General features: G+C 70.8%; 52 protein-coding genes and 1 riboswitch (2 of these 53 running past the window's edge). Of the genes, 23 read left to right on the top strand and 29 right to left on the bottom strand.

Annotation, left to right across the window (positions count from 1 at the left end):
- Window positions 1-346: the 5' portion of a helix-turn-helix domain-containing protein gene (locus tag ACFYRX_RS38680; RefSeq protein ID WP_389110640.1), read on the bottom strand. It extends 32 nt beyond the left edge of the window; only the first 346 of its 378 coding nucleotides appear in the window; its start codon is at window positions 344-346; its stop codon lies off the left edge, out of view.
- 88 nt (window positions 347-434) lie between these two features.
- Here ACFYRX_RS38680 and ACFYRX_RS38675 point away from each other — a divergent pair, with 88 nt between their 5' ends.
- Window positions 435-854: a GMC oxidoreductase gene (locus tag ACFYRX_RS38675; protein ID WP_389110637.1), complete on the top strand. Its 420-nt coding sequence runs from the start codon at window positions 435-437 to the stop codon at window positions 852-854.
- Window positions 855-971: 117 nt separating this feature from the next.
- On the opposite strand, the gene ACFYRX_RS38670 is transcribed toward ACFYRX_RS38675, so the two are convergent.
- The 20 genes from ACFYRX_RS38670 to gcvT form a co-directional block, all read right to left on the bottom strand.
- The gene (locus ACFYRX_RS38670; RefSeq protein WP_389110634.1) at window positions 972-2516 is read right to left on the bottom strand and encodes a hypothetical protein; all 1545 of its coding nucleotides are present in this window, start codon (window positions 2514-2516) and stop codon (window positions 972-974) included.
- 7 nt (window positions 2517-2523) lie between these two features.
- A complete protein-coding gene (locus tag ACFYRX_RS38665) occupies window positions 2524-4968 on the bottom strand; it encodes a GTPase-associated protein 1-related protein (protein ID WP_389110631.1) in 2445 nt (814 codons plus the stop codon).
- Entirely contained in the window at window positions 4965-6152 is a 1188-nt protein-coding gene (locus tag ACFYRX_RS38660) for a hypothetical protein (protein WP_389110629.1), read from the bottom strand. The genes ACFYRX_RS38665 and ACFYRX_RS38660 overlap by 4 nt, the downstream gene beginning before the upstream one ends.
- A complete protein-coding gene (locus ACFYRX_RS38655) occupies window positions 6153-7808 on the bottom strand; it encodes an Hsp70 family protein (protein WP_389110626.1) in 1656 nt (551 codons plus the stop codon).
- A gap of 4 nt (window positions 7809-7812) precedes the next feature.
- Window positions 7813-9792, bottom strand: coding sequence for an AAA family ATPase (locus tag ACFYRX_RS38650; protein WP_389110623.1), 1980 nt, complete (start codon window positions 9790-9792; stop codon window positions 7813-7815).
- On the bottom strand, window positions 9789-11228 hold the full coding sequence (locus ACFYRX_RS38645; protein ID WP_389110621.1) for a hypothetical protein: 1440 nt from the start codon (window positions 11226-11228) through the stop codon (window positions 9789-9791). The genes ACFYRX_RS38650 and ACFYRX_RS38645 overlap by 4 nt, the downstream gene beginning before the upstream one ends.
- A complete protein-coding gene (locus tag ACFYRX_RS38640; protein ID WP_389110618.1) occupies window positions 11225-11866 on the bottom strand; it encodes a 4Fe-4S single cluster domain-containing protein in 642 nt (213 codons plus the stop codon). The genes ACFYRX_RS38645 and ACFYRX_RS38640 overlap by 4 nt, the downstream gene beginning before the upstream one ends.
- A complete protein-coding gene (locus tag ACFYRX_RS38635) occupies window positions 11863-12912 on the bottom strand; it encodes a hypothetical protein (RefSeq protein WP_389110616.1) in 1050 nt (349 codons plus the stop codon). Before ACFYRX_RS38635 ends, ACFYRX_RS38640 begins: the two co-directional genes overlap by 4 nt.
- Window positions 12913-12914: 2 nt before the next feature.
- Window positions 12915-13688 (bottom strand): protein phosphatase 2C domain-containing protein, encoded by a 774-nt coding sequence (locus ACFYRX_RS38630; RefSeq protein WP_389110613.1) that lies wholly within the window; start codon window positions 13686-13688, stop codon window positions 12915-12917.
- A complete protein-coding gene (locus tag ACFYRX_RS38625; protein WP_389110610.1) occupies window positions 13685-14455 on the bottom strand; it encodes a hypothetical protein in 771 nt (256 codons plus the stop codon). The genes ACFYRX_RS38630 and ACFYRX_RS38625 overlap by 4 nt, the downstream gene beginning before the upstream one ends.
- Window positions 14452-14667 (bottom strand): hypothetical protein, encoded by a 216-nt coding sequence (locus ACFYRX_RS38620; RefSeq protein WP_389110606.1) that lies wholly within the window; start codon window positions 14665-14667, stop codon window positions 14452-14454. Before ACFYRX_RS38620 ends, ACFYRX_RS38625 begins: the two co-directional genes overlap by 4 nt.
- A gap of 142 nt (window positions 14668-14809) precedes the next feature.
- Window positions 14810-15913, bottom strand: a complete 1104-nt coding sequence (locus ACFYRX_RS38615) for a macro domain-containing protein (protein WP_389110603.1) — start codon at window positions 15911-15913, stop codon at window positions 14810-14812.
- A gap of 50 nt (window positions 15914-15963) precedes the next feature.
- The gene (locus ACFYRX_RS38610) at window positions 15964-16641 is read right to left on the bottom strand and encodes an RES family NAD+ phosphorylase (RefSeq protein WP_389110600.1); all 678 of its coding nucleotides are present in this window, start codon (window positions 16639-16641) and stop codon (window positions 15964-15966) included.
- Window positions 16641-17333 (bottom strand): hypothetical protein, encoded by a 693-nt coding sequence (locus ACFYRX_RS38605; RefSeq protein ID WP_389110597.1) that lies wholly within the window; start codon window positions 17331-17333, stop codon window positions 16641-16643. The genes ACFYRX_RS38610 and ACFYRX_RS38605 overlap by 1 nt, the downstream gene beginning before the upstream one ends.
- Complete coding sequence (locus ACFYRX_RS38600) at window positions 17330-20683, bottom strand: CHAT domain-containing protein (protein WP_389110594.1); 3354 nt, start codon at window positions 20681-20683, stop codon at window positions 17330-17332. Before ACFYRX_RS38600 ends, ACFYRX_RS38605 begins: the two co-directional genes overlap by 4 nt.
- Window positions 20684-20792: 109 nt before the next feature.
- The gene (locus ACFYRX_RS38595; RefSeq protein ID WP_389110593.1) at window positions 20793-21398 is read right to left on the bottom strand and encodes a hypothetical protein; all 606 of its coding nucleotides are present in this window, start codon (window positions 21396-21398) and stop codon (window positions 20793-20795) included.
- A 230-nt stretch (window positions 21399-21628) separates the two neighbouring features.
- Complete coding sequence (locus tag ACFYRX_RS38590; RefSeq protein WP_389110590.1) at window positions 21629-23011, bottom strand: L-serine ammonia-lyase; 1383 nt, start codon at window positions 23009-23011, stop codon at window positions 21629-21631.
- Between the two features lie 56 nt (window positions 23012-23067).
- Window positions 23068-24330, bottom strand: coding sequence for a serine hydroxymethyltransferase (gene glyA, locus ACFYRX_RS38585; protein WP_389110588.1), 1263 nt, complete (start codon window positions 24328-24330; stop codon window positions 23068-23070).
- 14 nt (window positions 24331-24344) lie between these two features.
- Window positions 24345-24722 (bottom strand): glycine cleavage system protein GcvH, encoded by a 378-nt coding sequence (gcvH, locus tag ACFYRX_RS38580; RefSeq protein WP_389110586.1) that lies wholly within the window; start codon window positions 24720-24722, stop codon window positions 24345-24347.
- A 98-nt stretch (window positions 24723-24820) separates the two neighbouring features.
- A complete protein-coding gene (gene gcvT / locus ACFYRX_RS38575) occupies window positions 24821-25939 on the bottom strand; it encodes a glycine cleavage system aminomethyltransferase GcvT (RefSeq protein WP_389110584.1) in 1119 nt (372 codons plus the stop codon).
- Window positions 25940-26095: 156 nt separating this feature from the next.
- A riboswitch (glycine riboswitch) is annotated at window positions 26096-26192 on the bottom strand.
- 183 nt (window positions 26193-26375) lie between these two features.
- On the opposite strand from gcvT, the gene ACFYRX_RS38570 reads away from it, so the two are divergent.
- The 8 genes from ACFYRX_RS38570 to ACFYRX_RS38535 all read left to right on the top strand — a co-directional run bounded on the left by ACFYRX_RS38570 (window position 26376) and on the right by ACFYRX_RS38535 (window position 35591).
- A complete protein-coding gene (locus ACFYRX_RS38570; RefSeq protein ID WP_389110582.1) occupies window positions 26376-27050 on the top strand; it encodes an AAA family ATPase in 675 nt (224 codons plus the stop codon).
- A gap of 93 nt (window positions 27051-27143) precedes the next feature.
- Entirely contained in the window at window positions 27144-27944 is an 801-nt protein-coding gene (locus tag ACFYRX_RS38565) for an enhanced serine sensitivity protein SseB (RefSeq protein ID WP_389110580.1), read from the top strand.
- Between the two features lie 137 nt (window positions 27945-28081).
- Window positions 28082-28876, top strand: coding sequence for an enhanced serine sensitivity protein SseB C-terminal domain-containing protein (locus ACFYRX_RS38560; RefSeq protein ID WP_389110578.1), 795 nt, complete (start codon window positions 28082-28084; stop codon window positions 28874-28876).
- Between the two features lie 401 nt (window positions 28877-29277).
- A complete protein-coding gene (locus ACFYRX_RS38555; protein WP_389110575.1) occupies window positions 29278-30285 on the top strand; it encodes an ABC transporter permease in 1008 nt (335 codons plus the stop codon).
- 70 nt (window positions 30286-30355) lie between these two features.
- Complete coding sequence (locus tag ACFYRX_RS38550; RefSeq protein WP_389110572.1) at window positions 30356-32146, top strand: ABC transporter substrate-binding protein; 1791 nt, start codon at window positions 30356-30358, stop codon at window positions 32144-32146.
- A 111-nt stretch (window positions 32147-32257) separates the two neighbouring features.
- Window positions 32258-33256 carry an ABC transporter permease gene (locus ACFYRX_RS38545; RefSeq protein WP_389110569.1) on the top strand — a complete coding sequence of 333 codons (999 nt, stop codon included), beginning with the start codon at window positions 32258-32260 and terminating at the stop codon, window positions 33254-33256.
- Window positions 33253-34350, top strand: coding sequence for an ABC transporter ATP-binding protein (locus ACFYRX_RS38540; protein ID WP_389110566.1), 1098 nt, complete (start codon window positions 33253-33255; stop codon window positions 34348-34350). Before ACFYRX_RS38545 ends, ACFYRX_RS38540 begins: the two co-directional genes overlap by 4 nt.
- Window positions 34351-34364: 14 nt before the next feature.
- Complete coding sequence (locus tag ACFYRX_RS38535; protein ID WP_389110848.1) at window positions 34365-35591, top strand: ABC transporter ATP-binding protein; 1227 nt, start codon at window positions 34365-34367, stop codon at window positions 35589-35591.
- Window positions 35592-35677: 86 nt separating this feature from the next.
- Here the strand turns inward: ACFYRX_RS38535 and ACFYRX_RS38530 are convergent, their stop codons facing one another.
- Window positions 35678-35992, bottom strand: a complete 315-nt coding sequence (locus tag ACFYRX_RS38530; RefSeq protein ID WP_389110563.1) for a hypothetical protein — start codon at window positions 35990-35992, stop codon at window positions 35678-35680.
- A gap of 152 nt (window positions 35993-36144) precedes the next feature.
- Window positions 36145-36648, bottom strand: coding sequence for a hypothetical protein (locus ACFYRX_RS38525; protein WP_389110561.1), 504 nt, complete (start codon window positions 36646-36648; stop codon window positions 36145-36147).
- 316 nt (window positions 36649-36964) lie between these two features.
- On the opposite strand from ACFYRX_RS38525, the gene ACFYRX_RS38520 reads away from it, so the two are divergent.
- The gene (locus tag ACFYRX_RS38520) at window positions 36965-38356 is read left to right on the top strand and encodes a M1 family metallopeptidase (RefSeq protein ID WP_389110558.1); all 1392 of its coding nucleotides are present in this window, start codon (window positions 36965-36967) and stop codon (window positions 38354-38356) included.
- A 23-nt stretch (window positions 38357-38379) separates the two neighbouring features.
- Window positions 38380-39036: a trimeric intracellular cation channel family protein gene (locus ACFYRX_RS38515; RefSeq protein ID WP_389110555.1), complete on the top strand. Its 657-nt coding sequence runs from the start codon at window positions 38380-38382 to the stop codon at window positions 39034-39036.
- Here the strand turns inward: ACFYRX_RS38515 and ACFYRX_RS38510 are convergent.
- Complete coding sequence (locus ACFYRX_RS38510) at window positions 38945-40165, bottom strand: alpha/beta hydrolase (RefSeq protein ID WP_389110552.1); 1221 nt, start codon at window positions 40163-40165, stop codon at window positions 38945-38947. The two genes, ACFYRX_RS38515 and ACFYRX_RS38510, sit on opposite strands and share 92 nt — an antisense overlap.
- A 147-nt stretch (window positions 40166-40312) precedes the next feature.
- Between ACFYRX_RS38510 and ACFYRX_RS38505 the strand changes: the two genes are divergently transcribed.
- Complete coding sequence (locus tag ACFYRX_RS38505) at window positions 40313-41167, top strand: thioesterase family protein (protein WP_389110549.1); 855 nt, start codon at window positions 40313-40315, stop codon at window positions 41165-41167.
- 197 nt (window positions 41168-41364) lie between these two features.
- Window positions 41365-41733 (top strand): hypothetical protein, encoded by a 369-nt coding sequence (locus tag ACFYRX_RS38500; protein ID WP_389110547.1) that lies wholly within the window; start codon window positions 41365-41367, stop codon window positions 41731-41733.
- Window positions 41734-41820: 87 nt separating this feature from the next.
- Here ACFYRX_RS38500 and ACFYRX_RS38495 read toward each other — a convergent pair whose 3' ends face one another.
- Window positions 41821-42447: a TetR family transcriptional regulator gene (locus ACFYRX_RS38495; protein ID WP_389110545.1), complete on the bottom strand. Its 627-nt coding sequence runs from the start codon at window positions 42445-42447 to the stop codon at window positions 41821-41823.
- Between the two features lie 145 nt (window positions 42448-42592).
- Between ACFYRX_RS38495 and ACFYRX_RS38490 the strand changes: the two genes are divergently transcribed.
- The 4 genes from ACFYRX_RS38490 (at window position 42593) to ACFYRX_RS38475 (ending at window position 44721) form a co-directional block, all read left to right on the top strand.
- Entirely contained in the window at window positions 42593-42757 is a 165-nt protein-coding gene (locus ACFYRX_RS38490; RefSeq protein WP_389110542.1) for a hypothetical protein, read from the top strand.
- A gap of 48 nt (window positions 42758-42805) precedes the next feature.
- The gene (locus ACFYRX_RS38485; protein WP_389110539.1) at window positions 42806-43081 is read left to right on the top strand and encodes a DUF4190 domain-containing protein; all 276 of its coding nucleotides are present in this window, start codon (window positions 42806-42808) and stop codon (window positions 43079-43081) included.
- Between the two features lie 66 nt (window positions 43082-43147).
- Window positions 43148-44317 carry a cysteine desulfurase family protein gene (locus ACFYRX_RS38480; RefSeq protein ID WP_389110536.1) on the top strand — a complete coding sequence of 390 codons (1170 nt, stop codon included), beginning with the start codon at window positions 43148-43150 and terminating at the stop codon, window positions 44315-44317.
- A 26-nt stretch (window positions 44318-44343) separates the two neighbouring features.
- The gene (locus ACFYRX_RS38475; protein WP_389110533.1) at window positions 44344-44721 is read left to right on the top strand and encodes a DUF1304 family protein; all 378 of its coding nucleotides are present in this window, start codon (window positions 44344-44346) and stop codon (window positions 44719-44721) included.
- A 197-nt stretch (window positions 44722-44918) separates the two neighbouring features.
- Here the strand turns inward: ACFYRX_RS38475 and ACFYRX_RS38470 are convergent, their stop codons facing one another.
- Both ACFYRX_RS38470 and ACFYRX_RS38465 read right to left on the bottom strand, forming a co-directional pair.
- The gene (locus ACFYRX_RS38470) at window positions 44919-46466 is read right to left on the bottom strand and encodes a multicopper oxidase family protein (RefSeq protein ID WP_389110531.1); all 1548 of its coding nucleotides are present in this window, start codon (window positions 46464-46466) and stop codon (window positions 44919-44921) included.
- Window positions 46467-46640: 174 nt separating this feature from the next.
- Window positions 46641-47312, bottom strand: coding sequence for an N-acetylmuramoyl-L-alanine amidase (locus ACFYRX_RS38465; RefSeq protein ID WP_389110528.1), 672 nt, complete (start codon window positions 47310-47312; stop codon window positions 46641-46643).
- A 60-nt stretch (window positions 47313-47372) separates the two neighbouring features.
- On the opposite strand from ACFYRX_RS38465, the gene mnmA reads away from it, so the two are divergent.
- Window positions 47373-48497: a tRNA 2-thiouridine(34) synthase MnmA gene (gene mnmA, locus ACFYRX_RS38460; RefSeq protein WP_389110525.1), complete on the top strand. Its 1125-nt coding sequence runs from the start codon at window positions 47373-47375 to the stop codon at window positions 48495-48497.
- A 25-nt stretch (window positions 48498-48522) separates the two neighbouring features.
- Here the strand turns inward: mnmA and ACFYRX_RS38455 are convergent, their stop codons facing one another.
- Both ACFYRX_RS38455 and ACFYRX_RS38450 read right to left on the bottom strand, forming a co-directional pair.
- Entirely contained in the window at window positions 48523-49305 is a 783-nt protein-coding gene (locus tag ACFYRX_RS38455; protein ID WP_389110522.1) for an alpha/beta fold hydrolase, read from the bottom strand.
- A gap of 37 nt (window positions 49306-49342) precedes the next feature.
- Complete coding sequence (locus tag ACFYRX_RS38450; protein ID WP_389110519.1) at window positions 49343-49678, bottom strand: DUF427 domain-containing protein; 336 nt, start codon at window positions 49676-49678, stop codon at window positions 49343-49345.
- Between the two features lie 50 nt (window positions 49679-49728).
- Here ACFYRX_RS38450 and ACFYRX_RS38445 point away from each other — a divergent pair, with 50 nt between their 5' ends.
- From ACFYRX_RS38445 to ACFYRX_RS38425, 5 genes are all read left to right on the top strand, one after another.
- Window positions 49729-50268 (top strand): TIGR00730 family Rossman fold protein, encoded by a 540-nt coding sequence (locus tag ACFYRX_RS38445; protein ID WP_389110516.1) that lies wholly within the window; start codon window positions 49729-49731, stop codon window positions 50266-50268.
- Window positions 50269-50283: 15 nt separating this feature from the next.
- Window positions 50284-50982, top strand: coding sequence for an SDR family oxidoreductase (locus ACFYRX_RS38440; RefSeq protein WP_389110513.1), 699 nt, complete (start codon window positions 50284-50286; stop codon window positions 50980-50982).
- A 226-nt stretch (window positions 50983-51208) separates the two neighbouring features.
- Window positions 51209-52210: a methionine synthase gene (locus tag ACFYRX_RS38435; protein ID WP_389110510.1), complete on the top strand. Its 1002-nt coding sequence runs from the start codon at window positions 51209-51211 to the stop codon at window positions 52208-52210.
- Window positions 52211-52225: 15 nt separating this feature from the next.
- Window positions 52226-54418, top strand: coding sequence for an NAD-dependent DNA ligase LigA (gene ligA / locus ACFYRX_RS38430; protein ID WP_389110508.1), 2193 nt, complete (start codon window positions 52226-52228; stop codon window positions 54416-54418).
- A 272-nt stretch (window positions 54419-54690) separates the two neighbouring features.
- Window positions 54691-55941, top strand: the 5' portion of a protein-coding gene (locus ACFYRX_RS38425) for a putative bifunctional diguanylate cyclase/phosphodiesterase (RefSeq protein WP_389110506.1). It continues 984 nt past the right edge of the window; only the first 1251 of its 2235 coding nucleotides appear in the window; it begins with the start codon at window positions 54691-54693; its stop codon lies off the right edge, out of view.

Here is a 55941-nt window from a genome sequence, read left to right as displayed (position 1 = left end):
GCTGCGCCTCCGCCCCGGCGGCGAAACGGGTCTCGGCGCAGAGCTCGTCCATGAACTCGCTGATGCGTCGGCGCACGGTACGCGTAGTCAGCCCCAACTTCCTGGCGATGGCTTCGTCCTTGAACCCCTGTTGCATCAGCGCGACGATCTCGCGGCGCTGCCTCTCACGGGCACTGTCGCTGGGCGGGGGAGCGCCGGTCAGCGGACGCGCCTCGCGCCACAGGAGTTCGAAATAGTGGCGCAACGCCGCGACAGCGACGGGCGATGTGAGACGGAGAGCCACGCTGGAGCCGGTCGGCGTGAGGGCCAACAGCGCCTGGGAGCCGTCCGTGATCTTCAACTTCATCGGCAGCTGCGGCAGGAGACGTATCACCTCGCCCGCGGCGGCACAGCGTTCGAGGATCTCGGCGCCTACGGGGTCGCTCAGAAAGGCCGTGCGTAGCGCCGATCCGCGTGACGCCCCTCTGATCGACCCTCGCTACCTGTCCGACGAGGCGGGAGAAGACCTGGCGACGCTGGTGACGGGCATACGCGCGGCACAACAGGTCCTGCGGCGACCGGACTTCGCGCAATGGATGGGCAAACCTCTCACGGACGGAGCGTTGTCCGAGGACACCGACGACATCACCGCCTACATCCGCACCACGGGAGGCAGCATCCACCACCTCGTGAGCACCTGCCGGATGGGTGTGGACGAGCACTCGGTCGTCGACCCGACGTTCGCGGTCAGGGGTCTGACGGGCCTGCGTGTGGTGGACGCCTCCACGATGCCGAGCATCGTGCGGGCCCACACGCACGCTCCCGTGACCATGCTGGCGGAACGGGCCGCGGATGTGCTCCTGCAACAGCGCTGACTGAACGGTGCCTCCACGGCCCAGGAGCCGCCCCGACCAGCAATCCCCCGACTGGTCGGGGCTTCTCACGCAGACCGCCGAAAAGGATCTGCGGGTCTCCCACCCATCGCGCCCCTCTCACTCACCCAGACACCACGCGACGAAAACCGCAACACTGGGATCCACCTGCCCCTCCTCGTCCGCCACCGCCGCCGTGCAGAAAAACCGGACCTCACCGAACTCCAGATCCATCGTGCTCACCAGATTCCGCAACCCCAGCCGCTCACACAGCCATTTCCGGATCGCATCGCTGTCGTCCGGGCGGTCGGGCAGCAGGGCGGGCTGCCCGGTGAGCAGGTCCCTCTTGCTGACGGCGACGGCGAGCCGGGCCTTGTCGAGGCTGGTGCCCATCGTGCGTACGGTCTGCAACGACCGTGAGAACACGTCCTCCGGATCGACCGTCGACGCCAGTGTGCGGTCCACCTTCGGGCCCGCCGGGTCGAGGCGGGACCAGAACGCGTCGAGAGCCATCGGGTCGAGGACGAAAACGAAGGTGCGGGCCGCCCGGACATAGCGCAGCGCGTCGGTCTCCTCCCGGTTGACGAACCGCTCACCGGCCGTGTCGAAGACATGCACCAGCTGCTCGGCGCGGCCGCTGCCCCGCACGAACGAATGGGCTCGGGGCAACGTCTTCTGGGTGGGGCGGGTGTGCCCCTGGATCTCCAGGACCTCGTTCAGCACCCGCTGGGTGGCACTCGACTCGGGGTCCGCGAGCCGGATGGCCGGCCCCCCGTTCTCCGCGGCGTTCTCCAGGGACTTCACCATCGCCGCCATCAGCTGCGTCTTGCCCGCGGCCCGGCCGCCGATCAACGGCAGGATCAGCTCGGGCATGTGCCCGGCGTCTCGGTTCATCGGCTTGCCGCAGTGTTCGTGCACGCAGTGGCCGCTCAGCCGGGCGTCCCGGCTCATCAGCATCAGCAGGGTCGGTACCCGCTCGCCGCAGGCGCACCGGCGCCGGAAGAGGCCGAAGGTGCCCGGGCGGATGTCGGCGTGCCGGCGTCGGCAGGTCGCGCGGGGGCAGTCGTATGCCGGATAGGGGACGCGTTCGAAGCAGCTCGGGCACAGCATGCCCCGGGGCAGCCCACGCAGGATCATCATGGAACGGTCGGTGGCCCGCAGGGTGAGCGCGGTCAGCCGGGCACCGGCCGCCAGCAGGGCCACGCCGAGCGCCTGGGCGCCGAGGAGTATGCCCAGCACGGGTATCGCGACGCCGGCGCCGGCGCCGAGGCCCAGGTAGAGGGTCAGGCCGTACGGGACCGAGACGGCCCGGTGCCTGGAGGGGGCGGTGAACTGGCGGGCGGTCACCCGGCGGTAGGCGTCGGTGACCGTGCGGACGTACAACCGCCGCCCCTGGGTGATGAGTTGGCGCAGATCGCGGCTGGCGGGGCCGAAGAAGTAGTTGCGGTGGGCCAGTTCCTCGGCGGGGCGGTACGGAGGGACGGTCACGAACTCGGGGGTGCGCAGGCGCAGCACGCCGTTGAGCAACTGGCAGTAGCGCCACAGCAGTTCACTGACCAGGGCGGCCCCGCGCAGGGCCGCGATCACCGGGGCGACGAGCAGGTAGATCAGGAGCAGGGCCAGGTAGGCCGCGGGGAGGAGGACGAAGAACAGGATGTCTTCCATCGGAGGCTCACCCCTTTTCCGGTCGGGGGCCGTCCGAGGACCGCCGCGGGGTGAGCTTGCGGCTCCACTTCTTCATGCGGCCCAGACGGTTCTCGGCGCACTCCTGATAGGCGTCGGCGAGCCGGGTGTCGTAGGGGCGCAGCGCGCGGGCCAGGCGATCCAGGTCCTCGGACTGCCAGTGGCGGGCGGTGTACAGGCGCAGCGCCTCGACGACCTCCAGGTGCGCCTGCGGCAGTGCGGCCCGCTCGCCGTTGACCGCGATCACCCCGGTGACATGGCTGAACAGCACCTCGTCGACACGACCCGCGGCGACCGCGGCCCGGTGCACGGTGCGCAGATAGCCGTCGGCGAGGGAGAAGCCGAACTCCCCGATCTCCTTGCGCAGCCGGGCCGGGTCGGCGGGCAGCCGGAGCATGGCGGGGAGCAGCCGGTAGGTCTTCAGGGCACGGGGTGCCGCCCAGGCGTCGATCTGCGGGATCCGGAACGTGCGGGCGAGCGCGGTGGCCTCGGTGGCCTCGCGCAGGGCCGCGTCCAGCCGGAGAGTGATCTGCACGCACTCCTGGGTGACCACCCGCAGCCAGGCGTAGCGGCCGGGCGCGGTGAGTGTGTCGCACAGCACCAGGCAGTCCCGTAGGCCCTGCTCGTCCCGGACCTCCTGTTTCACCGCGCGGTCGAACCACTCGGCGACCGCCTCGTCCATCGGCTGGTCCGACGGCAGCCGGTGGGCGATCTCGGTCGCCTCCTCGTACGTCCAGGCCGGCGACGGCTGCCGCCACACCCCCCGCAGCAGCTCCGCGTCCGGCGAGGACTGGCCCCGCGCCTGAAGGATCCTGAACAGCAGGTCGACCGCGCGGCCGGGTTCCCGCTCGGCCTGCGCCCGCCAGTAGTGTTCGAGGAGCCGGGGCCGCCCTTCGAGATCCCGCTCGCTCAGCAACTCGGCCGGGAACTGGGCGAACAGCTGCTCCTGGCCGCCCCGCTCGGTCAGCACCTCCTGCACCGCCGTCGCCAGCCCGGTCCTGAACTCCGGGATGGTGCGGACGAGTCGGGCGACCTCCTCGCGCAGGCCGGGTCCCGCGCCGGAGGCGCCGAGCAGGACGCGGGCCAGCTCCAGGCTCTGGGCCGCGAGCAGCTCCCGCGGCGGCTCGAGACGCGCGCCCTGCGCCCACAGCAGCAGCCGTACCCGCTGACGGCTGGTGGTGGCCTCGCCGAGCAGCCGCTGCCACAGGGCGGTGGCCCGCTCCCGCTCGGCGGGATGCGTGATCGGCACCGGGCCCGGCGCGTTCTCCGCACCGGTCGCATAGGCGCGGATCCGGGACTGGTGGAGCTTGCCCTCCAGCTCCTGGTGCAGCACCACGTCGCCGCCCGCCTCGGCGGCCGCGCTCAGTACCGTGAGCCGGTCGTCGTCCAGGTCCCGGTGCTTGTGGTGGATGTCCGCCGCCACTGCCGCCCGGCGTGGCCCGAGATGACCGGCGCCGGGCAGCCAGTCGATCACCGCGCGGACGTCGGCGTCGGTCAGCTCTGTGCCGCCCGCCGCCGCGGCCGCCGCCACCGGGGCGTGCCAGTCGCCCAGGGCCTGTTCCCGGCCGTGTGCGTATTCGGCTGTCCAGGACCACACCGAGCGGATCGACCCGACCCCGATCCGGATCAGCAGCCGTACCAGATGGTGGGTGGGCACCACCTCCGGGAAGCGGCCCGCGGCGAAGTCGAAGACGGTGTACGACTCCTCGTCGTCGGGGCCGAAGTCGGGGTGCGCCCCGGGCACCGTGCCGATCAGGTGCAGCCGGCTGCGGGTGGGGCGGGAGAGGTAGGTGGCGAAGGACAGGATGTGGGCCAGCGGGGGCGGCAGGAGGTAGGAGACGGCCGCGAACCAGTGGGCGATCCGGTCCGTCGTATCGTCGATCACCACCACCGAGCCGTCCTCCGCGAGCGCTGCGAACACCGCCGCCAGCAGGGCCGGCAGCTGCTCGGCGTACGGGTGCGCGCGGAGGAAGGCGCGCACCGAGCGAGGGGACAGCGGGCCGCGTGGCAGGGGAGCGGGCAGCTCCGGAATCTCCGTCGTGTCGGCGACCTGAGCGGTCCACACCGGGGAGTCCCACAGCTCGATCGCGAGCAGGCCGCCGCTGTCCGTCGTGAACTCGCCCTCGGTGTACAGGGCGTGGGCGAAGTAGTTGCCGAAGCGGCGTGCCGAGTCCCGGCCGGCGTACCGCACGCACAGCGTGGTGGCGCCGCCCGGCCGGCCCGGGGTGTGGCAGAGGTTCACCGGGCAGCGGGCGAGCAGCTCGGGGGTGTCCGACTCGACCAGGGAGCGCGGTGGTTCGTACCCGGCCAGGCCCTCCACCCGGTGCCTGGTCTCGGCCGAGACCAGCTCGCTCACCGCGTTGAACTGGAAGCCGGAGGAACCGCTGAGCCCGTGCTCGCAGGAGGTGTAGTAGAGCTGCTGGAAGTTCCTCATCCGCGGCCCGCCCTCGGCACCGAACCGAACTCGCTCAGCAGCCACAGCAGCGGATCCGAGACCCGGTAGGGCTGGATGCCGGTGTCGGCGACCCGGGCCTCGGGCGTGGCACTGCGGCCCAGCGCGGACACACCGAAGTAGCGGTAGCGGGCGAAGGTGTTCTCCAGGGACTGGTCGATGGACACGCCGTCCCACTTCCTGAGCAGTTGGCGCACCTCCTCGTGGACGCTGAGACTGTCGCCGACGTCGAAACGGCCGAGTGCTGGTGCGTGCGAGCGCAGCGGGCTGCCGTTCTCCATCAGATGCCAGAAGGCGTCCATCTTGGAGAAGACCACCGCGATCGGGGTGTCGACCCTTGCCGCTCTGCCGCCCTGCGCGGCCAGCAGCATGCTGCTCACCCGGCTCAGCACGTTGATCGGCGGGTCGATGCCGTCCGTGCGGGGCAGTGCCGTGCCGGGTGCCGCGTTGTCCCGGGCGCCCGGCATCTGCAGTGGGTCGAGCAGCAGGATGATGCCGTCCGCGTTGGTCAGATAACGGGTGTTGAGCTCCACGCTCTCCCGGCTGTTGAAGTCCTCGCCCGCCGTGTCGAAGAAGGACAGCACGCTGTGCTGCGGCCGCTCCCCGAACAGCCCCCTGCGGCGCAGCCCGAACCGGAACACCAGCGGTTCCACCCGGTTGGCGTTGGTCGTCGCGGTCTGCGTGGGCGGGAACATCTGCCGGTCGCGGTAGAGCCGGTCCTCGTACTCCGAGCTGTAGCGGCGCATGGTGATGTCGTCCAGGCCCATCAGCGAGGCGCCGTAGGCCTCGCCGACCTTGTTGCGCATCTCGTGCAGCAGCACGGTCATGTAGATCGTCTTGCCGGAGGATCTCGCGCCGACCATCGCGATCAGCCGGTTCTCCACCATCCCGAACTGCAACGGCAGTTCGACGTGGCAGACCGGGCAGATGCGGTACGTCGTCTCGCCGTCGCAGTCCGGGCACAGCGCCGTCGGCTTACGGCCGTCGGCGGCGAAGTCCGGGCCCACGTCGTGGCTGGGGCGTCTGCCGAAGCGTTCGTCGAGGACCGGGTCGCGACGGCGCTCGCACTGCTTGCGGGTGCGGCTGAGCCGGCTGTTGCAGCGGAACCGGATCTCACGCTGGGCGAAGGTCTCGTAGCAGTAGGGGCAGGTGAGTCGTCTGGCCATTCAGGTCACTCGCAGCCGGTGCAGCGCCGTGGGGCGGATGTCGATGTCGATGTCGCGGTCCTGATCGGAGGCGGAGCCGTCCGCGGGGAAGCAGACGAGCCAGGAGGGGCCTTTGGTGCCGGGGAAGGGGAACTCCACGGTGAGGGGGGTGCCGGCCGGGAGGCGCTGGGCGGGGACCTGGTGCAGGACGGTGCCCTCGGCCGTGTTGGTGGGGCGGTAGCGGCCGAGGCCGTGGACTATCCGGAGGGCGGGGAGATCGCAGCCGGTCCGGGCGGTGAAGGTGACGGTCGCGACGCGGGCGCCGGTGAGACGGCGGCGCAGGGAGGGCTCGTACTCGACGATGGGAGGTTCGGCCGGGACACGCAGGGAGGCGGCGCCCTCGGTGTCGGCGGTGGGGTCGGGGACCAGGGCCTCGACGGTGAGCGTGATCGCGCCCCGGCCGACGAGGAGGTCCAGGCCGCCGTCGTGTTCGTAGACCCGGCGCTCGCAGCGGATGTCGCCGTCGCGGGGGCCGTCACCGGTCGCGGTCGCGTCCTCACGGCGCCAGCGGACGCGGGCGGTGAGGGCGGAGTCGGGCCAGGCCCAGAGGACGAGGAGGTGGTCGCCCCGGCGGATGGCCTGGAGTTGGGTCACGGGGACGGGGCGCAGGACGGTCGGGGAGGCGGGGGGTGGCGTCGGTCCGGGTTCGTGTTCCGATGCGGGTCCGGGGGTGGGCGGGGTGGTTGCGGTAGCCGGCTCACCGCGGGTGGGCGGGGGTTCCTCGTGCTCACGCGGCGGTGGTCGCATGTCGGATACGGCCCCGGGCCCCTCGGGGGTGGTCGCGGTGGGTGGTTCGCCGAGGGGCGCTGGGGGTTCGTCGCGCCCACGCGGTGGTGGCCGCACATCGGACACAGCCCCGCGCCTCGTCCCGGCGTTGCCGGGGCCGGCGTTCTTCGGTTCGGGATCCTCCGACGGAGGGGGCCAGGTGCGGGGCTCCGGGTCCTCCGCGGGAGGGGGGAAGCGGGCCCCCGCCGGTGCCGGGCCGGTGGCTGTGCGGAAGAGGCCGAAGTCCTCCAGGAGCAGCAGGCCGTGTACGACGGCCAGTTCGGGGGCGGTGCAGCGGACCGTCAGCCCTCGGGCCTCGGGGAGGTCCTCGACCGCCGTGCGGTGGGCCGGTGTCGAGTACAGGTCGCCGGAGAGGAGTACGGCGTCCGGGGCTGCCTCGGTGAGTTCCCTGGCCGTCGCGGTGAGGGCGCCGGCCAGCTCTTCGGTGCGGGTGGTGACGATGTGCACCGTCAGGTCCGGGGTGATGGTGAGGACCGTCAGGTCCACTGTCGTCGCGGCCTGGTCGACCACCAGGACCGTGCGGTGGACGCCCTCGACGATCGCCCCGTAGTGCAGGGCCACCGCGACCGGTTCCGGGACGATTCTGTGGACGCGGAGGCCGGAGTCCTCGGCGGCGCGGCGGAGGCGGGCCTCGGCCTCGCGGCCGGCGGAGGCGGGCAGGCCGAGCGCCACCTCCTCGTCCGTGGCTCCGGCGAGGATCGCGGTCAGTGCGGTGGCGGGGTCGGCGACTCCGTCCGTGTCGGCCAGGTCCGTCACCGTCACGGTGGGCCGGCCCTCCGGGTCGAAGCGGCCGGTGCGGGCGACGCGGTGGCCGATGGCGATGCCGAGCATGTGTTCAGCCGTTCCCTTCTTCGGTCCTGGCCCACGGCGTGCCGTCGGCGGCGATGCCGAGCCGGATCCGGCTGCCCGGGGTCGGGCGGTGGGCCAGGAAGTGGGCGACCACGGCCGCCCGCAGCCGCTCCAGTTCGTTGCGGATCTGGCGGCCGCCGTACGCCTGGTGCTCCGGGTCGCTCATCCGCTCGGTGATCCAGGGGTGCACGGTGTCCGTGTCGGGGACCAGTTCGACCTGGTGGCGCTCGCGGACGGACTCGGTGAGCTGGCCCAGCAGCCGGTCGGCGATCTTCACGATGTGCTCGCGGCGCAGCATGTCGAAGACGACCACGCCCGGCTTGAGCCGGCCGTAGATCTCCGGCCGGCCGATCGTCCGGAACTTCTCCTCCACGGCCCGGGTGAAGTGTGCCTCCAGTACGGAGTACGGCACTTCTTCGTCGCCTTCGGCGATGAGGCCCTGGACCGCCTCCGCGCCCGTGTTGGAGGTGAAGATGATCAGGCACTGGGAGAAGTACGCGGTCTGGCCGCGGCCGTCCGTGAGGCGGCCGTCCTCGAGGATCTGGAGGAACTTGTCCAGCACCCGGGGGTGCGCCTTCTCGATCTCGTCGAAGAGAAGGACGCTGAACGGCCGTTCCTGAACCCGGCGGGTCAGCTCGCCGCCCTGCTCGTGGCCGATGTAGCCGGGCGGCGCGCCCGCGAGCCGCTCGGCCGCGTGTTCCTGCTGGTACTCGCTCATGTCGAAGCGGGCGTACGCGCTCTGGTCGCCGAACATCAACTCGGCGACCGCCTTGGCCAGTTCGGTCTTGCCGACGCCGGTCGGGCCGACGAAGAAGAACGCGCCCCGAGGGCGGGCGGTGCCGGAGCCGCCGAAGTCGATGCCCACGAAGGCCGCCTGGAGCGCGGCGGCCACCGCGTCGACGGCCCTGGACTGGCCGACCACACGGGCACCCAGTACGCCGCCCGCGCGGGCGACGGTCTCCCGGTCCAGCTGGGTCCACGGGTCGACGCTCACGTTGAGCCGGTGCAGCTCCAGGAGCTTGTCGGGTTTCTGCAGGGGCGCGTCGCGCAGCCAGGAGGTCCGGGCGAGCGCGTCGATGTCCCAGCCGGACATGCCGTCGGTCGCACCGACCAGTGCCTCGATGTCGTGGCGGGTGGCGTCCGGGGCGCCGTTGAAGTCGCCGCGCAGCCAGGTCAGCCACAGGCGGCGTTCGCTCGGGTCCGGCGGGCTGATGTGCAGGGTGGCGATCCGGGGGTCCTCCAGGTGGAACCAGCCGGGCAGTCGGCCGACGTCGCCGACCGCGCACAGGACGGCGTTGCGGGCGTGCGGGCGGCGGCCCTCCAGGGCCGAGCGGGGCGTCACGGCGGCCGTCATCGCATCGCGCAGCCGCAGATAGCCGCGATTCGACTCCGGCTGCCCGGACGGGAGTTGGTGGTCGACGTCCTGGAAGACGAAGGCGGTGGCGGCGTCGGGGGAGGAGACGAGCCGGTGCACGGTCGCCACGACGTCCTCGAAGCTGCTCGGCCTGCCGGCGGCCCGGGGCGCGAGCAGGTTCGACCTGTCGCGGTCGCGTTCGATGCCGCGCCGGGTGCGGGGGTTGGCCTGTTGCCCGTCGTCGTCCCCGGCCGCGCCGCGGTCCTCCCACGGGCGCGGCTCCCTTCGGTCGCCGCCGTTGCCCCGGGTGCGGGTCGCCTCCAGCTCGGCGAAGCGTTCCGCGTGGCCCGGCAACGGGAAGGTGAGCCCGGCCACCGGGTCCCACCAGCCCACCACATCGGCGCCGCGCGTTTCCAGCACCCCGGCGACCAGCTCCCGGAAGGAGGCGGGCCGATCCCCGAACCACCAGCGGTCCCGGACCTGCCCGTCGATGACGACCTGACGGCCGCGCCGCAGCTCCCAGCCGAGCGACACCGCCCACAGGGGCATCATGCCGTTGGCGGCGACGGGCCCCGTACCGTCCTCGCTCTTGGCGAAGTCGACCGTGCTCACGGCTTCGTCCACCTCCAGGACGTCTCCCGGGGCAGCGGCTCGGCGCGCCGACCCGGCGGCTTGCCGTCCCAGGTGAGCTCACCCGGTACGAAGCCGTCGTCGCCCAGCGCTTCGTGCACCCGCTCCAGCAGCGCCTCCGTGGTGTCGCACACCGGCTCGTCCTGCGGGGCGCGCAGCGTCACGTCGGGTTCGCCCTGTACGTGGTAGACGAGCAGCGGGGTGCCGTCGGCCTCGCTGGCGACCGTCGTCTCGTACGTCGCCCCGGTCGGCCGGAGGAAGCGCAGCCGGAAACTGCCGTCCTCGTCGTCACCGCCCTCGAAGGCGAACCCCTCGTCGGTCATGGCGTCCCGGAGCGCCTCCACCAGATCCCGGCGCCGGTCGTAGGCCAGCTCCAGTTCGTCCAGCCGGGCCTCCGCGTCGGGGAGTCTTCCCTCCAGTCCGGCGACCGCGGTCAGCGCGTCGCTCGCCGAGCGCGCGGACAGTGCCTCGGTGACGGCGCCCAGAGCGCCCTCGATCTCGTCGGCGAGGCCCGGGTCGCCGAGGCCTGCGGCCGTGTCCATGACGCCCTCGACCGCCGGGCGCACGAGGTCCAGCCGTTGCGCGGCCTCGGCGAGGGCCGCCTCCAGGGCCTCGGCGCGCTCGCGCTCCGCCGCCTCGGCCGCGGCGCGCTCCTGTTCCGCGCGGGCCTGCCGCTCGGCTTCCGCGAGTGCCTGCTGCTCCGCGGCGCGCACCGCCTCCGTGACCGTCGTCGCATGCCGGGCGAGGGCGTGTTCGACCGTGCCGAGCAGGGCTTCGAAACGGACCTGCAGGCCCGGGCCGGTGGCCGCGCGCAACCGCTCGAGCAGGTCGGCGCAGCTCCGATGGCCGTCCGCGTCGAGAACGGCGCCGTCCGGACCGGTGGCGGAGAACCGGCGCTCCAGACCGGCCAGGACGGCGGCGCGGTCGTCCGTACGGTTCCCTGCCGCTGCCGTGCGCAGGCTCACGACCCGGCCGCGCAGTTCCTCCACCGCCTCCCCGAGCTGCTCCCCACGGGCGACCCGCTCCCGCAGGTGGGCCAACTGCCGCTCCAGGGAACCGATGTCGGCCCGGGCACCGGACTGCTGGGCCTGGGCGATCAGCTCCCGCACCTCGTCGAGACCGCGCTCGTCGGCCCGGCTCTGCTCCGCCTGCGCCCGGGTCAGCCGGAGGCGCTGCTCGGCCGCCCGCTCGGCGGCCAACTCGGCTTCCCTACGGGCGACTTCGGCCCGGCGGCGCTCCGTCTCGGCGCGGGCGCGTTCCCGCCGGACGGCCGCCTCCTGCGCCAGCCGGACCCGCTCGGCGGCCCGCCTGCGCTCCCTGGCCCGGCGCTCCTCCTCCCGGCGCCGGCGCTCCGCCGCCTCCCGCTGGGCGTACACCGCGCCGACGCTGACGCTGCTGTACTTCGGTGATCCGCTCATCGTTCCCTCCGCACCTCGGTGTGCAGCACGAACCCCCGCGCCGCGAGCTGTTCCTCAAGTCCCTGCCGAAATGCGGGGGTCGGCGGTACGCCGGCCCAGGAGACGGATCCGTCGGTGTCCACCGACAGTTCGATCCCGGCGGCCGTGTCCGGCTCCGCCAGGACCCGCGTGTAGCGGTCGGTGAGCGGGATCAGCCGCTGGTTGTCCGAGCCGCGCCAGCGCAGACTGCCGTGCCGCCCCGCGACGTACGGCCCGTCGACCAGCAGGTCCAGCCGTTCCAGCAGGGCGAGCCGGTCCGGGTCGCCGCGCCGCAGTGCCTCGTGGCGGAAGCCGGAGTACGCCATCGCACCGAAGTCCGGGCGCCGCTCCCGTACCGCGTCGAGCAGCTCGGCCAGTGCCCCGGCCTGGCTGAACGGCTCACCGCCGGAGAACGTGACGCCCTCGATGCCGTCCAACCGGCACAGCCAGTCGGCGAGTTCGGCGACCGGTCGGCTGGTGCCGCCCTCGAACGGCAAGGTCTCCGCGGCCACGCAGCCCTGGCAGCGCAGCGGGCAGCCCTGTACCCAGATGACGGCGCGGCTGCCGGGGCCGAGGACGCTGCAGTGGTCCAGCGTCCGGGAGACGGAGAGGTGGGTCATGCCTCCTCCTGCGGATCGTCGGGATAGCTGTCGTCGCCCCGCTCGGCCTGGTCGCACCACGGGCACCACGGCCGTTCCACGGTGTGGACGTGGTGGGCGTTCACCGCGCACACCTTCAGCCGGCCGGGGGCCAGTTCAGCCGTGACAGCCTGGGCCCACTCGGCCGCCGTCGGACGGCGGAGCGTGTGCGCGAACGCTCTGCGGAACAGCTCCGCGAGCCGTTTCGGCAGCAGGTCGACGGGCGGCACCGAGCGGGGCAGGAGCACCGACGTACGGTCGACGAGCCGGCAGCGGCCGTGCAGCACGTTGTCGTCGTACGACAGATAGTCGCCGCCGTCCGCCGGGTGGCCGGCGAAAGGGTGCAGGCCGGCCATGAGGAGTTGGTGGGCCAGGACGGCCAGGGCGAAATCGTCGGACGCGGTGTCCGGCGGCGTGCCGGCGGGGGCGCCGATCCGCTCGGGGGCCGTGTAGCCCGGGGTGCGCATCCGGCCCGGGAACACCTCGCGGCCGTCCGTGAACTGCCACGAGTCGACGTCCGCCATGCCGACCCGGCCGGTCTCGTCGACCCAGAGGTTGTCGGGCTTGAGGTCGCCCACCACATAGCCCTCGGCGTGCAGTTCGCCCAGCAGCCGGGCGAGGGCGAGGGTGGTGCGGAGGGCAGTCGCCCAGGTCGCCCCGGGCAGGAAGGCGCGCCGGGCGGAGGTGGTGAGGAGGTGGCTGAACGGCTGGTAGGCGTGCCGCATGTCGGCCATCACGTACCCGTCGACGCGGTCCGCTTCACTGCCGTCGGCCGTACGGACCGGGACCAGCGGCCAGGCCAGCCGGACGGGTGCGGAGAGCAGGCCGACGGTGCGGGGCTCGCGCCGCTGGCGCACCAGGCGGGCGATGCGGCGCCGGTAGGCGTCGGGGTCGGGCGGGTCCGGGACGAGTTTCGCGACGAGAGGGCGGGCGTCGTCGACGCCGTACACGAACCCTTCCGAGCCGCTGCCGATCTGCTCGGTGAGCTTCCACGTGTGTCCGCCCGCGGACACCACCGTCAGTCCCACGGTCACCGCCCTTCGACGAGAGCGCACAGAACGGTCAGATCGTCACCGGTCCGGCCGGCCTCCGGCCCGGAGAGCCGGCGTCGAAGGGGCTCGGCGTCCCCGTGGTTCTCGCGGAGCGTGGCGGCGAGGTTGAGGAAGAAGCGCTCGACCGGTAAGGGGCCCGCCTCTGAGGGGAGCCCGCGTACCGAGGGGTGGTCGAGGGTGAGGGCGGCGCAGCCGTCGGTGGCCAGGACCACTCCGCTGAGCTCCGGTTCCCAGACGACGAAGGTGCGCAGACGCAGGGCCGCGCCGGGGGAGGAGAGGAAGGCGGGTGGGGCGGTGGGCGGAGGGAGGACCAGGTGGCAGCGGTCGTCGTGGGTCAGCAGGGTGCCGAAGCCGTCGCCGATCGAGACGAAGGCGGTCCAGGGCGGGGTGACGACCGCCGCGGTGAGGGTGGCTGCCAGGGTGCCGGGGTCTCCCGATCCCCCGGTGTCCGTGCCCAACACCCCCGTTACCGCCCTCAGATACTCCTCGACCACCCTTCTCCCGCGCCCCGCGATCCAGCCGGTCCATGCCTGTGGCGCGTCCTCCGCGTTCGGCAGGTCCTCGGCCAGCAGGCGGCAGGCCGCGTCGACCGCCAGGTGGGCGCCCAGGGCGCTGCGGTCGCGGCTGCTCGCGCCGTCGGACACCGCCAGTACCGCCGTGTCGCCCAGATCGATCGCCTTGAACGCGTCCTGGCAGCCCTGTCCGCCCGCGAGATGAGCGGTGCCCTGGACGGAGGCGCCCGCGATGATCACTGGAGGTCCCTCTCCAGCCTCTCCATGCGCGCGAGCTTTGCGGCACGGTCGTTGACCTGCTGGTGGATGAGGTCCGCGTTCTGGTCCGGGCTGCTGTCGTCCGTGCTCTGGAAGAGCAGGTCGAGGATCCGGCCGAAGTCCAGGTTCTCCAACGGGGACGTGGCCTTCGGCGCCAGTTCGCGGAGCATCGGCAGGTCGGCTCCGCGTACCCCGATCACCTGGAAGACCCACTCGCCCTTCTCCTCGCCCTGGCGCACCCGCCCCGCGGTACCCGCCAGGGCAGTCGCGTCCAGCGGGCGGCCGTGGGCGTCGCTCGGCGCGCCGTCCGTCAGGACCCACAGGAAGGGGCGGCGCACCGGGACCCGTCGCCCCTGCAGGGTGCGGTAGCGGGTGCGGGCCAGTTCGAGGGCCGTCTCCACGGCTTCCGTCAGCCGGGTCAGGCCTTCGGCCCGCAACGTGGGCGGATGCATGCTGTCCACCGGGACGAACAGCCGGTCGGTGTCGGCTTCCCCGACCGGCACCAGGTGGCCCGGGCCGGGGTCGTAGACACGCACCGCCGAGTCGAAGGTGATGAGGCAGACCTCCACCCGGGTGCGCAGCCGCTCCTGCGCGCGGATCCCGTCGAACCAGCGGGTCAGCGCGCCGTTCAGCTCGTCGATCCGCGGGTTTTCCTCGGGGCGGCCCATGGACGCCGAGGTGTCGAGGAGCAGGACGACCGGCTGCCGTTCCTCGTACCCGGTCCCGAACTCGAGGCTGTTGACGCTCATTCGGCCGCCGCTCCGGTTGCGTCGGCGTGGGCCACCAGCCGCCCCCGTCCGGGATCGTGGCGCACGGTGACGGCCGTTCCCGGCGGCAGGCCGGGCGGCTCGGGAACCATGCGCAACAGGACACCGTCGACGAGTACGTACGTGTCCGGGGCGGGCCAGGTCACCGTGCGACCCGCGCAGCCGTGCGCCCACTCAACCATCCCCCTGGTCATACGGCCACGGTATGCGACATCGGCATCAACATGTCCGGTCCTTTTGCGAATTGACACCACGTCGACAACGGCGTTCCGGGGTGCGAGCCGCCCAGGGGCAAGGCTCCCCCGGGCGTTCCACCCGGGCGACCCGCCCCTCCAGTCAAGCCGACCGGCCGGGCGCCGACCGGTCGCGCCCCGGGCGGGTCCTGGCCGGGATCCGCTCCACCACGCGGGCGGCCTCCGGGGTGCGGACGACGAAGTGCACGTCCCAGCGCGCCCCGCGCGCCAGCTCCGCCTCGACGGCGCTCCACACGGCGGCCGCGCTCGCCCGGTACGGAAGCCCGCCGCGCCCGGAGCCGAGCAGCGGGAAGCACACCGAGCGCAGCGGCGGCGTGTGCCGCTCGTGCTCCTCGGCCAGCAGCGCGAGCGCGCGCGAGGTGGCGCGGGTGATGTCGGCGGGCAGCACGTCGTAGTCGTTGGTGCCGGCCCGGGGGGTGGCCACCGCCGCGTGGTAGATCCGCCGTACGCCGTACTCGGTCATGGCCCCCGAACCGGTCGCCGCCACCGTGCCCGGCACCACCGGGCGCCCCGAAGTACCGTGCCGGGCCGCCCACTTGCGCAGCTCGTGGAGGACCGGGTCGTCCAGCAGGTCCCCGGTCACCCCGCGCGAGGAGGCGGCCCGGCGCAACGAGGCGGACACCGAGGACTTGTACGGCTCGGGCAGCGCGAGGTAGGTGTTGACCGGGGAAACGACCACGTCCACGTCCCGCAGCAGGTCGACGGAGTGGATGTGCAGCGTGAGGCGTACGGCCCGGTCGCCGGCCAGGACGTCCACGGACCGGTGGGTGTCGCCCTCCCATTCGCCCCCGCCCGGCTCGTCGCCGCAGCCCTCCACCATCTCCACGATGTGCTCGGCCACCTGCCCGAGCACCATCACCTCGTGGTGCTTGCGGAAGCGCTCCTCGCTCACCCGGTACACCTGGGCCGCGCGCGTCCGGCGGGAGGACGCCGGCCAGTCCCGGGTGCCCTGGGCCAGACCCAGCGTGTACTCGGCAGCGGTCCGCAAGGTGCCCGCGTCGAGTCGCTCCACCGCGCGGCGGAGCAGCGCCTCCACGGCGCCCTCGCGGGTACGCGCGGTCGCCAAGGAGGCCGCGGCCGACTCCAGGGCGGGCAGTTCGCGGCCGTGCAGCCTCAGCAGTCCCGCCCGCCGAACCACCTGTAATTCCCGGAGAATTGACGCATGGTCAAAGGACGGTGCTGCCATGTCGTCAACGATGACACCAGGCGTCACACGGGGACAAGCGGGCGGGCGGCTCAGCGGTGCAGCGGCTCCTTGATCGCCGAACGCAGTCGTTCGAGCAGTTGGTTGGTCTCCTTGATGCCCTCCGAGGAGCCGAGGTCCGAGATGCTGCGATAGGGCAGTGCTTCGAGTGGTCCGCCGGCGCAGTCCTCAAGGCGGTCGCCGAACAGCACCAGAGCCTGCTGGGACGGGTTGCGCTTCGAACCCCAGATCATCCCCATGGCGTCCGGGGCCTGGGCTCGGATCTCGCGTGCCCAGCTGCGGGTGCTCATGTAGTGCTCCGGCCCCTCGTTCTCCAGGAGCCGGTTGTCCTGGCAGACGTCGGCGAGGGCCGCTCCGGAGCACAGCGAGACCAGTTTCAGCTCGCACCGGGTCCGCACCACGTTCAGCGACTTGCCCCGCACCGACGCCCAGGGGATCAGTCGCATACCGGTCTCCGGGTCGAAGGGGAGCGAGCGCAGCAGGGTCTCTGCGAGCGCGGTCTCCGGGTCCGTCGCCGCGTACAGACACGGGTACGGGTCCTCCGGAGTGCCGTGGAAGCGGCCGGGCGCGCGGTCGTCCGGGCTGAACGGCTTGAACTCCGCGGCGGCGAAACGGGACGAGTGCATCCGCCACAGCTGGGTACCGGTGGGCAGCACCTGCCAGTGCGGCCGGAAGCGGTATGCGGAGGGCGACACGGTCTCCTCGTGCATTAGTCCCCCTCCACCAATGCAACGGCGGCGTCCACGAGTTCGCGGTCCGGCAGCAGGCCCAGCAGGTGGGCGGGCGGCGGCCCGCCCAGCCACGCGTTGCCGCTCAGCCACCAGTCGGCGGCGCCCCAGGGGTCGGCGTCGGCGAGCAGTACCCGGTTGACCTCCAGGACGACCTCGTACGGTGTGCCGTCCCCGGGCGGGAACTGGAACTGCGGGTAACGGTCCCCGAGTTCGGGATCGGCCAGCCGGATCAGTTCGGGTGGAGGTGGCGCGCCGCCGTATCGGACACGGACCTCGGCGGCCGAGAGAGCGGGAGCCTTGAGCAGTCGGCGCTCGACGGCGGCGATGATGGCCGCGGTGTCGGGGGGCGGTGGTGGGGCGGCCGTGAGCCGGGCCAGCAGATCCTGCGTCCCCAGGACGAGCGGCCGGCCGACAGGCACCGTGGCGACGAGGCGGACGGAGTCCAACACCTCCCGGACCGGATGGCCGAACGGCAGTGGCAGCAGACAGAGGCGTACCGCTTGGAAGGCCCGGAGTACGGCCCTGGCGTCGTCCGGAGGGGTGTCGGCAAGCGCGCGCAGGCGCTTGAGCAGGAGCTGGTACTGCCCATCGGGCAGTGCGGCGCGGATGCTGTCGAGGTGTTCGTCGATGAGGTCGAGCACCCTCGTCCCGCTGTCCTCGCCCGGGGTCATGCGGTCTCCTCTTTCCAGCCGGGGTGGCCCTGATGAATGAACGCGGCCCAGAGAGCGGGCCGCCCGAGGTCGGGGCGGCCGATACCCGGCCGTAGCCGGTCGCTCAGGCAGCCCGGATCCTCCCGGTCCGGGTCGAGCATCCACAGCTGTGCGGCCCGCAGTGCGTCCACGGGGCTGAGCCCAGCCCGCAGATGGTGGTGGAAGACCGTCATCAGCAGGCTCGTCGCGCCGTCCTGGGCGGTCCACCGAGTCCCCACGACATCACGTGCGCCGCCCGAGACGAAGGCCGTCGTGAGGGTCAGCGCCTCGTCGTGGTCACGGGTGCTCAGGTCGGTCTGGCATGCGCTCAGGACGATCAACGGGCCGTCCGGTGCCGCCTGTTCGGCGGGCTGCGGCCGGTCCAGGAGCCGGGTCACGGTGAGCCGGCCGATCTTCTCTCCGGGGTCGGCGGGGGCGAGGTGCAGCGCCGACTCCGTGGGCCGTACCCCCGCCATGCCGTGCGTGGCCAGATGGACCATCGAGTGGTCCTGGGCGAGCAGGGCCAGCAGTTGGCCGGGGGTGCCGGCCGGTACCGAGTCGGGCGGGAAGGTGGCGAAGTCGCCGTACAGCCGCGCCCCCGGATAGAAGGCGTTGCGCAGCTCCAGGATCTCCTGCTCGGCATACGTCAGGGTCAGGCTCCAGTCGGCCACCATGGCCGGAGCCGAGATCGGATCGCGCGGCGCGCGTTTCACCGTACGCAGGAACTGGCTGCCGGAGGCCGCGTAGCTGATGACCAGGGCCTGGCAGAGATAGTCGTACGGGGCGTCCGGCGGGAAGCGGGCCGCGTGCCAGGGGACGATCCCGAGGCGGCCGCACGGGACCAGGACGACCCTGGGCGTACGGCGCTCGCCCGCGTCGCCCGGGAGGTGCTCCTCCAGCCCGGCGAGGACATGGACGAACACCTCGTACGCCCAGTCGCACAGGTCGGACAGGGCCTCCTCCCAGGCCTGTTCCGTCTGTTCGTCGCGGTGGTCCGGGGAGCGCGCGGCGACCGCGTCCAGGTACCGCTCCAGAGGAGAGCTGTCCGCTTCGGAGAGGATGGGCAGGCCGCCCACGCCGATGCCGATCTCGGGGCCCACGGCCAGCACCATGCCCGGGGCCTCCCCGTTGCTGCCGGGAACCAGGTAGATCAGCGCGTCCGCGCCGGACTCGCCCACGCCGTCCGCCAGTTCGCGCAGGGTGGGGGTGCCGAGCAGACCCCCCGGCTCCCGGTAGCCGAGGGCCTCCAGGGCCTTTCGGCGCAGTTCGCTGGGGAGCTGGGCGGGCAGCTCGGCGCTGTCGTCGGCGCCGGACCTCCGCCAGTCGGCGGCGAGTTCGGGATGGCCGCGCTCTTCCAGCAGCTCCGGTACGGCCCGGGAGGTGGCCGCCGCCTGCAATACCAGTGCCCGGCCCAGCTCCAGGGCGGTGACCGCGTCGTCCACCTTCCCGTGCGCGGCGGCCCACAGAGCCGCCCGTACGCCGAGGGAGGCGCCCTTGCGGGCGGTCGTCAGACGGTGCTCGGCGCCGTGCTGGAGAAGGACGTCGGCGGCGAGGGTGGCCAGGGCCTCGTTGGCCGCGTCGGTGGCGGCGTCCGCGTCGGACTCGTTGTGCTCCCCGTGCCAGCGGGTGCGGTAGGACTCGGCGAGCGACCACAGGGACTCGGCGGCGACGCGCGGGGCCAGCCCCTTCCGGATGTGCTCGCGGAGCCGTTCCAGCGTGGCGATGGCGGCATCGAGGTCCGCCTGTTCCTTGGTGAAGCTGTAGCGCATGCCGAGGCGGTTCGCGCCGGTGTACAGCTGTTCGGTGGAGGCGTCCGGTGGGGGCACGTCCCGGTCCGGGAGGGTCGTCGTGTCGCCGGTGAGGAGGGAACGCACGGCCGCGAGGTCGGGAACCATGGCCTCGAGTTCCTCCGTCCCGACCGGGAGGCTGCTGTTTCCCGCGGCCGTCTTGCCGTCCTCGAGATCCGCGAGTCCGCCCAGGAGCAGCTCCCTGTCCAGGGTGAGCCGACCGAGCATGAAGCGGGCCATGGCACGGGCCATCAGAGCCAAGGAGCGGAAGTCGTGGTCCTCGGGGACCGTGTCGGCCATGGCCTCGGCCCGGGGCAGGAGAGCGCGCAGCCGCTCCACGTCCTCGGCCTGCCCGGCGGTACGGATCTCGGTCATCAGGCCCATGACGTCCGCCGCGATCGCGAAGCCGTCGGCCATGGGGATCGAGCTTCCCGACTGGCGCCGCAGGAAGTCGGTGATCGTCTCGGTGTGCGCGAGACCGAGCGCCTGGTCCTCGAGAGTGCCGCCGGCGCCTTCGCTCACGCTGAGCAGCAGCGCCATCATCCCTTCCAGCCCGTCCTTGTTCGGCATGCCCTCCGGCAGCGCGTCGAGCGCCGCGCGCAGCCGCCCGAGCTGCTGATTGAGAGCAGCGGGGTCACCGCCGCCGACCTGGTTCACGAAGTCCACGGATGTGGTGTTGACGGCCTGCAACGCGGCGAGGAGCCGGCGGACCTCGTCGGGGTCGGGGAGCGTGGGCGGAACGTCGGCGCCGGCGGTGGCCGCATCGGAGGCGCCCGGGACGTCCGGGGCGGGCCGGGCGTCGCTCGTGGCCGGACCGGTACCGGACGCCGTACCCGAGCCGTTCTTCGGGGCCGCGCCGCCGGTCATCATCGCCATCAAGTTCATCATCTTCTGCCGCAGATGATCGGAGAACGGATTGCCGTCGTCGGGTAGGAGACTCGTGAACAGGTCGGCGAGCCCGTCCACCGAGGGGGTGGCACCGACGTCGCGCACCTGCCTCAGGTCACTCAGGGTCTCCTCCGGCAGCGGGAGCTCGGCCGCCTCCGTCACCAGCTCCTGCACCTCGGCGGCGAAGGCGACCATCCCGCTCGGCCCCTCCCGCATGACCCTGTCGAACATGGCGGTCGCGTCCGGCTCCGGCGCGAGCCCGCCCAGCATCTCCTGCAGCGGCATCGCGTGCGTCAGCAGGAACAGCGCGGCCCACCGCCGGTCCTCGGTGGAGGCCGCGGCTCCGACCTCCGTGGCCGGATCCCGTACGTCCCGCAGCAGGCCGTGCGCCCGCTCCCGGTCCTCGGGCGTCCCGCCGCCGACGCCGTGGCGCAGGGTGAGGGCACCGCCGAGCCATACGGTCACCGAGCTCCGCAGCTGCGGATCGTGGTCCAACAGGCGGGAGAGCGCGTCCAGTTCGGTGACCGAGTCGTCGTGAGCGCGGGAGGGTCTGGCGACGGTCCCCGGCGCCGGCAGCAACGCCCTCGCCCGCCCGATGGCCTCGCCGGCCCAGGCCCGCAGCGCCTGAACGCCACCGGTCTCCTCTTCTTCCCCCACCGGCACTCCTCACGTCCCAAGGACATCAACAGTCCGTCCCGATCTCCATGATGACGAGATGTCCGTCACCATGACGCCCGATCACCGAGCTTTTCCGGCCAACGCCCGATCAACGCCCGGAACTCGCCCGGGACGCGGCCGAGTTGCCCCGAGAGGGACGGGGGCCGGGATCAGGGTCCGGCCGGGCCGCTCCCGAAGCTCCCAGGTCCGCCCGCATCCCGCGCCGCAGCTCCCGCAGCCGCTCCCACAGCGGGTCGATCTCTCCCTGGGCGGCGTCGAGCGAGTCGCCCGGGCGCGGGACGCCGTCGTCCAGGCGCCGGACTGTGCCGTAGAGGGTGCCGAGCTCGTGGGCGACCTCGCCGGCCAGGGCGAGGACGGGGTCGGGCAGCCGCATCTGGGCCTCCGCGTGCACGTCCCGGTGCAGATCCCGGGCCTCGATGAGACGTTGCCGTACCGCGCGCGGGTCCTCCGTCCGGCCCAGGGCGTGCAACTGGTCGGTGAGGGCGGCCAGATAGTGCCGGGAGGCGGTGTTGAGGGCGACGTAACAGCGACGCCGCTCCTCCCTTTCCCGTGCCCGCGCCTGCGCTCGTTCGACCCGCTCCTGCTCACGCCGTCGGCTGCGCTCGGCGGCACGCTGGGTGAGCAGGGCCGACAGCAGGGTCCCGACCACCCCGACGACCGCCACGATCGGCGCCCCCGCACCACTGACGTCCATCACCCTCGCCCCCGTGTCGCCCTACACCTCCAGCGAACCGGCGCCGTACCCTCCCGGGAACCCCACGCCCGAGGTTCGCCCGGCCTTCGCCCAAATCCCGCCCGAGCGGCACATGTCGTGAGGCTTGCCTGAGGTCGTCCGTTGCCCCTGGTCAGAGGAGATGCCAAAGCCCCGTCCATGCGCAACGGGGGAACAACGCACAGACGGGGCGGCCGACTTGCCCTACTTCCTCAGCACTCGATGATGTTCACCGCAAGCCCGCCCCGGGCCGTCTCCTTGTACTTGACGCTCATGTCGGCGCCGGTGTCCTTCATCGTCTTGATGACCTTGTCCAGGGACACCTTGTGCGTGCCGTCCCCCCGCATCGCCATCTTCGCCGCCGTGACCGCCTTGACCGCGGCCATGCCGTTGCGTTCGATGCAGGGGATCTGGACGAGGCCGCCGACGGGGTCGCAGGTGAGGCCGAGGTTGTGTTCCATGCCGATCTCGGCGGCGTTCTCGACCTGTTCGGGGGAGCCGCCGAGGACCTCGGCGAGGGCGCCGGCGGCCATGGAGCAGGCGGAACCCACCTCGCCCTGGCAGCCGACCTCGGCGCCGGAGATGGAGGCGTTCTCCTTGAAGAGCATGCCGATGGCTCCGGCGGCGAGGAGGAACCTCACCACTCCGTCCTCGTCGGCGCCCGGCACGAAGTTCATGTAGTAGTGGAGGACGGCGGGGATGATGCCGGCGGCCCCGTTGGTCGGGGCGGTCACCACCCGGCCGCCCGCCGCGTTCTCCTCGTTCACGGCCATCGCGTAGAGCGTGATCCACTCCATGGAGTGCGCCAACGGGTCGCCCTCGGCACGGAGTTGGCGCGCGGTGACGGCGGCCCTGCGGCGCACCTTGAGGCCGCCCGGCAGGATGCCCTCACGGGACATGCCCCGCGACACACACGCCTGCATCACCCGCCAGATCTCCAGCAGTCCGGCCCGGATCTCGTCCTCCGTGCGCCAGGCCCGCTCGTTCTCCAGCATCATCGAGGAGATCGACAGACCGGTCTCCCGCGCCAGGCGCAGCAGCTCGTCGCCGGTGCGGAAGGGGTACTTCAACACCGTGTCGTCCAGCTTGATGCGGTCCGCGCCCACCACGCCTTCATCAAGCACAGTCTCGTCGACGACGAACCCGCCGCCCACCGAGTAGTACGTCTTCGACAGCAGCTCGGCGCCCGACGCGTCGTACGCCCACACCGTCATGCCGTTCGCGTGGTACGGCAGCGCCTTGCGGCGGTGCAGGACCAGGTCGTCGTCGAAGGAGAACGGGATCTCGCGCTCGCCGAGCAGGTTCAGGGTGCCCGTGGTCCTGATCTGCGCCACCCGGTCGTCCGCCGTCTCCACGTCGACCGTACGGGGGGACGCGCCCTCCAGGCCGAGCAGAACCGCCTTCGGGGTCCCGTGGCCGTGGCCGGTCGCGCCCAGGGAGCCGTAGAGCTCGCAGCGCACCGATGCGACGGAGTCCAGCAGCTCCTCGTTGCGCAGGCGGCGGGCGAAGATGCGGGCCGCGCGCATCGGGCCGACCGTGTGGGAGCTGGACGGGCCTATGCCGACCGAGAACAGGTCGAAGACCGAGATGGCCACGGGAACTCCTTCAAAAAGGGTGGGGGCACACGTCGTCGGGTGCCCCCACCGCGGAACTACTTGTTCAGGCCGGGGTACAGCGGGTGCTTGTCCGCCAGGGCAGTGACCCGGGCCTTCAGCGACTCCACGTCGTACGACGGCTTCAGCGCCGAAGCGATGACGTCCGCGACCTCGGCGAAGTCCTCGGCCGTGAAGCCGCGGGTGGCCAGGGCGGGCGTACCGATCCGCAGCCCCGACGTCACCATCGGCGGGCGCGGGTCGTTCGGGACGGCGTTGCGGTTGACCGTGATGCCGACCTCGTGGAGACGGTCCTCGGCCTGCCGCCCGTCCAGCTCGGACTCGCGCAGGTCGACGAGGATGAGGTGCACGTCGGTGCCGCCGGAGAGCACGTCGACCCCGGCCTCCCGGGCGTCGTCGGCCGTCAGACGCTCGGCGAGGATGCGCGCACCCTCCACCGTACGCCGCTGGCGCTCGGCGAACTCCTCCGAGGCGGCGACCTTGAAGGACACCGCCTTCGCCGCGATCACGTGCTCCAGGGGACCGCCCTGGAAGCCCGGGAAGACGGAGGAGTTCAGCTTCTTCGCGAACTCCTTCTTCGCGAGGATGATCCCGCCGCGCGGGCCGCCCAGCGTCTTGTGGGTGGTGGAGGTGACCACGTCCGCGTACTCGACGGGGTTCGGGTGCAGCCCGGCCGCCACCAGACCCGCGAAGTGGGCCATGTCGACCCACAGATACGCCTCGACCTCGTCGGCGATCCGGCGGAACTCCGTGAAGTCTAGCTGCCGCGGGTAGGCGGACCAGCCCGCGATGATCACCTTGGGCCGGTGCTCCTTGGCGAGCTTCTCCAGCTCGGCCATGTCGACGAGCCCGGCCTCGTCGACGTGGTACGCGACCACGTCGAACTGCTTGCCGGAGAAGTTCAGCCGCATCCCGTGGGTGAGATGACCGCCGTGCGCGAGGTCGAGCCCGAGGATGGTGTCACCGGGCTGGGCCAGCGCGAACAGGGCGGCCTGGTTGGCGGAGGCACCGGAGTGCGGCTGCACGTTGGCGTACTCGGCGCCGAACAGCTCCTTGACCCGGTCGATCGCGATCTGCTCGGCCACGTCGACGTGCTCGCAGCCGCCGTAGTAGCGGCGGCCGGGGTAGCCCTCGGCGTACTTGTTGGTCAGGACCGAGCCCTGCGCCTCCATGACCGCGAGCGGGGCGAAGTTCTCCGACGCGATCATCTCGAGGGTGGACTGCTGCCTCACCAGCTCGGCGTCGACCGCGGCGGCGATCTCCGGGTCGAGCTCGTGCAGGGGCGTGTTCAGTGCGGACATCAGGTGCGGACTCCTCAGCCGGCGGAAAAGGCGGTGTACTCGTCGGCGCTGAGGAGCTCGGCCGGCTCCTCCGCGACGCGTACCTTGAACAGCCAGCCGCCCTCGAAGGGGGCGGAGTTCACCAGCGACGGGTCGTTGACGACGTCCTCGTTGACCTCGGTGACCTCACCGGCCACCGGGGAGTACAGGTCGCTGACCGACTTGGTGGACTCCAGCTCGCCGCAGGTCTCGCCCGCGGTCACCGTGGCGCCGACCTCCGGGAGCTGAACGAAGACGACATCGCCGAGCGCGTTGGCCGCGTGCTCCGTGATGCCGACCGTCGAGACGCCGTCCTCGGCGCCCGACAGCCACTCGTGCTCCTTGCTGTAACGCAGCTGCTGGGGGTTGCTCATGGCCTGAATTCTCCTGTACGCGGGGCGGTGGTGAGGAAAGGGGGAACTGCGGAAGGCGCGCGTGAGCAGCGACTGGGCGCTCAGCATCACCTACAGGGTTACTTCTGACGCTTGTAGAACGGCAGCGCCACGACCTCGTACGGCTCGTGGCTGCCCCGGATGTCCACGCCGACACCCGCCGTGCCCGGCGTCGCGTACGCGGCGTCGACGTACGCGATCGCGATGGGCCTGCCCAGCGTGGGGGAGGGGGCGCCGGAGGTGACCTCGCCGATGACCTCGCCGCCCGCGACGACGGCGTACCCGGCACGAGGGACGCGACGACCCTCGGCGACCAGGCCGACGAGGACGCGCGGGGGGTTCTCCGCGGCGCGCGAGGCGGCCTCCTGGAGCGCCTCGCGTCCGACGAAGTCCCCCTCCTTCTCGAACTTCACGACCCGGCCGAGCCCGGCGTCGAAGGGGGTCAGCTCCCGCGAGAGCTCGTGACCGTACAGCGGCATCCCCGCTTCCAGGCGCAGGGTGTCCCGGCAGGACAGCCCGCAGGGGACCAGGCCGGCACCCTCGCCGGCCTTGGTCAGCGCCTGCCACAACTCGACGGCGTGCTCGGGCTTCACGAACAGCTCGAAGCCGTCCTCCCCGGTGTAGCCGGTGCGCGCGATCAGCGCGGGGACCCCGGCGACCGTGCCCGGCAGACCGGCGTAGTACTTCAGCCCGTCGAGATCGGCGTCGGTCAGGGACGCGAGGATCCCCGGCGACTCGGGGCCCTGTACGGCGATCAGCGCGTACGCGTCCCGGTCGTCCCGCACCTCGGCGTCGAAGCCGGCCGCGCGCTCGGTCAGCGCGTCCAGGACGACCTGGGCGTTGGAGGCGTTGGCGACGATCATGTACTCGGTCTCACCGAGCCGGTAGACGATCAGGTCGTCCAGGATGCCGCCGTCGGCCTGGCAGATCATGGTGTAGCGGGCGCGGCCGACACCGACGGAGCCGATGTTGCCGACGAGGGCGAAGTCCAGGAGCGCGGCCGCGGCCGGCCCGCTCACCGTGATCTCCCCCATGTGGGAGAGGTCGAAGAGCCCGGCCTTCGTACGCACCGCGTTGTGCTCGTCGCGCTCGGAGCCGTACCGCAGGGGCATGTCCCAGCCGGCGAAGTCGGTCATGGTCGCGCCGAGCGAACGACGCAGGGCATCGAGCGCGGTGAAGCGGAGTTCGGAACTGCTCATCGGACGTTGTCTCCAGGGATCCAAGGCATGACGGGCGAGGGCTTTCCTCCCCATCTGTCATCGGAACCTGAGAGGTTCGCCCTGATCACGAAGTGACCTGGACTTGCACCGTGGGTGGGACCGCCGTCGAGTCGGCGGCCCGCTTTTCAGATGTGCCTCGCCCGCGCGGTAACGGGGCCTGAGAGATTCAAGGGAGGGACTTGCTCCTTCGGCGCCCGGGTACATGTACCCGGGACTCTCCCGCGCGGATTCAAACGGCCGGTATGCAGTTGGCGCCGACATCATTGCACGCCTCGCGGGCGGGCGGCAGGGCCGCACCTGGCCCTCCCTTCTGTAACCGGCTTGTGGCGGTACGCGTACAGAAACACGGGAGATCATCCATTACCTTCTCTTTACGCTCGGTGGGGAGGGGAAGCCCTGACCCCGGAGGAGGACGATGACGGTGAACAGGACCACGGCGTACGCGACGACCTCGGCCATCGCGCTGCCCGAGCAGCCCGCGGCCCCGGCCGTCGAGGCCCGCGGCCCGCGCCCGGTGCCGGTCGTCCGTGACCTGCGCGACCGCATGGGGCACAGCCCGCACGCCCTGCTCTTCGGTCCCCGGGACCTCGTCGTCATCACCGGCCTGCCCGGCAGCGGCAAGTCGACCCTGATGAAGCGTGCGGTCAGGGGGACGAGCATCGACTCCCAGGACACCCGCGACCGCTGGGACGGCCGGCTGTCCCGCTTCCTGCCGTACGCCCTCTACCGCCCGCTGGTCCGGCTCGCGCACTACGCCGGACTGCGCCGCGCCCTGCGCTCCGGCGAGGGTGTCGTCGTGCACGACTGCGGGACGCAGGCCTGGGTGCGCGGCTGGCTGGCCCGCGAGGCCCGCCGCCGGGGCGGCACCCTGCACCTGCTGCTCCTCGACGTCACGGCGGACACCGCGCTGGAGGGCCAGCGCGAGCGCGGCCGGGGCGTCTCGAGGTACGCGTTCCTGCGTCACCGGGGCGCCGCCGCCCGCCTGATCCGGGCCGTGGAGCGCGGCGACCTGCCCCAGGGCTGCGGTTCGGCGGTGCTGGTCGACCGGGACGCGGCGGACGTCCTGCGGCGGATCGGCTTCACCGGCTGAGGCGCGCGGAGTTTCGCGGGCCGGGCCACCTTCCGCCGCACCCGCTAGCCTTCAGCCACATCAGTACTGGGTTCACAGCAGGCGGTCAGACAGATGGATTTCCCGGCGGATCTCCCCGCGGACTTCTCGGAGTTTCCGGCACAGACGGCACACCCCCATCCGCACGGCGGATGGCCGGGCAACGAACTGGAGGAGGTGCTCTCGGCCTCCCTCGGCATGCCCTCGGCGGGCGCCCGGATCATCGAGGTGCTCGGCCGCAGCTTCGTCTGGATCCCCCTGCCGAACGGCGGCGGCCCGCACAGCGGTCCCCTCGACCTGCCCACGCTGGAGATCGACGGCCAGGCGTTCGTCCCGGTCTTCAGCTCCGAGGAGCAGTTCCGCCAGGTCGTCGGCAGCCATCTGTCGTGCACCATCGCCCCGGCGGTCGAGTTCGCCCGCGGCCTGCCCCCGCACGTGGGCATCGCCCTGAACCCCGACGGCGTGGTCGGCGTGCCGCTCCCCCCGGCCGCCGTCGCCGACCTCTGCCGGGTGGGCCGCACCCCCCTCGACGGCCCCAACACCGGCGGCCGGGTCAAGCTCTACGAGCCGGACTGGCAGGACGACCCGGTCGACTTCCTCGCCACCGCCTCCGCGGAGTTCGCGGCGACGGGCGTGGTCCTGACGGCCCGCCGCTGCCTGGCGGCCATCGAGACGGCCGACCCGGTGATGTTCGTCGGCGTCGAACTCTCCCAGTGGGAGGGCGACCTGCGCACCCTGCCGATGGACGCCCTCGGCAGGGCCCTGCACCGGACGCCGGTCCGCTGGCCGGTGAACCTGGTCCTGCTGGACGTGGCGGACGACCCGGTGGGGCACTGGATGCGCGAACAGGTACGGCCCTTCTACACGCAGGGCTAGCTGCACCCACCCAGGGGCGCGGGGAAGCGCGACAAGCCACAGACAACCCGCACCCGCCGACGACGCACAGGTCCCGAGCTCCTGGGCGCTTAAGCTGGTTTCATATTCGGGGCAACTCCCAAGAAGGGGCGATAGACGTGAGCGCCAGCGGCACCGCGACCGGGACGGTCGAGCACATGCTGCGCCAGGTGACCCCCGGGCGCTACGACGCCTACGAGGCATTGCTCCGTGCCCTCGCGACCGCGAACTCCGGCCAGATCTGGATGCTCCTGTGGCACGGCCAGTCCGGCTCCCCCGACGCTCAGTACGGGAACATGGAGGTCGAGGGCTACGGCTACGCCCCCTGTGTCACCTCCGCCCAGGAGTTGAGCGCCAGCGGCTGGAACCGCTCCTACGAAGTGGTCGACGGTGTCGACGTGGCCCGCACCCTGTTCCCCGACCACTACGGTCTCTGGCTCAACCCGCACGCCCCGGGCGGCGGCGTCGGCATCCCCTGGCTCGACCTGCGCCGCATCGCCACCGGCCTGGAGCGTCAGCCCGCGGGCCCGCTGCGGCTGTCGGAACCCGGTATCGAGGTGCCGCAGTTCTACGCCCTGCTCACGCACAACGCCCACCGCACCCCGGCGGTCCGTTCGCTGCGCCGGGCCTGGGTGCAGCCCGCGCTCGGAGCGCCGTACCTCGCCATCGGTCTCGACGTGTACGACACCAGTCCCTCGGCCGTCGACTCGGTGCGCGCGATGATGCAGCAGTCCATCGGAGCCGTCCCGGACGGCCTCCCGGTGTCGACCGTGGCGATGTCCGACGAGTACGACCCGGTGGCCCTGTGGATGCGCGCGGGTGCCCGTCCGTTCTACGACCGCGAGGCCCACGCGGCCCCCGCACAGGCCCCGGCGGCCGGATACGGCTACCCACCGGCCCAGGGCCGTTACTGACCGCGCGGAACCGGCTTCAGCATGCACCCCTGTGTGACGGTCGTCACGTCTGCGCGATACCGAAGGGGTCACAAGGCGTGATCGCCCCGGGTCGCTCCCGCTCCGCGCGGCCGCCGCGAGATATCCTTCTTCGCGCGTAGATGTAGTCGAAAGATTAGAGTTGCGTCCGTTCTGTCCTGATTGATGATCGTCCGCTCATCACCGCGAGCCGTCCGGATAACGGAATCTCTATCACCGCATTACGTTTATGCATCCATTCACCGCCAAGTCTGGCTACAGATCGCCAAACCGTTGAAGACTCCCGCTCCAGGGGGCTTCATCCCCATGTACAACGGACTGATCATGCCGCTACAGCGGCAAGTGTGGGCCGGCTACCGCCGGTTGAGAGGGGTCCCTGCCAGATGACGGCACCATTGCACGAGCCGACCGCGGAAGCGGCCCCGAGCGCGGCCGAGGAGGCGGCGGTCGCCGCCGCCGGAATGAAGGCCGTACAGGGACGTTCCCTGGGCCGGATCGCCTGGGAGCGTCTCAAACGGGACAAACTCGCCCTCGCGGGCGGCATCGTCGTCCTTGTCCTCATCGTGGTCGCGCTGTTCGCCCCCCTGATCGCCAGCCTGTACGGGCAGGACCCCGACGCCTACCACGAGAGCCTGATCGACCCGCTGTTCAGTACCCCGAAGGGATCCCTGGGCGGGATCAGCGGGGATCACTGGCTCGGCGTCGAGCCGGTCAACGGCCGCGACATCTTCGCCCGTGTCCTCTACGGCGCCCGGATCTCGCTCCTCGTCGGCTTCCTGTCCGCGATCGTCGCCGTCGTCCTCGGCACGATCCTCGGCGTCCTGGCCGGCTTCTTCGGCGGCTGGGTCGACTCGGTCATCAGCCGGGTCATGGACGGCCTGCTGGCCTTCCCGCAGCTTCTGTTCATCATCGCGCTCGTCTCCGTCATGCCGAACGAGATGCTCGGCCTGAGCGGCTCCAGCGTCCGGGTGTTCGTGATGATCCTGGTCATCGGCTTCTTCGGCTGGCCCTACATCGGACGCGTGGTGCGCGGCCAGACGTTCTCGATGCGTGAGCGCGAGTACGTGGAGGCCGCCCGATCGCTGGGCGCCGGGCGGTTCTACATCCTCATCAAGGAACTGCTGCCCAACCTCGTCGCGCCGATCATCGTGTACACGACGATGATGATCCCCACCAACATCCTCACCGAGGCGGCGCTCAGCTTCCTGGGCGTGGGCGTCAAGCCCCCCACGTCCTCCTGGGGGCAGATGCTCTCCACCGCGATCGACTACTACGACTCGGACCCCATGTACATGGTCGTCCCCGGCGTCGCGATCTTCATCACTGTTCTGGCCTTCAACCTCTTCGGCGACGGCGTGCGGGACGCGCTGGACCCGAAGGCTTCCCGCTGAAACGCCACACCCTCAAGCGTCCCGTGGCACTGACACGGGGTCTCTCATCTAATCCGGAGGATCCGAGATCGTGACTACCCAACGCACCACAGGGCGGCGTAAGCAGGCGCTGGCCGCCGCCGCCGCGGTCGCCGGCATGCTGACCATGGCGGCGTGCGGCGGCGGCAGCGACAACGAGGGGTCGAAGAGCGGCGCGGCTGGCTTCGACGCCGCGAACAACAAGGTCGCCCAGGCCTCGCTGGTCAAGAAGGGCGGCACGCTGAAGTTCGTCACCTCGCAGGACGCCGACTCGTGGGACACCACGCGTGGTTACTACGGCTTCATGTGGGACTTCGCGCGCTACTACAGCCGTCAGCTGCTCACGTACAAGACCGAGCCGGGCGCCAAGGGTGCCGAGGTCACGCCCGACCTCGCCACGGACGAGGGCCAGGTCTCGTCCGACGGCAAGACGTACACGTTCCACCTGCGTGACGGCATCACCTGGGAGGACGGCAAGGCCATCACCTCCCAGGACATCAAGTACGGCATCGAGCGCGTCTGGGCGCAGGACGTCCTGTCCGGCGGCCCGATCTACCTGCAGCAGATGCTCGACCCCAAGGGCACCTACAAGGGTCCGTACAAGGACACCTCCGCGGACAAGCTCGGTCTGAAGGCGATCGACACACCCGACGCCAAGACGATCGTCTTCCACCTGCCCACCGCGAACTCCGACTTCAAGCAGGTCCTGGCGATGGTCTCGGCCTCGCCGGTCCGCCAGGACATGGACACCAAGTCCAAGTACGGCCTGAAGCCGTTCTCCTCCGGCCCGTACAAGTTCCAGTCGTACAGCCCGGGCAAGTCGCTGGTCCTGGTCCGCAACACCAACTGGAAGGCGTCCTCGGACCCGGTCCGGAAGGCGTACCCGGACAAGATCACCATGGACATCTCCAGCAACCAGAGCGACATGGACCAGCGCCTGATCAACGGCGACTACGACATCGACGCCAGCCAGACCGGTCTCGGCCCGCAGGGCCGCCAGATCGCCCTGAAGCAGCACAAGGCCAACCTGGACAACCCGGTGTCCGGCTTCATCCGCTACGCGGTCTTCCCGCAGAGCGTCAAGCCGTTCGACAACATCGAGTGCCGCAAGGCCGTCATCTACGCCGCCGACCACGTGTCGCTGCAGACCGCGCGCGGTGGCCCCGTCGCCGGTGGTGACATCGGCACCAACATGCTCCCGCCGTCGGTCCCCGGCGCCGAGGGCCAGAAGTACGACCCGTACAAGGCCGCCGGTGAGAACAAGAACGGCAACGACACGCTGGCCAAGGAAGCGCTGAAGGCCTGCGGTCAGCCGAACGGCTTCAAGACCACCATCGCCGTCCGCAACAACAAGCAGCAGGAGGTGGCCACGGCCACGTCCCTGCAGGCGTCGCTGAAGAAGGTCGGCATCCAGGCCGACATCTACCAGTACGACGGCTCGCAGAGCTCCGGCATCATCGGCAGCCCCTCGAACGTCGCGAAGAAGAAGCTCGGCATCATCATCATGGGCTGGGGTCCGGACTTCCCGACCGTCCAGGGCTACGGCATCCCGCTGTGGAGCAGCAAGTACATCCTGCAGAGCGGCAACAACAACTTCGCTCTGATCAAGGACAAGACGATCGACGGTCTGTTCGACCAGTACAACGCCGAACTGAACGAGTCGAAGAAGACGCAGATCGCCACGGACATCAACCACAAGGTGAGCGAGGGCGCGTACTACCTGCCCTTCACCTTCGAGCGGCTCCTGAACTGGCGCTCCTCGCGGATCGCCAACGTGTACACGACGAACGCGTTCAGCGGCTACTACGACTTCGTCAACATCGGTCTGAAGTCCACGAAGTAATCCCGGCACACCCGCCGTACGGCACGAAAGGCAGGTGAAGGCCGGCGCGGCGGGGCCGCGGGCCACCGGAAGACCTCCGGCGGCCCGCGGTCCCGCAGCGGGCCGTTAGCTGTGCTCGCTTATCTCCTCAGGCGGCTGTTCGCCGCCGCAGTGATGCTCGTGGTCATCATCCTGGTGGTCTTCAGCATCTTCTTCCTCGTCCCCAAGTGGGCGGGCGTGGACATCGCCACGAGCTTCGTGGGCAAGCAGGCCGACCCGGCTTCTGTCCAAGCGGTCAGTGTGAAGCTGGGCCTGAACGACCCGATCTTCATTCAGGTCTGGCACTTCTTCAAGGGCATCTTCGTGGGCCGCACCTACGCGGCCGGCGGCGATGTCACCCACTGCGCCGCGCCGTGCTTCGGTTACTCCTTCCGCAGCGAGCAGGGCGTCTGGCCGGTGCTGACCGACCGCTTCCCGGTGACCCTGGGTCTCGCGCTCGGCGCCGCCGTACTGTGGCTCGTCTTCGGTGTCTCGGCCGGTGTGCTCTCCGCCCTCAAGCGGGGCAGCCTGTGGGACCGCGGCGCGATGGTCGTCGCCCTCGGCGGTGTGTCCCTGCCGATCTACTTCACCGGTCTGCTCTCGTTGGCGATCTTCAGCTACGGACTGGGCTGGATCGACGGCAAGTACGTGCCACTCGACGAGAGCGTCACCGGCTACCTCGGCGGCATGATCCTGCCCTGGGTCACCCTCGCGTTCCTGTATGCGGCGATGTACGCCCGGATCACCCGCGCCACCATGCTGGAGATCCTCGGCGAGGACTACATCCGCACGGCACGCGCGAAGGGACTCACGGAGCAGGTCGTCATCGGCAAGCACGCCATGCGCTCGACGATGACGCCCATCCTGACCATGCTCGGCATGGACCTCGGCGCCCTCATCGGCGGCGCGATCCTGACCGAGACGACGTTCAGCCTGCCCGGCCTCGGCCAGGCCGTGCTGAACGCCATCAAGACGCAGGACCTGCCCATCATCCTGGGCGTCACCCTGATCACTTCTCTCGCGGTGCTGATCGCCAACCTCGTGGTCGACGTCCTGTACGCCGTGATCGACCCCCGAGTGAGGCTCACATGACGGAACTGAGCAAGAGCGGAGCAGCCGTCGGCGAGCCCACCGGCACCTCGCCCGCACCGACGTCCTTCCTGGAAGTGCGCGACCTCAAGGTGCACTTCCCGACCGACGACGGTCTGGTGAAGTCCGTCGACGGTCTCTCCTTCACGCTGGAGAAGGGCAAGACCCTCGGCATCGTGGGCGAGTCGGGCTCCGGCAAGTCGGTGACCTCGCTCGGCATCATGGGCCTGCACACCGCCGGCCAGTACGGCAAGCGCAAGGCCCAGATCTCCGGCGAGATCTGGCTGGACGGCACGGAGCTGCTCAGCGCCGACCCGGACGAGGTGCGCAAGCTGCGCGGCCGCGAGATGTCCATGATCTTCCAGGACCCGCTGTCCGCGCTGCACCCGTACTACACGATCGGCCAGCAGATCGCGGAGGCGTACCGGATCCACCACAAGGTCGACAAGAAGACCGCGAAGAGGCGCGCGGTCGAGATGCTCGACCGGGTGGGTATCCCGCAGCCGGACAAGCGGGTGGACAACTACCCGCACGAGTTCTCCGGGGGTATGCGCCAGCGCGCGATGATCGCGATGTCGCTGGTCAACAACCCCGAGCTGCTCATCGCGGACGAGCCGACCACCGCCCTGGACGTGACCGTCCAGGCGCAGATCCTCGACCTGATCCGGGACCTGCAGACGGAGTTCGGCTCGGCGGTCATCATCATCACCCACGACCTGGGCGTCGTCGCCGAACTCGCCGACGACATCCTGGTGATGTACGGCGGCCGCTGCGTGGAGCGGGGGTCCGCCGAGAAGGTGTTCTACGAGCCTCGCCACCCCTACACCTGGGGCCTGCTCGGCTCGATGCCGCGCCTGGACCGTGAGCAGCAGGAGCGCCTGATCCCGGTCAAGGGCTCCCCGCCCTCGCTGATCAACGTCCCGTCCGGCTGCGCCTTCAACCCGCGCTGCCCGTACGCCGACATCCCCAAGGATGACGTGACCCGCACTGTTCGCCCCGAACTCACCGAGGTCGGCAGCCGGCACTGGGCCGCCTGCCATATGAGCAAGGAGCAGCGGGAGCGCATCTGGACCGAAGAGATTGCGCCGAAGCTGTGAGTGACGAGAAAGCGGTGACGACTCCCGCGCAGAGCGAGGACACCCGTCGGGCCGACGGCGAGGTGCTGCTGAAGGTCACCGGCCTGCAGAAGCACTTCCCGATCAAGAAGGGCCTGCTCCAGCGTCAGGTCGGCGCGGTGCACGCCGTCGACGGCATCGACTTCGAGGTCCGGGCCGGTGAGACGCTCGGAGTCGTGGGCGAGTCCGGCTGCGGCAAGTCGACGATGGGCCGGCTGATCACCCGGCTGCTCGAACCGACCGGTGGCACGGTCGAGTTCGAGGGCAAGGACATCACCCACCTCGGCGTGAGTGGCATGCGTCCGATGCGCCGCGACGTCCAGATGATCTTCCAGGACCCCTACTCCTCGCTGAACCCGCGCCACACCATCGGCACGATCATCGGCGCTCCCTTCAAGCTGCAGGGCGTCGCACCCGAGGGCGGGATCAAGAACGAGGTCCAGCGGCTCCTGTCGGTGGTCGGCCTCAACCCCGAGCACTACAACCGCTATCCGCACGAGTTCTCCGGCGGTCAGCGCCAGCGCATCGGTATCGCCCGCGCGCTCGCCCTGAAGCCGAAGCTGGTGGTGGCGGACGAGCCGGTCTCCGCGCTGGACGTGTCGATCCAGGCCCAGGTGGTGAACCTGCTCGACGACCTCCAGAAGGAGCTCGGCCTGACCTACGTGATCATCGCGCACGACCTCTCCGTCGTCCGGCACGTCTCGGACCGGATCGCGGTGATGTACCTCGGCAAGATCGTCGAGCTGGCCGATCGCGAGTCGCTGTACAGGGCGCCGATGCACCCGTACACCAAGGCGCTCATGTCGGCGGTGCCGATTCCGGACCCGAGGCGCCGCAACGCCGAGAGCGAGCGCATCCTGCTCAAGGGCGACGTGCCCTCGCCGATCTCCCCGCCGACCGGCTGCCGGTTCCACACCCGGTGCTGGAAGGCGACGAATATCTGCACGACGACCGAGCCGAAGCTCACGGAGCTGAAGCCCGGGCAGCAGGTGGCCTGCCACCACCCGGAGAACTTCGAGGACCAGGCCCCGCAGGACACCGTGCTGCTGACGGTCGCCAAGGAGGCGGCCGAACTGGTCGCGGACGAGGTGCTCGCGGAGTCGGCGGAGACCTCGGCCGCGGTGGCGGCGGAGATCGCCGGGACGGAGGTTCCGGCGGAGGCCGAGAACACCGAGAACACCGACAACACCGAGAACCAGGAGCCGACCGACAAGCAGAGCTGATCGCTGGTCGAGGCGCGTAGCGAAAGGGCCGGCAGGGGCAACCCTGCCGGCCCTTTCGCTACGCGCCCGGTGGAGACCGCCTGGTCCTATCCCCAGACCAGCAGCCGCCAAGCCACGGACGGTTGCACCGCGAGCCGCATCACCCGGTCGCTCTTCGCGCCGGTGAATCCCGTGGTGTACGCCGCCGTGGCGTTGCAACCGGCCACGTCGAGGACCGGACCGCCGGACCCGTCGGTCACCTTCGCCGCGCCGGGCCCCAGACAGATCAACCGCACCGTGATCGGTGTGCCCGACTTCGCCAGAGGTACCTCGATCCGCTGGGCACCCTGGCCGCTCCGCGCCACCAGCAGCTTCCCGGGCGGAGCCGGTGACTTGAGGGATTCCAACGGCGGCAGTCGCATTTCCGCGACCGCTGAGGCGTGTGCCGCAGAGGGCGACGGAGATTTCAGCGCCGAGGAATCCGTGTCACTGCATCCCGCCACAGCCAGCAAAGCGGAGGACAGTACGGCCATGCGTGCCGCGTATTGCGAAAAGCGGGCTCCGGTGACGGAGGTCATCCCTTGGTGCTCCAGAATGCCGGAATGTGGTACGGGAGTTTCGCGGTCCCCTTGCGCACGATCACCCATTTGCACCCTGCGCCGTAGTGGCCGTAATTCCAGCTGACCGTGTCCCGGTCGGCGCCGGCGTGGAGGTATCCCTTCCGCCAGGAGCTCGGTACCTTCCAGCTGTCCGAGTAGGTGACGGATGCCGTCATCGTGAGTGCGATCGAGGCCGTCACGGTCTGCTTGGCGCTGGCGACGATCGCGCTCTCCTCGGTCTGCAGGGAGCCGCTGATGGTGCCGGTGATCGAGGTGCCGGCGGTGAGGCTGATACCGAGCGTGTGTCCGCCCGGCGCGCTGGACGGAGGCACCATCCCGATCCGGGAGGACTTGGGGGAGCCGAACTGATAAGACCTCTCCGTGCCGCAGTTCATCGGATGTGCCGTTGTGGACGCGGCGGCCTGGGCGGAGGTCGTGCCCAGGGCGATCAAAGAGACCATCGCCGCACCGACGGTCATCGTTCTCGCGTAGTGCGTCAAAGTTTTTCCCTCGTTAAGGAATGGGGGAGAACCGTCAGCCACCCCGTGTGGTGACTCCCCCTCTGAGCGTGAACCTAGGGCATGGTTCACTTGCCGCAGTAGGGGCTTTGCGATCTTCTTGCCATCGTTTTATCGATAAGCTCAAATAAACCTCAATTAAATCCCTGTGGGAATTCGCGCCACTACCGGTTTCCGTGTTCGGTGACGAGTTGGCAAAGTCATGGACATGACTGAATGAGGGCGTGCAGAGTCTCCTGTGTCCGACTTATCGGTACACGCGCGAAAGGGACGACTCATGGCACTCTCCCGTTCGGCACGCTGGGGGGCCCTGGTGACCGCCGCGGCCTCCTCCTTAGTCATCGCCGCTGCCCCGGGACCGACCCCCGGAGCCCCCGGCACAGGCGACACCTACTTCCCGAACCTCGGCAACGGCGGCTTCGACGCCCGGCACTACACGCTCGACGTGGCGTACAACCCGGACACCGACCGCCTGGACGGCCGTACGACACTCACCGCCCGCGCCACCCAGAACCTCTCGTCCTTCGACCTGGACCTGCAGAAACTCGAGGTCACCGGAGTCGAAGTGAACGGCAGACGGGCCCAGTTCACGCGGGACGGCGACGAGATCCGCATCACCCCGCGCCAATCCCTGTCCAAGGGCCATGACTTCACGGTCGCCGTCACCTACGGAGGCGTCCCGGAACCCCTCAGCGGTCCCATCGTCTTCGGCTCCGACTACGGCTGGATGAAGACCACCGACGGTGTCTTCGTCGCCTGTGAACCCAACGCCGCCTCCACCTGGTTCCCGTCCAGCGACCACCCCTCGGACAAGGCCACCTACGACATCCGTATCAAGACCCCCAAAGGCCTGACCGCGGTCTCCAACGGCCGGCTGGTGTCGACGTACGACAAGGGCGGCTCGACGTACACCCACTGGCGCGAGAAGAAGCCGATGGCGACCTATCTCGCGACCGCCACCATCGGGAAGTTCGACGTCCGCACCGGGAAGACCCCCGGCGGCATACCCATATACACCGCCATCGACCCGGTGCTGCAGAACAGCAACAACGTCGACGTGTACGGCGTCACCGCCGAGGCCACCGACTACTGGTCGCAGGTCTTCGGGCCGTATCCCTTCGAGGAGACCGGCGCGATCGTCGACGACATGCCGCAGGCGGGGTTCTCGCTGGAGGTGCAGTCCAAGCCGGTCTACTCGGCGGTGCGCAACGAGACGACGATCGTGCACGAGCTCGCCCACCAGTGGTTCGGCGACTCGGTGAGCGTGGCGGACTGGAAGGACATCTGGCTCAACGAGGGCTTCGCCACCTACTCCCAGTGGCTGTGGGCCGAACACCGGGGCACCCGCAGTGCCCACGACTCCTTCATCGCCGGCTACGACGCCCGCCCCGCCGACAACGCCTTCTGGCAGATCACCGTAGGCGACCCGCAGCGCGACACGATGTTCGCGTCCGCGGTCTACCAGCGGGGTGCCATGACCCTCCAGGTGCTGCGCGAACGCATCGGCGACAAGGCCTTCTTCAAGCTGCTGCCGGCCTGGACGAAGCTGCACCGCTACGGCAACGCGAACACGGCCGACTTCATCCGCCTCGCCGAGAAGGTCAGCGGACAGCAACTGGACGACCTGTTCGGGACATGGCTGTTCACGACGGGCAAACCGGCCCTGTAGCAGCCCCTGCGCAAGAATGCGGTGTGCTCCAGCAACTGTTCAGTCCCTCCGTCCAGCACACGCTCGACCTCGTCGGGATCTTCGTGTTCGCCATCTCCGGCGCGTTGCTGGCCGTCCGCAAGAACTTCGACGTCTTCGGCATCGCCGTCCTCGCCGAGGTCACCGCGCTGGGCGGAGGGCTGTTCCGGGACCTGATCATCGGCGCGGTGCCGCCCGCCGCCTTCACGGACCTCGGCTACTTCATCACCCCGCTCCTGGCCGCCCTGCTGGTCTTCTTCCTGCATCCGCACGTGGAGCGCATCCAGGTCGGCGTGAACGTGTTCGACGCGGCAGGACTCGGCCTGTTCTGCGTCGCCGGGACGACGAAGGCGTACGAGTACGGGCTCGGCCTCACCCAGTCCGTCATCCTCGGCCTGGCCACCGCCGTCGGGGGCGGTGTCCTGCGCGACGTGCTGGCCAACGAGGTGCCCTCGCTGCTGCGCTGGGACCGTGACCTGTACGCGGTTCCGGCGATCGTCGGCGCCACCCTGGTCGTCCTGTGCATCCGCTACGACGCCCTCACCCCGTTGACCAGCGGGCTCGCGGCCCTCACCGCCTTCGTACTGCGTCTGCTCGCGATGCGGTTCCACTGGCGAGCTCCGCGGGCGTGGAACCGGCGGTCGACCGTGCGTGAGGAGTAGCGCCCGCCCGGCCGTGCAGCAGCCCCATCTCCTCGGTCAGCCAGCGGAACGCCGGGACCACCTGCGGCCGCCACAGCGCCATGTTGTGGCCGCCCGCGCTCTTCGGGATGTAGACGACGTGCACGGTCGTCGGCGCCTTCGCCGCCTGTTCGAGGCCCATGGCCGCCTCGTAGCCGTCGCCCGGCTGACCTGACTCGTAGAGCGCGATCGCGGGCGGGGTGCGGGCCTCGCGCAGCAGCAGGTAGGGGTTGTTGGCGCGGCGCAGGGCGGGGGTCTCGGAGGCCAGCGAGTTGCGTTCGCCGATCGGGTCGTTGTAGCCGGACATGCTGACCGCGGCCCGGTAGCGGTCGGGATGGGCGACGGCGAGCTTGGTCGCGCAGTGCCCGCCGGCCGAGTACCCGGCCACCGCCCAGCCCGTCGGCCCGGCCTGGGCACGGAAGTTGTCCGTGACCATCTTCTGCACGTCGACGCTGAGCCAGGTGTCCGCGTTCACCGTGCCGGTGATGTTGGCGCATCCGGTGTCCACCCCGGCCAGCAGGTTCATGCGCGGCGCGACCAGGATGAACGGCGCCACCCTGCCGTCCCGCATCAGCGGCCGCAGCTGGTTCACCGCGTGCAGCGAGCCGAACCATGCCTTCGCCGAGCCCGGATAGCCCGACAGCAACTCCACTACGGGGAACCTGTGGTGCCGGTAGGCGGGCCGGCCGTACTGCGGCGGCAGCCAGACGTAGACCTCGGCGTTCACGCCCGACACCCGGCCCTTGAGCTGGGTCACCCGCACGCCCTTCATGCCGGGGCCACCGGCGTTCGTGAAATGCTGCTTCACCCTGGGCAATCGTTTCAGCGCGATGCCGCCGGTGCCGTCGGCGCCCAGGTTCGCGGCCTGCTGGACGTGGTTGCCGGTGCCGAGCAGGTCGGCCCAACTGTCGTACAGGTTGTTCTGGTTGTTGACCAGCACGAAGACGAGGGCGACGGCCGTGCCCTGGGCGAACAGCACCATCAGCAGCCGGGCCACGGCGCGCAGGGCGCGGTGCCCCGTGATGCGCGACCACAGGGCGAGCGGAAGCACGACGGCGACGACCGACAGCACGATCAGGAGGTACAGGAACGCGGTCCCGGTGAGGCTCATGCCCTGGTAGAGGGGGCGGACCGGGCATCGGTTTACGGACGTGTGCGGACACTTACCAGGAAATTGCCCGGGTCTCACCTGGCACGTACCTGTGGGCGCGGTGAGGAAAAGCTACCGCTTAGTAGTTAGTTGTTGTACCGTTCAGGCATGCCAGAAGCAGCCTCCGCCACGCGCGCCACGATCGGTGACAGCGAGTTCGACCGGGACACCGCGCTCACCCGCCGCGCACCCGGCGTCTACGACATCGACCTCTCCGCGGGCTGGACGATCATCAGCGCCGTCAACGGCGGCTATCTGCTGGCGGTCCTGGGCCGCGCCCTCGCGGACGCCCTGCCGCACTCCGACCCGTTCACGATCTCCGCGCACTACCTGACCGCGTCCCAGCCGGGCCCCGCGGTCGTCCGCACGGACGTCGTGCGCACCGGCCGCACCCTCTCCACCGGCCAGGCCTCGCTCTTCCAGTACGACGAGCAGGGCAACGAGATCGAACGCATCCGCGTCCTCGCCTCCTACGGCGACCTCGACTCCCTGCCCGACGACGTCCGTACGGCGGCGAAACCGCCCGCGTTCCCGCCGATGGACCAGTGCTTCGGTCCCGAGGACGGCCCGTCCCCCGTCGACGGCAGCTCGGCCATCACCGAGCGGCTGATGCTCAAGCTGGACCCCTCCACCCTCGGCTGGGCTCTCGGCGCGCCCTCCGGCAAGGGGGAGATGCGCTCGTGGTTCGGGCTTGCCGACGGCCGGGACTCCGACCCCTTCTCACTGCTCCTGGCGGTGGACGCGCTGCCGCCCACCGCCTTCGAGATCGGCCTGAAGGGCTGGGTGCCGACGGTCGAGCTGACCGTGCACGTCAGGTCCCGTCCGGCCCCCGGGCCCCTGCGCGTCTCCATCACCACCCGCAACCTCGCCGGCGGCTTCCTGGAGGAGGACGCCGAGGTCTGGGACAGCGAGGACCGGCTGGTCGCGCAGTCGCGGCAGCTGGCCCGCGTCAGGCTCGCCTGAGCGCGGTCCGCCTCTGTCACGGGCTTGTACCAGGGAGTAAGTGAGGCATCCGTCCAGAACCCCAGGTCAGGCGGGTCGCTTGAGGCGTGCTTTGCCTCGCCCACAGGCGGGGGACAGCGCGGGCTCAAGGAAGCCCTAAGGGCCGTTGGTTGAGTTCCTGGCCTCAGGACTTACTCATCCTCCTGGAGCGGTCTCTCATGAAGCGTGTGCGTCTCCTCCCCGCCGTGGCCCTGTTGGCGCTCTCGCCCCTCGCCCTGGTGGCGTGCGGCTCGAGCGACTCGACGTCGACCTCCAACAGCGGCACCTCGGGCTCGCAGAACTGTCAGGCGCCCACCCGCAACGCGTCCGGGAGGCCGAGCGGTGCCCCCTCCGGCATGCGCAGCGGGCGGCCGTCGGGAGCCCCCAGCGGCAACCCCTCGGGCATGCCGAGCGGTGGGCCCGGCGGCGGCAGGGGTGGCCAGGGCGGCGGCGGCATGCGGGGCGGTGGCTGCGGCGGCCCCGGTGGCGGCACGGTCCCGAGCGGCGCCCCCAGCGGCACCCCGAGCGCGGCGGCGACGAAGAGCTGACCCGGACGTCGTAGGAACGTCGTACGGATACGGCAGGGGCGGCACTCCCGGTGAACGGGGGTGCCGCCCCTGTGCGCTGTCGGCGGCTCAGCCGAGCCAGTGATGGCGGCCGATGCTGATGAGCCGCATCTGACGCTCCGCCACCTGGCAGACACGGGTCCGCTCCTCCTCCGAGGACTCCAGCGCCTCCAGGAACAGCGAGGCCGTGATCAGCATCTGGTCGACGTACAGGTTGGCCAGCATCAGCAGGTCGTCCTCGCTCCAGCCCTCGGACACCGGGTCCTTGGCCAGCTCGTCCTTCACCTCCTGGCCGAACCGGGCCAGTTGGTCGCGGATGGCCTCCCGCACCGGCTGCACCCCGCCATGTCGTTCGCGGGCGATGAAACGGACGTGGGCGGGGTACGCGTGCACATGGCCGGCGATCAACTCGATGGCGCGCTTGATGCGTTGGTCGTGGTCCTCGGCCGAGGACACCGTCGTCCGGATCAGCGGGTGCAGGCTGCCCAGCGCCTCCTCGACCAGGGCCGCCCCGAGATCCGCGATGGAGCGGAAGTGCCGGTAGAAGGCGGTCGGGGCGACACCGACGGCTCGGGTGACCTCGCGCAGGCCCAGGCTGCTCAGGCTCTGCTCCTCCAGCAGCCCGAGCGCCGCGTCCAGGAGTGACTGCCGGGTCTTCTGCTTCTGTGCCTGCCGGATACCGAGGGTGTGACTCATGTCATCCAGTTAACAACTGTTCTCCGTAATTGGAAAGCCGGGAGACGCGCTAGACTTCGGAGTCAGTGAACAACTGTAACCACAACTGTTCACTCAAACGTAACGCCAGTCGTACCACCAGTCGTATCGGAGGGGGATCCGTCCCATGTTGTTCCTCGTCGCCGCACTCATGCTGTTCGGCGTGGTCCTGGGCACCGTCGCCCACGCGCCGCTCACCCTCACCGCCGTCGCCGCCGCCGTCATCGCCGCCTGGCTCGGCATCTTCGCGCTCCGCGAGCGCAACGCCCGCCGCCGCACCCCGTCCCACTGACGTGCGTTCACCGTCCCCGTCCCACCGTCACCCGGAGCACTGATCACCATGCAGCTCACCGCTCAGGCCACCAGCCCCGCCACCCGCACCGGCGCCCGTGACGCCGACGGCATGGCCGTGGCGTCCTTCATCCTCGGACTCCTCGGCCTTCTCGTCCTGAACATCTTCCTCGGCCCGGTCGCCATCGTGCTGGCCTCGGTGGCCCTGTGGCGCGGCACCACCCGCCGCGGCCGTGCCTACCTGGGCCTCGGACTCGGTGTGGCCGACCTCCTGGTCCTGGTGGCCGCCATGCAGCTGGACAGCACGGTCTCCTGGAGCCTCTGAGCCGTCGTCACCGGCCGGTCCCTGACCTGAGGCCGCCCGGGTGCGCCCCGTAGAATCGGCGTCACCATGGCATACCTCGACCACGCCGCGACCACCCCGATGCTTCCCGAGGCGGTCGAGGCACTCAGCGCCCACCTCGGCGCCACCGGCAACGCCTCTTCCCTCCACGCATCCGGCCGCAAGGCCCGTCGCACGGTCGAGGAATCCCGCGAGACCCTCGCGGAGGCGCTCGGCGCCCGCCCCAGCGAGATCGTCTTCACCTCCGGCGGTACGGAGGCGGACAACCTCGCCGTGAAGGGCCTGTACTGGTCCCGGCGCGACGCGGACCCCGCAAGGACGCGGGTCCTCGCCAGCCCCGTCGAGCACCACGCCGTCCTCGACGCCGTCCACTGGCTTGGCGAACACGAGGGCGCCACCGTCGAGTACCTTCCCGTCGACGCGTACGGCCGGGTCCACCCGGGCGCCCTGCGCGAGGCGATCGCCCGCAACCCCGACGACGTCGCCCTCGCCACGGTCATGTGGGCCAACAACGAGATCGGCACGGTCCTGCCGGTCCGCGAACTCGCCGACGTGGCGCAGGAGTTCGGCGTCCCGCTGCACGCCGACGCGGTCCAGGCCTTCGGTCAGGTACCCGTCGACTTCGCCGCCTCCGGCCTCGCCGCGATGACGGTCTCCGGCCACAAGATCGGCGGCCCGTACGGCATCGGCGCCCTCGTCCTCGGCCGTGAGTGGACGCCCGTCCCCGTCCTGCACGGAGGCGGCCAGGAACGCCACGTCCGCTCCGGCACCCTCGACGTCCCCGCCATCGCCTCCTTCGCGGTGGCCGGCCGACTCGCCGCCGAGCAGCGCGAGTGGTTCGCCACCGAGATCGGCACCCTGCGCGACGCCCTGGTCGAGGCGGTCCGTACGGCCGTCCCCGACGCGATCCTCGGCGGCGACCCGGCACCGGGGGGCCGCCTTCCGGCCAACGCCCACTTCACGTTCCCGGGGTGCGAGGGCGACTCCCTGCTCCTCCTCCTGGACGCGCAGGGCATCGAGTGCTCCACCGGCTCCGCCTGCACCGCGGGCGTCGCCCAGCCCAGCCACGTCCTGCTGGCCACCGGCACCGACCCCGACCTGGCCCGCGGCACGCTCCGCTTCTCGCTCGGCCACACCTCCACGGAGACGGACGTGGAGGCGGTGGCGAAGGCCATCGGCCCGGTGGTGGAACGTGCCCGCGCGGCGGGGCTGACGTAAGGGCCCGGCAGCGGGACACTCCGGGCGTGAACCTCGTCTCGCAGGCCCTCGCCCTGTTCGCGGCCCTGACCCACCTCGTCGTCGGCACGCTGGAGCGCTTCTTCTACGACCGCACCGCCGTCCGCGTCTTCCTCACCACGTCCGCCGCCGACGCCCCCGAGGTCACGCTCTGGCGCTCGGGCGTCGCCGTCTACAACCTCCTCCTCGGGCTCGGTCTCGTCGCCGGAGTCGTCGCGCTCCACGCCGGCGAACCCACCGCGGGCCGCACCCTGATCCTCTACGTCTGCGCGCTTCTCATCGCCTCCGCGCTCGCCTTCGCCGCCTCCTTCCCGCAGCTGTGGCGCGGCGCCTTGGGCCAGGGTGTGCCGCCCGCGCTCGCGCTCCTGGCGGCGGCCGTCCTCTAGCGCCGGCATTGACCCGCCGGCATCGACCGGCCGACGGCGATCCGCCGGCGGTGATCAGGTCTGGTGGCCGGGTTCAGGGGAACCAGTCGACCGTGACCGCCATCAAAGACCTGGCCCCGTACGTCGGGCCGGGGGCTGCCGCCGGCACTTCCACTGCCGGCGGCGGCCTGCTGATGGGATCCGGCCGTCCGGTCCGGTCAGCTCTCCGTGACCATGAGGGACGCCATCATTCCCTCGTCCTCGTGCTGCAGCAGATGGCAGTGGAGCATGTACATGTAGGTGTCGTCGGCGAAGTCCGTGAACTCCATGGCGATCTTGATGGTGCCGCCGCCGACGACCTCGAAGGTGTCGTACCAGCCGAGTTCGACCCCGGTCGGATCCGCGCCGTTGATCGAGACGAGCTGATAGGGCACGTCGTGCAGATGGAACGAGTGCTCCAGCTGACTGGCGTTGGTGATCGTCCAGATCTCCTTGGCGCCCAGCGTCGTGCTGATCATGCTCATGCCGGTCATGGTGAGTCCGGCCGCACCGTTGATCTTCATCGTCGCACCGGTGTTGCTGAGGGTGATCGTGCGGGCGGTGAAGTCCGAGGTGTCGTACCGCTCGATGGTGTTGAGGGTGCTCGGAAGGTCGGCCGGGGTGTCGGTGCCGCCCGCCGCGACGGTGAGGAAGTCGTACGTGCCGGAGCCGCCTCGGATCCAGCCGGTCGTGATGACCGCCTGGAGCGTGACGTCGGCGCTGACGTCCATGACGAACTCGGCACGGGCGCCGGCCACCAGCCGGATGTTCTTCACCTCGGTCGCCTCGGCGAGATAACCCTGGTCGGTGGATATCTGCGTCAGCGTGCCGCCGTCGCTGCGCTGGAGGGTGATGATGTCCGAGGGGGAGGCGTTGAGTGCTCGGAAGCGGTTGCGGGTCTTCGTGGCGGAGAAGGCGAGCGTGGTGGCGTCGACGTTCTCGCCGTTCACCAGCAGGGGGTAGCTGAGGCCGGAGGTGAGGTAGCCGGCCTGGTCGTACTTGATGTCACCGGTGCTGTCCACGGCCAGGCACTGGAAGATCAGCGGGATGTCGTCCACGCCGTAGTCACTGGGCAGCGCCGCCGACGTGTCGGAGTCGTCCTCCACGATGATCATCCCCGCCAGGCCGTGGGTGGCCTGCTTGGCCGTCGTGCCCAGGGCGTGCGGGTGGTACCAGAGGGTCTTGGCCTCGTCCAGGACCGTGAAGGTGGGGGACCAGGTGGTGCCGGCGGCGAAGGCGTTCTGCGGGCCGCCGTCCGCCTTGGGCGGCACATGCGCGCCGTGGAAGTGGACGGTCGTGTCCTCGGACAGGCCGTTGGTGATGTTCAGCAGCACGGTGTCGCCCTTGGTCCACTTCATGGTGGGGCCGAGGAAGGACTGGTTGTAACCGGCGGTGGTGCTGGTGACGCCGCTGAGCACCTCGGCGGAGCCGGTCTGTGCCGCCAGGGTGAAGGTGGTGGTGCCGTCGGACGTGGTGCCCTCCAGCAGGTCCGGGATGGTGAGGGTGCCGTCCGTCGCGGCCGCCGCCTTGCTGCGGGTGCCCTCGGTCAGCAGGGAGAAGGCCGCTCCCGCCGCCCCGACGGCCCCCAGCCCGACCCCGGCCATCCCGCCGAGGAACTTCCTTCGGTGCAGCCCCTTGCGGCCGCCGCTGTCCTTGGTGTGCTCGCCCTTGGCCTGCTTGCCGTCTCGGGCGTGCGCGCCTCTGCCTGGCTCTGTGGTGTGTGTCATGGCCAGGGAGCTTCAGGCCACGGCCTGTGCGGACACTGAGGTCAAGCTGGGTGCGAGCCCGGGAGGCTGTGAAGGCGGGGCCGGGTCAACTCCCGTGAGGAAGCCCCACGTTGACGGTCCGCAGGTCATGATCGTGGTGCGGGACATGTCGGGCGCGCGATCTGCGCCGGAAGTTCATACCTGGGCGGGGGCACTCCGCGCCCTGCGCACCAGCCCCATGTACCGGTCCCAGTCCCAGTGTTCGCCCGGATCGGTGTGGTCCGTCCCCGGCACCTCCACATGACCGATGATGTGCTCGCGGTCGACGGGTATGCCGTACCGCGCGCATATCCGGGCCGTGAGCCGCGCAGAGGCCTCGTACATCGCGTCCGTGAAATCCTCGGGCCGGTCCACGAAGCCCTCGTGCTCGATGCCGACACTGCGTTCGTTGTAGGCGCGGTTGCCCGCGTGGTAGGCGACGTCCAGCTCGCGGATCATCTGGGTGATGTGTCCGTCCTTGCGGACTATGTAGTGCGCGGCCGCGCCGTGACCCGGGTCACGGAACACCTTCACCGCGCTGTCGAAACTGCCCTGGGTGACATGGATGATCACCATGTCCACGTCGTAGTCGTCGGGCCGGTCCGCGCGTCGCCAGTTCGCGTCCGACGCCGCCACCCACTGCGCGCCGCGGAAGTCGACCGCCCCCTCGACCCGCGGCTTCTCCACACCCGGCGCCCGCCACCACAGCCGCGCCAGCTCGTCCCGGGCCAGCACGGCCGAGCCCACGGCGGCCGCCGTCCCGCCGACCAGCAGAGCGCGGCGACCGATACGCCGGTCGCCGTCCTCGGATGCTTGTTTCGCCCCCATACGATCACCAACGGATACTCGTGGGCTTCGGTTCCCGCCTCCCCGTACCCTTGAAGGGTTATGACTGACACCACGCCGCGCCCTCTCCGTGTTCTCGCCGCCATGTCCGGAGGGGTGGACTCCGCCGTCGCCGCCGCCCGCGCCGCCGAAGCCGGCCATGACGTGACCGGCGTCCACCTCGCCCTCTCCGCGAACCCGCAGTCGTTCCGCACCGGCGCGCGCGGCTGTTGCACCATCGAGGACTCGCGCGACGCCCGCCGCGCCGCCGACGTCATCGGCATCCCGTTCTACGTCTGGGACCTCGCCGACCGCTTCCGCGAGGACGTCGTCGAGGACTTCGTCGCCGAGTACGAGGCCGGCCGCACGCCCAACCCCTGCCTGCGCTGCAACGAGAAGATCAAGTTCGCCGCGCTGCTCGACAAGGCGCTCGCGCTCGGCTTCGACGCGGTGTGCACGGGTCACTACGCGCAGGTTCTGGTGGGTGAGGACGGCTCCCGTGAGCTGCACCGCGCCTCGGACATGGCCAAGGACCAGTCGTACGTCCTGGGCGTCCTGGACGAGAGGCAGCTGGCGCACGCCCTGTTCCCGCTCGGCGACACGGTCACCACCAAGGACGAGATCCGCGCCGAGGCCGAGCGCCGGGGCCTCGCGGTCGCCAAGAAGCCCGACTCCCACGACATCTGCTTCATCGCCGACGGCGACACCCAGGGCTTCCTCGCCACCCGCCTCGGGAAGGCGGAGGGCGACATCGTCGACGAGGCGGGCGCGAAGGTCGGCACCCACGAGGGCGCGTACGGCTTCACGATCGGCCAGCGCAAGGGCCTCAGGATCGGCACCCCGGCCGCCGACGGGAAGCCGCGCTACGTCCTGGACATCTCGCCGGTGAACAACACGGTGACGGTCGGCCCGGCCGCCGCCCTGGACGTCACAGCCCTGAGCGCCATCAAGCCCCGCTGGTGCGGCACGGCCCCCGTCGGCCCCGGCACCTACACCGCCCAGCTGCGCGCCCACGGCGGCGAGACCGAGGCCACGGCAGAGCTGGTGGACGGCGAGTTGCAGGTGTCGTTCGCGGAGCCCGTCCGCGGAGTGGCCCCCGGCCAGGCGATCGTGCTGTACGACGGCACGCGCGTGGTGGGTTCGGCGACGATCGCGTCGACCACGCGCGCGACGGCCGGGATCTCCTGAACCCTCCGCGCGCGTGGCCGGGGCCTCAGGCCGCGAAGAACTCCGCCAGCACCGGTGCGAGGGCGGCCGGGTCCACCATGTGGGTCTGGCCGGCCAGGACGCGGTACGACCCGTTCGGCACCGCCTCGGCCACCGCCCTGGTCCCCTCGCGCATCCACTCCGGACTCGCGCCGCCCGCGACCGCCAGCACCGGGACCGTGATCGAGGCCAGCCGGTCCCGGGGGACCAGGCCGCCGGCCATCGCCGCGTTGTCGTAGGCGAGCGTCGGCGCGACCGCCTCCATGCCGGACCACATGGGGGAGTGGCGGGCGCCCTGGATCATGTCCTCGCCCATGCCGGTGAGCCGCAGGAACAGCTCCACCGCGTCCCCGCGCCGGCCCTCGGCGAGCGCGGCCGTCAACTTCTCGGTGTACTCGGCGTTCTGCTCTGCGCCGCCGTCCAGGAAGTCGGCGAACGGCGTCTCGTACACGGCGATCCGGCGGACCGGCAGGCCGCTCGCCGCGGCCTCCAGAACCAGCGCGCCACCGGACGAGACACCGCACAGACAGGCCTCGCCGCCCGCCGCCTCGACGAGCGCGGCGAGGTCGTCGACCTCACGGGCCACCTCGAAGGGGGCCGTGTCGCCGCTGCCACCGCGGCCCCGGCGGTCGTACACCAGGACGCTGTACCGCTCGGACAGCGGCACGGCCAGGGGCGCGACAGTGCCGCCCGTGGACATCGCGCCGCTGACGAGGATGACCGCCGGGCCCTGCCCGGTGCGTTCGTACGCGATCGGTGTGCCGTCGCGCGAGAGGGTCTTGTTGTCCATGCCTGTGGAGACTGCCGCAGGACAGGGAAATCATCGGTCAGGACACGTCGGCATCGACCTCGACCTCGTAGAAGCAGAGATGGTCCTTGATCTCGGCGACGGCGGGCTTCGGCTCGGGGTAGAACCACACCAGGTCGGGTGCGTCCGGCAGGGACCAGTAGGACGCGGTGCCCTTGAAGGGGCAGTAGGTGTGGGTGTCGGAGGGGGTCAGCAGGTCGAGGCGTACGTCCTCGGCGGGGAGGTAGTACCGCACGGGAGAGCCCGTCTCCCTGAGGATCAGCGGTCGTTCGCTCTCCGCCAGGATCTGGTCGCCGTGCACCACGCGCACGTGCCGGTCGACTTGCTCGATGGTGATCGTGTGTCCTTCGGCCATACCGGAAAAGCGCTCGCGGGCCGCCGGTTGTTCCCCCGTACGGTGGCCTCATGAGAATCTGCGTCTTCCTCTCCGCCGCCGACCTCGACGACCGTTACACGCGCCCCGCGCGGGAGTTCGCGAAGCTGCTGGGCAAGGGCGGGCACACCCTTGTGTGGGGCGGTTCCGACGTGGGCCTGATGAAGGTCGTCGCGGACGGCGTGCACGAGGCGGGCGGGCGGCTCGTCGGGGTCTCCGTGGACTTCCTCGCCGCCAAGGTCCGTCCGGGCGTCGACGAGATGGTGATCGCCGCTTCTCTGGCCGAGCGCAAGAAGCTGCTCCTGGAGAAGGCCGACGCCGTGGTGATCATGGTGGGCGGCACCGGCACCCTCGACGAGGCCACCGAGATCCTGGAGCTGAAGAAGCACGGGCACACCGAGAAGCCGGTGGTGCTGCTGAACACGGCGGGCTTCTACGACGGGCTGAAGGAACAGTTCCGCCGCATGGAGGACGAGGGCTTCCTGCCCCGTCCGCTCACCGACCTGGTGTTCTTCGCGGAGGAGCCGGTGGGCGCGCTGGCGTACCTGGAGGAGTCGCTCGGTACGCGCTGACGCCGTGATGCGAGCATGGCGGGCATGGCTACACATGTGATCACCGGAGCGGGCTCCGGCATCGGCGCGGCGGTGGCCCGGCGTCTGCACGCGCGCGGGGACGAACTCGTGCTGCACGCGCGTGACGCGGGCCGCGCGAAGGAGTTGGCCGCGGAGTTCCCCGGGGCGAGGACGCTGGTCGCGGATCTCGCGGATCCCGACAAGATCTCGTGGGCCTTCTCGCACCAGGCGCTGCCGGACCGGGTGGACTCGCTGCTCCACATCGCGGGCGTGGTCGATCTCGGTCCGGTGGGTGACCTGACCCCGAAGTCCTGGCGTCACCAGTTGAACGTCAACCTGATCTCGCCGGCCGAGCTGACCCGCCATCTCCTGCCCCAACTCCGGGTGGCCAAGGGCCATGTGGTGTTCGTCAACTCGGGTGCCGGTCTGAACGCGAACGCCGAGTGGTCCGCCTACGCGGCCTCCAAACACGGGCTGAAGGCCCTGGCCGACTCCCTGCGTCACGAGGAGCACGCCAACGGCGTCCGCGTCACCTCGGTCTATCCCGGTCGTACCGCGAGCCCTATGCAGGCGAAGGTCCACCAGCAGGAGGGCAAGGAGTACGACCCGTCGCGGTGGATCGACCCGGAGTCGGTGGCGACGGCGATCCTCACGGCGATCGACTTGCCGAGGGACGCGGAGATCAATGACCTGACGGTGCGTCCGGGTCGGTGACGGGTCTTTTTTCGCCCCCGCCGCCCCTACCCGTCCCGTCCTTCGGGGGCTCCGCCCCCGGACCCCCGCTCCTCAAACGCCGGAGGGGCTATTTTTAGCCCGTCCGGCGTTTGAGGACGAGGCCCTTCAGGGCCGATGGGGGTCTGGGGGCGCAGCCCCCAGGGACGGGACGGGTAGGGGCGGCGGGGGCGAAAACCTCCGGCCGTCGCCTACGTAGGCTTCGTACGTGACCGCAGACTTCAGTTTCGCGCCCGCCACCGGCATCGGCTCCCTCCCCGGCGGTGACGCCAGGGAGGCCGCCAAGACCGCCACCGGCTCCTTCGAGGACTTCCCGTTCCTCCCCGAACTGCCCGCCCGGGGCCCCGGCGCCGACATGATCGGCCGTACCGCCGGAATGCTCGTCGAGCTGTACGCGCGCGTGGAGCCCAGTGGATGGCGGCTCGGGGACCGGGCGGGGCGGGACACCAAGCGAGCACGGTCGTGGCTCGGGGAGGACCTGGACGCACTGGAGGAGTACACGCAGGAGTACGAGGGGCAGCTGAAGGTGCAGGCCGTCGGGCCCTGGACGCTGGCCGGCGCGCTGGAGCTGCGCAACGGCGAGGTCGCCCTCTCCGACCCCGGCGCGTGCCGGGACCTGGCCGGCTCACTCGCGGAAGGGCTGAGGCAGCACCTGGAGGAGGTCCGCAGGCGGGTCCCCGGCGCACAGATCGTGCTCCAGCTCGACGAGCCCTCCCTCATCGCCGTACTGAGGGGGCAGGTCAAGTCCGCGAGCGGGTACCGGACCCACCGGGCCGTCGACCGGCAACTCGTCGAGGCCACCCTCCGCGATGTCGTCGGGGTTCACGCGGGCGGCCCCGTCGTGGTCCACTCGTGCGCACCGGACGTCCCCTTCGCCCTGCTGCGAAGGGCCGGCGCGGCGGCGGTCTCCTTCGACTTCTCACTCCTCACCGAGCGTGACGACGACGTGATCGGCGAGGCGGTGGAGAGCGGTACCCGGCTCTTCGCCGGTGTCGTGCCCGGCACGGACACGGCATTGTCAGACCCTGCCGGTAGCGTCATGGGTGTCAGGACGTTGTGGCGCAGGCTGGGGCTGCATCCGGGACTTCTCGCGGAGGCGGTCACGATCACTCCGTCGTGCGGGCTCGCGGGGGCCTCCCCCGAGTATGCGCGCAGGGCTCTCGCCCACTGCGTCCAGGCGGCGAGATCCCTCGCGGACAACCCAGAGTAACGGGAGGACAATACGGTGGCCGGCGACAAGCAAGCGGATACGACGGTGCCCGCCGAGGCGCGGGAGAAGCACGCGCAGCTCGCTGAGCAGATCGAGGAGCACCGCTTCCGGTACTACGTGAACGACGCCCCGGTCGTCAGCGACGCGGACTTCGACAAACTCCTGCGCTCGCTGGAGTCCCTCGAGGACGAGTACCCCGAGCTGCGCACCCCCGACTCGCCGACCCAGAAGGTCGCGGGGGCGTACGAGACGGAGTTCACGGCAGTCCAGCACCGCTCCCGCATGCTCTCCCTGGACAACGCCTTCAGCGACGAGGAGTTGGCAGCCTGGGCCGAGCGGGTCGCCAAGGACGTCGGCACCACCGGCTACCACCTGCTGTGCGAGCTCAAGGTGGACGGCCTCGCCGTCAACCTCACCTACGAACACGGCCGCCTCACCCGCGCGGCGACCCGGGGGGACGGCCGCACCGGCGAGGACATCACGCCCAACGTCCGTACGATCGCCGAGATCCCGGACCGGCTGACCGGCGACAGGGTTCCCGACCTCGTGGAGATCCGCGGCGAGGTCTACTTCCCGATGGAGAAGTTCGAGGAGCTCAACGCCCGCCTGGTCGAGGCCGGCGACAAGCCCTTCGCCAACCCGCGCAACGCGGCGGCCGGTTCGCTGCGCCAGAAGGACCCGCGCGTCACCGCCACCCGCCCTCTCCACATGGTCGTGCACGGCATCGGCGCCCTGGAGGGCTTCGACGGCATGACCCGTCTCTCCCAGGGTTACGACCTCCTCAAGTCCTGGGGTCTGCCCACCGCCAAGCACAACAAGGTGGTCGACGACCTCGACGGCGTACGGGAGTTCATCGCGTACTTCGGCGAGAACCGTCATTCCGTGGAGCACGAGATCGACGGTGCGGTCGTCAAGCTGGACGAGATCCCGCTCCAGGGCCGCCTCGGCTCCACCTCCCGCGCCCCGCGCTGGGCGATCGCGTACAAGTACGCGCCGGAGGAGGTCAACACCAAGCTGATCAACATCCGCGTGGGCGTGGGCCGTACGGGCCGGGTCACGCCGTACGCCCAGGTCGAGCCGGTGACGGTGGCCGGCTCGGAGGTCGAGTTCGCCACCCTGCACAACCAGGACGTCGTCAAGCTGAAGGGTGTCCTGATCGGCGACACCGTCGTGCTGCGCAAGGCCGGTGACGTGATCCCCGAGATCCTCGGCCCGGTCGTCGACCTGCGCGACGGCAGCGAGCGCGAGTTCGTGATGCCGGGCGAGTGCCCGGAGTGCGGTACGGCGCTGCGGCCGATGAAGGAGGGCGACGTCGACCTGCGCTGCCCCAACGCCCGCACCTGCCCCGCCCAGCTGCGTGAGCGCCTGTTCTATCTCGCGGGCCGCAAGTCGCTCGACATCGAGAACTTCGGGTACGTCGCCGCGGCCGCCCTCACCAAGCCGCTGGAACCGAAGCAGCCGCCGCTGACCGACGAGGGCGACCTGTTCGACCTCACCATCGAGCAGCTGCTGCCCATCAAGGCGTACGTCCTCGACCAGGACAGCGGACTGCCCAAGCGCGACCCGAAGACCGGCGAGGAGAAGATCGCCACGGTCTTCGCCAACCAGCAGGGCGAGCCGAAGAAGAACGCCGTCGCCATGCTGGAGAACATCGCCGCTGCCAAGGAGCGCCCGCTCGCCCGCGTTCTGACCGGCCTGTCGATCCGCCATGTCGGCCCGGTCGCCGCCGAGGCGCTCGCGCGGGGCTTCCGCTCCATCGACCGCATCGAGCAGGCGAGCGAGGAGGAGCTGGCGAACACCGACGGCGTCGGCCCGATCATCGCGAAGTCCCTCAAGGAGTGGTTCACCGAGGACTGGCACCAGGAGATCCTGCGCAAGTGGAAGGCCGCGGGCGTGCGCATGGAGGAGGAGGGCTCGGGTGAGGACGAGGGCCCGCGTCCCCTCGAAGGGCTCACCGTCGTCGTCACCGGCACCCTGGAGCGCTTCACCCGAGACGGAGCCAAGGAGGCGTTGCAATCCCGAGGGGCGAAAGTGACCGGTTCTGTTTCGAAGAAGACGTCTTTCGTCGTTGTGGGTGACAATCCAGGTTCGAAGTACGACAAGGCGATGCAACTCAAGGTGCCCGTTCTGAACGAGGACGGCTTCGACGTCCTGCTGGAACAGGGCCCCGAGGCGGCCACCGAAGTGGCGCTTCCCACGGAGGAGTAGCGAGGAGCGGCGGTTGAAGGCCACCCGATCGGCGCATACCAGATGCATACGGGTGGCCGGGGCGCATTCGGGCAACCGTCGGCGACCGCTGCCCGTGGAAGCCTTCTGCGGCCTACTGTTGAGATGTGCGCCTGCCGTGCCCAGCTGCGGTCGGGGCATCCCCCTGCTCCTCATGAGCAAGGGGACGGGTTTTCCAACGCGGCGCCGTCGAGGGTTTTGTCGGGCGAACGAGCCGCGTGGCGTGGGCACCGCCGGCTGTGAGAGGGACGGGAATGGAACCGACCGATAGCGCCGCCCCGGACTCACGGCTGCGCCGGCTCACCGGCGCATGGCGGGCGAGCCGGCGGACCGCGCGGCCTCCACAGCACAGGGGCTCGGAGGGACGCGTCGCCGGGCCGTACACCGCGGCCGGTGGCCCGGGCACCGCGCAGCTCACCGCCGACCACGCCCCCGGCCTGCCGGGCTCCGAACCCGACCGGCAGCCGTCCTGGCCCGCGCTGCCCACGGCGGTCGTCGCGGCAGCCGGATTCGTGCTCGGCGCGGGCTTCTACCGGGCGTTCACCGGCACCCACGCGCTGTTCCCGTCCGGCACCGTCGGCTGGGCTCTGGCCGTGCTGACCGGCGTCATCGTGGGGCACCTGGTCGCCCTGGGCCGGGCCCGCTGGTGGGGCGGCACCGGCTCGGGCGCCGCCCTCACCCTGGCCGTCCTGCTGCTGTACGGCTGGGTGCCCGCCGGCATGGTCAGCCTCACCGTCGTCCTGCTGGTCGGCGTGGTCCGCCGCCACCGCTGGCGGCAGGGCATCCTGCACGGCGCCGTGGACATCCTCGGCATAGGCGTCGGCGCCCTGGTCCTCGCCGGGTTCGGCCAGTCGCCGTCCGTCGAGACCCCCTGGAACCCCGACAGCTGGACCTTCTACACCGGCCCCGAGGTGGTGCTGGTCGCCGCCGCCTATCTCGCGGTCACCCGCGTCCTCGGCTGGTACCTGCACTCCTCGCGCCACGCCGGCCTGCCCACGATGGCCCGCACCGCCCTGGTCAGACAGGGCCTCGTCGCGGTCGCGCTGCTCGGCATCGCCCCGCTGGTCTGCGTGGTCGCCACCGCCAAGCCCCTGCTGCTCCCGCTGTTCGCGATCCCCCTCATCGCCCTCGACTCCACCCTGTGGATGGCCCGCGCCCGGGCCGAGGAGCAGCTGCGCGACCCGCTGACCGGACTGCCCAACCGGCAGTGGCTCCTGGAGCGCATCTGGACCGCCCTGGACGACGCCGAGCGCATCGGCGCCCGGTCCGCCCTGATGCTCATCGACCTCGACCGCTTCCGCTCGGTCAACGACACCCTGGGCCATCTCGCCGGTGACCGGCTGCTCCTCCAGATCGCCGACCGGCTGCGGGTCGCGCTGCCCCGCGGGGCGGAGGCGGCGAGGCTCGGCGGCGACGAGTTCGCCGTGTTACTGCCGGTCGCCGACTCCACGACCTCCGCGACCCGGGTCGCCCGCAACCTGGTCGCCGCGCTCAGCTCCCCGCTC

The sequence above is a fragment of the Streptomyces sp. NPDC005374 genome (genome assembly GCF_042872225.1).
Lineage (GTDB): Bacteria > Actinomycetota > Actinomycetes > Streptomycetales > Streptomycetaceae > Streptomyces.
The sequence above is the reverse complement of the archived record's forward strand: the minus strand, read 5'-3'. Positions and strand labels throughout refer to the sequence as shown.

Excerpts from the sequence above, each read along its gene's own strand:
- ACFYRX_RS38660 (WP_389110629.1), bottom strand. The coding sequence starts at position 6,152 with ATGGCCAGACGACTCACCTGCCCCTACTGCTACGAGACCTTCGCCCAG.
- gcvT (WP_389110584.1), bottom strand. The coding sequence starts at position 25,939 with ATGAGCAGTTCCGAACTCCGCTTCACCGCGCTCGATGCCCTGCGTCGT.
- ACFYRX_RS38445 (WP_389110516.1), top strand. The coding sequence starts at position 49,729 with ATGAGAATCTGCGTCTTCCTCTCCGCCGCCGACCTCGACGACCGTTAC.
- ACFYRX_RS38500 (WP_389110547.1), top strand. The coding sequence starts at position 41,365 with ATGAAGCGTGTGCGTCTCCTCCCCGCCGTGGCCCTGTTGGCGCTCTCG.
- ACFYRX_RS38440 (WP_389110513.1), top strand. The coding sequence starts at position 50,284 with ATGGCGGGCATGGCTACACATGTGATCACCGGAGCGGGCTCCGGCATC.
- ACFYRX_RS38620 (WP_389110606.1), bottom strand. The coding sequence starts at position 14,667 with ATGACCAGGGGGATGGTTGAGTGGGCGCACGGCTGCGCGGGTCGCACG.
- ACFYRX_RS38540 (WP_389110566.1), top strand. The coding sequence starts at position 33,253 with ATGACGGAACTGAGCAAGAGCGGAGCAGCCGTCGGCGAGCCCACCGGC.
- ACFYRX_RS38450 (WP_389110519.1), bottom strand. The coding sequence starts at position 49,678 with ATGGCCGAAGGACACACGATCACCATCGAGCAAGTCGACCGGCACGTG.
- ACFYRX_RS38520 (WP_389110558.1), top strand. The coding sequence starts at position 36,965 with ATGGCACTCTCCCGTTCGGCACGCTGGGGGGCCCTGGTGACCGCCGCG.
- ACFYRX_RS38615 (WP_389110603.1), bottom strand. The coding sequence starts at position 15,913 with ATGGCAGCACCGTCCTTTGACCATGCGTCAATTCTCCGGGAATTACAG.
- ACFYRX_RS38605 (WP_389110597.1), bottom strand. The coding sequence starts at position 17,333 with ATGACCCCGGGCGAGGACAGCGGGACGAGGGTGCTCGACCTCATCGAC.
- ACFYRX_RS38465 (WP_389110528.1), bottom strand. The coding sequence starts at position 47,312 with ATGGGGGCGAAACAAGCATCCGAGGACGGCGACCGGCGTATCGGTCGC.
- ACFYRX_RS38510 (WP_389110552.1), bottom strand. The coding sequence starts at position 40,165 with ATGAGCCTCACCGGGACCGCGTTCCTGTACCTCCTGATCGTGCTGTCG.
- ACFYRX_RS38525 (WP_389110561.1), bottom strand. The coding sequence starts at position 36,648 with ATGACCGTCGGTGCGGCGATGGTCTCTTTGATCGCCCTGGGCACGACC.
- ACFYRX_RS38655 (WP_389110626.1), bottom strand. The coding sequence starts at position 7,808 with ATGCTCGGCATCGCCATCGGCCACCGCGTCGCCCGCACCGGCCGCTTC.
- ACFYRX_RS38570 (WP_389110582.1), top strand. The coding sequence starts at position 26,376 with ATGACGGTGAACAGGACCACGGCGTACGCGACGACCTCGGCCATCGCG.
- ACFYRX_RS38565 (WP_389110580.1), top strand. The coding sequence starts at position 27,144 with ATGGATTTCCCGGCGGATCTCCCCGCGGACTTCTCGGAGTTTCCGGCA.
- ACFYRX_RS38610 (WP_389110600.1), bottom strand. The coding sequence starts at position 16,641 with ATGCACGAGGAGACCGTGTCGCCCTCCGCATACCGCTTCCGGCCGCAC.
- ACFYRX_RS38455 (WP_389110522.1), bottom strand. The coding sequence starts at position 49,305 with ATGGACAACAAGACCCTCTCGCGCGACGGCACACCGATCGCGTACGAA.
- ACFYRX_RS38490 (WP_389110542.1), top strand. The coding sequence starts at position 42,593 with ATGTTGTTCCTCGTCGCCGCACTCATGCTGTTCGGCGTGGTCCTGGGC.
- gcvH (WP_389110586.1), bottom strand. The coding sequence starts at position 24,722 with ATGAGCAACCCCCAGCAGCTGCGTTACAGCAAGGAGCACGAGTGGCTG.
- ACFYRX_RS38485 (WP_389110539.1), top strand. The coding sequence starts at position 42,806 with ATGCAGCTCACCGCTCAGGCCACCAGCCCCGCCACCCGCACCGGCGCC.
- ACFYRX_RS38595 (WP_389110593.1), bottom strand. The coding sequence starts at position 21,398 with ATGGACGTCAGTGGTGCGGGGGCGCCGATCGTGGCGGTCGTCGGGGTG.
- ACFYRX_RS38495 (WP_389110545.1), bottom strand. The coding sequence starts at position 42,447 with ATGAGTCACACCCTCGGTATCCGGCAGGCACAGAAGCAGAAGACCCGG.
- mnmA (WP_389110525.1), top strand. The coding sequence starts at position 47,373 with ATGACTGACACCACGCCGCGCCCTCTCCGTGTTCTCGCCGCCATGTCC.
- ACFYRX_RS38640 (WP_389110618.1), bottom strand. The coding sequence starts at position 11,866 with ATGACCCACCTCTCCGTCTCCCGGACGCTGGACCACTGCAGCGTCCTC.
- ACFYRX_RS38530 (WP_389110563.1), bottom strand. The coding sequence starts at position 35,992 with ATGCGACTGCCGCCGTTGGAATCCCTCAAGTCACCGGCTCCGCCCGGG.
- ACFYRX_RS38470 (WP_389110531.1), bottom strand. The coding sequence starts at position 46,466 with ATGACACACACCACAGAGCCAGGCAGAGGCGCGCACGCCCGAGACGGC.
- ACFYRX_RS38625 (WP_389110610.1), bottom strand. The coding sequence starts at position 14,455 with ATGAGCGTCAACAGCCTCGAGTTCGGGACCGGGTACGAGGAACGGCAG.
- ACFYRX_RS38480 (WP_389110536.1), top strand. The coding sequence starts at position 43,148 with ATGGCATACCTCGACCACGCCGCGACCACCCCGATGCTTCCCGAGGCG.
- ACFYRX_RS38645 (WP_389110621.1), bottom strand. The coding sequence starts at position 11,228 with ATGAGCGGATCACCGAAGTACAGCAGCGTCAGCGTCGGCGCGGTGTAC.
- glyA (WP_389110588.1), bottom strand. The coding sequence starts at position 24,330 with ATGTCCGCACTGAACACGCCCCTGCACGAGCTCGACCCGGAGATCGCC.
- ACFYRX_RS38505 (WP_389110549.1), top strand. The coding sequence starts at position 40,313 with ATGCCAGAAGCAGCCTCCGCCACGCGCGCCACGATCGGTGACAGCGAG.
- ACFYRX_RS38665 (WP_389110631.1), bottom strand. The coding sequence starts at position 4,968 with ATGAGGAACTTCCAGCAGCTCTACTACACCTCCTGCGAGCACGGGCTC.
- ACFYRX_RS38555 (WP_389110575.1), top strand. The coding sequence starts at position 29,278 with ATGACGGCACCATTGCACGAGCCGACCGCGGAAGCGGCCCCGAGCGCG.
- ACFYRX_RS38670 (WP_389110634.1), bottom strand. The coding sequence starts at position 2,516 with ATGGAAGACATCCTGTTCTTCGTCCTCCTCCCCGCGGCCTACCTGGCC.